This window comes from Novosphingobium sp. (genome assembly GCF_025351285.1).
Classification (GTDB): Bacteria; Pseudomonadota; Alphaproteobacteria; order Sphingomonadales; family Sphingomonadaceae; genus Novosphingobium.
Window position 1 is genome coordinate 1 of record NZ_JANXWG010000057.1, and the last position, 45,935, is coordinate 45,935.

44 protein-coding genes and 1 pseudogene are annotated in these 45,935 nt (G+C 64.0%); 25 read left to right on the forward strand and 20 right to left on the reverse strand.

Features of this window, described 5'->3' with window-relative positions:
* Window positions 1-78: 78 nt before the first annotated feature.
* The 6 genes from Q0R16_RS06990 to Q0R16_RS07015 all read right to left on the reverse strand — a co-directional run bounded on the left by Q0R16_RS06990 (window position 79) and on the right by Q0R16_RS07015 (window position 7,022).
* On the reverse strand, window positions 79-483 hold the full coding sequence (locus tag Q0R16_RS06990) for a group II truncated hemoglobin (protein ID WP_295634100.1): 405 nt from the start codon (window positions 481-483) through the stop codon (window positions 79-81).
* A gap of 248 nt (window positions 484-731) precedes the next feature.
* Window positions 732-1,100, reverse strand: coding sequence for a hypothetical protein (locus tag Q0R16_RS06995; protein WP_295634103.1), 369 nt, complete (start codon window positions 1,098-1,100; stop codon window positions 732-734).
* 376 nt (window positions 1,101-1,476) lie between these two features.
* Window positions 1,477-3,099 (reverse strand): cisplatin damage response ATP-dependent DNA ligase, encoded by a 1,623-nt coding sequence (locus Q0R16_RS07000; protein ID WP_295634106.1) that lies wholly within the window; start codon window positions 3,097-3,099, stop codon window positions 1,477-1,479.
* Window positions 3,099-4,103 (reverse strand): ligase-associated DNA damage response exonuclease, encoded by a 1,005-nt coding sequence (locus Q0R16_RS07005; RefSeq protein ID WP_295634109.1) that lies wholly within the window; start codon window positions 4,101-4,103, stop codon window positions 3,099-3,101. Before Q0R16_RS07005 ends, Q0R16_RS07000 begins: the two co-directional genes overlap by 1 nt.
* 84 nt (window positions 4,104-4,187) lie before the next feature.
* Window positions 4,188-6,578 (reverse strand): ATP-dependent Clp protease ATP-binding subunit ClpA, encoded by a 2,391-nt coding sequence (gene clpA / locus Q0R16_RS07010; protein ID WP_295634112.1) that lies wholly within the window; start codon window positions 6,576-6,578, stop codon window positions 4,188-4,190.
* 225 nt (window positions 6,579-6,803) lie between these two features.
* Complete coding sequence (locus Q0R16_RS07015; protein WP_295634115.1) at window positions 6,804-7,022, reverse strand: DUF1192 domain-containing protein; 219 nt, start codon at window positions 7,020-7,022, stop codon at window positions 6,804-6,806.
* 95 nt (window positions 7,023-7,117) lie between these two features.
* Here Q0R16_RS07015 and Q0R16_RS07020 point away from each other — a divergent pair, with 95 nt between their 5' ends.
* Both Q0R16_RS07020 and Q0R16_RS07025 read left to right on the forward strand, forming a co-directional pair.
* Window positions 7,118-8,119, forward strand: a complete 1,002-nt coding sequence (locus tag Q0R16_RS07020) for an NAD(P)H-quinone oxidoreductase (RefSeq protein WP_295634118.1) — start codon at window positions 7,118-7,120, stop codon at window positions 8,117-8,119.
* A gap of 239 nt (window positions 8,120-8,358) precedes the next feature.
* Window positions 8,359-9,072 carry a DUF1013 domain-containing protein gene (locus tag Q0R16_RS07025; RefSeq protein WP_295634121.1) on the forward strand — a complete coding sequence of 238 codons (714 nt, stop codon included), beginning with the start codon at window positions 8,359-8,361 and terminating at the stop codon, window positions 9,070-9,072.
* An 85-nt stretch (window positions 9,073-9,157) separates the two neighbouring features.
* Here Q0R16_RS07025 and hemE read toward each other — a convergent pair whose 3' ends face one another.
* Complete coding sequence (hemE, locus tag Q0R16_RS07030) at window positions 9,158-10,186, reverse strand: uroporphyrinogen decarboxylase (protein ID WP_295634223.1); 1,029 nt, start codon at window positions 10,184-10,186, stop codon at window positions 9,158-9,160.
* Window positions 10,187-10,567: 381 nt separating this feature from the next.
* Here hemE and Q0R16_RS07035 point away from each other — a divergent pair, with 381 nt between their 5' ends.
* The 10 genes from Q0R16_RS07035 (at window position 10,568) to Q0R16_RS07080 (ending at window position 17,304) form a co-directional block, all read left to right on the forward strand.
* Entirely contained in the window at window positions 10,568-11,410 is an 843-nt protein-coding gene (locus Q0R16_RS07035) for a pyruvate, water dikinase regulatory protein (RefSeq protein WP_295634125.1), read from the forward strand.
* A 73-nt stretch (window positions 11,411-11,483) separates the two neighbouring features.
* The gene (locus Q0R16_RS07040; RefSeq protein WP_295634128.1) at window positions 11,484-12,068 is read left to right on the forward strand and encodes a nucleoside triphosphate pyrophosphatase; all 585 of its coding nucleotides are present in this window, start codon (window positions 11,484-11,486) and stop codon (window positions 12,066-12,068) included.
* A gap of 2 nt (window positions 12,069-12,070) precedes the next feature.
* A complete protein-coding gene (locus Q0R16_RS07045) occupies window positions 12,071-12,937 on the forward strand; it encodes a shikimate dehydrogenase (RefSeq protein ID WP_295634226.1) in 867 nt (288 codons plus the stop codon).
* 10 nt (window positions 12,938-12,947) lie between these two features.
* Window positions 12,948-13,562, forward strand: a complete 615-nt coding sequence (gene coaE, locus Q0R16_RS07050; RefSeq protein ID WP_295634132.1) for a dephospho-CoA kinase — start codon at window positions 12,948-12,950, stop codon at window positions 13,560-13,562.
* Between the two features lie 41 nt (window positions 13,563-13,603).
* A complete protein-coding gene (gene dnaQ, locus Q0R16_RS07055) occupies window positions 13,604-14,290 on the forward strand; it encodes a DNA polymerase III subunit epsilon (RefSeq protein ID WP_295634135.1) in 687 nt (228 codons plus the stop codon).
* A 64-nt stretch (window positions 14,291-14,354) separates the two neighbouring features.
* Window positions 14,355-14,936 (forward strand): ribosome-associated translation inhibitor RaiA, encoded by a 582-nt coding sequence (gene raiA, locus Q0R16_RS07060; protein WP_295634138.1) that lies wholly within the window; start codon window positions 14,355-14,357, stop codon window positions 14,934-14,936.
* Between the two features lie 174 nt (window positions 14,937-15,110).
* On the forward strand, window positions 15,111-15,572 hold the full coding sequence (locus Q0R16_RS07065) for a PTS sugar transporter subunit IIA (protein ID WP_295634229.1): 462 nt from the start codon (window positions 15,111-15,113) through the stop codon (window positions 15,570-15,572).
* Window positions 15,547-16,077: a PaaI family thioesterase gene (locus Q0R16_RS07070; RefSeq protein WP_295634141.1), complete on the forward strand. Its 531-nt coding sequence runs from the start codon at window positions 15,547-15,549 to the stop codon at window positions 16,075-16,077. The genes Q0R16_RS07065 and Q0R16_RS07070 overlap by 26 nt, the downstream gene beginning before the upstream one ends.
* Window positions 16,074-16,409, forward strand: coding sequence for a DUF1491 family protein (locus Q0R16_RS07075; protein WP_295634143.1), 336 nt, complete (start codon window positions 16,074-16,076; stop codon window positions 16,407-16,409). Before Q0R16_RS07070 ends, Q0R16_RS07075 begins: the two co-directional genes overlap by 4 nt.
* A 229-nt stretch (window positions 16,410-16,638) precedes the next feature.
* Entirely contained in the window at window positions 16,639-17,304 is a 666-nt protein-coding gene (locus tag Q0R16_RS07080) for a cell wall hydrolase (protein ID WP_366857280.1), read from the forward strand.
* 33 nt (window positions 17,305-17,337) lie between these two features.
* Here Q0R16_RS07080 and purH read toward each other — a convergent pair whose 3' ends face one another.
* From purH to rpe, 3 genes are read right to left on the reverse strand one after another with little or no spacing between them, the layout of a single operon-like run.
* Window positions 17,338-18,927, reverse strand: a complete 1,590-nt coding sequence (gene purH / locus Q0R16_RS07085; protein WP_295634149.1) for a bifunctional phosphoribosylaminoimidazolecarboxamide formyltransferase/IMP cyclohydrolase — start codon at window positions 18,925-18,927, stop codon at window positions 17,338-17,340.
* A 10-nt stretch (window positions 18,928-18,937) separates the two neighbouring features.
* Complete coding sequence (locus Q0R16_RS07090; protein ID WP_295634152.1) at window positions 18,938-20,824, reverse strand: heparinase II/III family protein; 1,887 nt, start codon at window positions 20,822-20,824, stop codon at window positions 18,938-18,940.
* Complete coding sequence (gene rpe / locus Q0R16_RS07095) at window positions 20,824-21,489, reverse strand: ribulose-phosphate 3-epimerase (RefSeq protein ID WP_295634155.1); 666 nt, start codon at window positions 21,487-21,489, stop codon at window positions 20,824-20,826. The genes Q0R16_RS07090 and rpe overlap by 1 nt, the downstream gene beginning before the upstream one ends.
* Before the next feature lie 354 nt (window positions 21,490-21,843).
* On the opposite strand from rpe, the gene Q0R16_RS07100 reads away from it, so the two are divergent.
* The 7 genes from Q0R16_RS07100 to Q0R16_RS07130 all read left to right on the forward strand — a co-directional run bounded on the left by Q0R16_RS07100 (window position 21,844) and on the right by Q0R16_RS07130 (window position 28,098).
* Window positions 21,844-22,626, forward strand: a complete 783-nt coding sequence (locus Q0R16_RS07100) for a hypothetical protein (RefSeq protein ID WP_295634158.1) — start codon at window positions 21,844-21,846, stop codon at window positions 22,624-22,626.
* Window positions 22,623-22,892, forward strand: coding sequence for a PqqD family protein (locus Q0R16_RS07105; RefSeq protein ID WP_295634161.1), 270 nt, complete (start codon window positions 22,623-22,625; stop codon window positions 22,890-22,892). Before Q0R16_RS07100 ends, Q0R16_RS07105 begins: the two co-directional genes overlap by 4 nt.
* Window positions 22,885-23,388, forward strand: a complete 504-nt coding sequence (locus Q0R16_RS07110) for a lasso peptide biosynthesis B2 protein (protein WP_295634165.1) — start codon at window positions 22,885-22,887, stop codon at window positions 23,386-23,388. Before Q0R16_RS07105 ends, Q0R16_RS07110 begins: the two co-directional genes overlap by 8 nt.
* 183 nt (window positions 23,389-23,571) lie before the next feature.
* Window positions 23,572-23,709, forward strand: coding sequence for a hypothetical protein (locus tag Q0R16_RS07115; RefSeq protein ID WP_295634168.1), 138 nt, complete (start codon window positions 23,572-23,574; stop codon window positions 23,707-23,709).
* Between the two features lie 125 nt (window positions 23,710-23,834).
* A complete protein-coding gene (locus Q0R16_RS07120) occupies window positions 23,835-25,682 on the forward strand; it encodes an asparagine synthase-related protein (RefSeq protein WP_295634171.1) in 1,848 nt (615 codons plus the stop codon).
* 75 nt (window positions 25,683-25,757) lie between these two features.
* Entirely contained in the window at window positions 25,758-27,482 is a 1,725-nt protein-coding gene (locus Q0R16_RS07125) for an ABC transporter ATP-binding protein (protein ID WP_295634174.1), read from the forward strand.
* A 145-nt stretch (window positions 27,483-27,627) separates the two neighbouring features.
* Entirely contained in the window at window positions 27,628-28,098 is a 471-nt protein-coding gene (locus Q0R16_RS07130) for a DUF2141 domain-containing protein (protein ID WP_295634177.1), read from the forward strand.
* Here the strand turns inward: Q0R16_RS07130 and Q0R16_RS07135 are convergent, their stop codons facing one another.
* The 3 genes from Q0R16_RS07135 to Q0R16_RS07145 all read right to left on the reverse strand — a co-directional run bounded on the left by Q0R16_RS07135 (window position 28,099) and on the right by Q0R16_RS07145 (window position 31,233).
* Window positions 28,099-28,857 (reverse strand): NTP transferase domain-containing protein, encoded by a 759-nt coding sequence (locus Q0R16_RS07135; protein ID WP_295634180.1) that lies wholly within the window; start codon window positions 28,855-28,857, stop codon window positions 28,099-28,101.
* A 95-nt stretch (window positions 28,858-28,952) separates the two neighbouring features.
* Window positions 28,953-30,053, reverse strand: a complete 1,101-nt coding sequence (locus Q0R16_RS07140; protein ID WP_295634183.1) for an inositol-3-phosphate synthase — start codon at window positions 30,051-30,053, stop codon at window positions 28,953-28,955.
* A gap of 124 nt (window positions 30,054-30,177) precedes the next feature.
* Entirely contained in the window at window positions 30,178-31,233 is a 1,056-nt protein-coding gene (locus Q0R16_RS07145; protein ID WP_295634186.1) for a CDP-alcohol phosphatidyltransferase family protein, read from the reverse strand.
* Between the two features lie 211 nt (window positions 31,234-31,444).
* On the opposite strand from Q0R16_RS07145, the gene Q0R16_RS07150 reads away from it, so the two are divergent.
* Window positions 31,445-32,416, forward strand: coding sequence for a CDP-alcohol phosphatidyltransferase family protein (locus tag Q0R16_RS07150; protein ID WP_295634189.1), 972 nt, complete (start codon window positions 31,445-31,447; stop codon window positions 32,414-32,416).
* Between the two features lie 12 nt (window positions 32,417-32,428).
* Here the strand turns inward: Q0R16_RS07150 and Q0R16_RS07155 are convergent, their stop codons facing one another.
* Together Q0R16_RS07155 and Q0R16_RS07160 are read right to left on the reverse strand one after the other, a co-directional pair.
* Window positions 32,429-33,901, reverse strand: coding sequence for a hypothetical protein (locus Q0R16_RS07155; RefSeq protein ID WP_295634192.1), 1,473 nt, complete (start codon window positions 33,899-33,901; stop codon window positions 32,429-32,431).
* 8 nt (window positions 33,902-33,909) lie between these two features.
* The gene (locus Q0R16_RS07160; RefSeq protein ID WP_295634194.1) at window positions 33,910-35,265 is read right to left on the reverse strand and encodes an MFS transporter; all 1,356 of its coding nucleotides are present in this window, start codon (window positions 35,263-35,265) and stop codon (window positions 33,910-33,912) included.
* A gap of 234 nt (window positions 35,266-35,499) precedes the next feature.
* Between Q0R16_RS07160 and Q0R16_RS07165 the strand changes: the two genes are divergently transcribed.
* Window positions 35,500-36,126: a methyltransferase domain-containing protein gene (locus tag Q0R16_RS07165; RefSeq protein ID WP_295634197.1), complete on the forward strand. Its 627-nt coding sequence runs from the start codon at window positions 35,500-35,502 to the stop codon at window positions 36,124-36,126.
* A 55-nt stretch (window positions 36,127-36,181) separates the two neighbouring features.
* On the opposite strand, the gene Q0R16_RS07170 is transcribed toward Q0R16_RS07165, so the two are convergent.
* Window positions 36,182-37,000, reverse strand: a complete 819-nt coding sequence (locus tag Q0R16_RS07170) for a hypothetical protein (protein WP_295634200.1) — start codon at window positions 36,998-37,000, stop codon at window positions 36,182-36,184.
* A gap of 116 nt (window positions 37,001-37,116) precedes the next feature.
* Between Q0R16_RS07170 and lipB the strand changes: the two genes are divergently transcribed.
* A complete protein-coding gene (lipB, locus tag Q0R16_RS07175) occupies window positions 37,117-37,848 on the forward strand; it encodes a lipoyl(octanoyl) transferase LipB (protein ID WP_295634203.1) in 732 nt (243 codons plus the stop codon).
* Window positions 37,845-38,306 carry a hypothetical protein gene (locus Q0R16_RS07180; RefSeq protein WP_295634207.1) on the forward strand — a complete coding sequence of 154 codons (462 nt, stop codon included), beginning with the start codon at window positions 37,845-37,847 and terminating at the stop codon, window positions 38,304-38,306. The genes lipB and Q0R16_RS07180 overlap by 4 nt, the downstream gene beginning before the upstream one ends.
* Before the next feature lie 33 nt (window positions 38,307-38,339).
* Here the strand turns inward: Q0R16_RS07180 and Q0R16_RS07185 are convergent, their stop codons facing one another.
* Complete coding sequence (locus tag Q0R16_RS07185) at window positions 38,340-39,437, reverse strand: alkene reductase (RefSeq protein ID WP_295634210.1); 1,098 nt, start codon at window positions 39,435-39,437, stop codon at window positions 38,340-38,342.
* Between the two features lie 90 nt (window positions 39,438-39,527).
* Between Q0R16_RS07185 and Q0R16_RS07190 the strand changes: the two genes are divergently transcribed.
* Together Q0R16_RS07190 and Q0R16_RS07195 are read left to right on the forward strand one after the other, a co-directional pair.
* A complete protein-coding gene (locus tag Q0R16_RS07190) occupies window positions 39,528-40,463 on the forward strand; it encodes a DMT family transporter (RefSeq protein WP_295634213.1) in 936 nt (311 codons plus the stop codon).
* A gap of 40 nt (window positions 40,464-40,503) precedes the next feature.
* Complete coding sequence (locus Q0R16_RS07195; RefSeq protein WP_295634216.1) at window positions 40,504-42,291, forward strand: DUF885 domain-containing protein; 1,788 nt, start codon at window positions 40,504-40,506, stop codon at window positions 42,289-42,291.
* A gap of 15 nt (window positions 42,292-42,306) precedes the next feature.
* Here Q0R16_RS07195 and Q0R16_RS07200 read toward each other — a convergent pair whose 3' ends face one another.
* The 3 genes and pseudogenes from Q0R16_RS07200 to Q0R16_RS07210 all read right to left on the reverse strand — a co-directional run.
* The gene (locus Q0R16_RS07200) at window positions 42,307-44,409 is read right to left on the reverse strand and encodes a prolyl oligopeptidase family serine peptidase (protein ID WP_295634219.1); all 2,103 of its coding nucleotides are present in this window, start codon (window positions 44,407-44,409) and stop codon (window positions 42,307-42,309) included.
* 57 nt (window positions 44,410-44,466) lie between these two features.
* Entirely contained in the window at window positions 44,467-45,453 is a 987-nt protein-coding gene (gene nadA, locus Q0R16_RS07205; protein WP_295634221.1) for a quinolinate synthase NadA, read from the reverse strand.
* Between the two features lie 6 nt (window positions 45,454-45,459).
* Window positions 45,460-45,935 (reverse strand): annotated as a pseudogene (locus tag Q0R16_RS07210) (hypothetical protein); the annotation flags it as partial.

Below are 45,935 nucleotides of genomic sequence, written 5' to 3' on the forward strand. Positions count from 1 at the left end.
TGTCGAGCGAAGTCGCGACACGTCAGCGCCAGGCCAGCGTGTCTCGACTTCGCTCGACACGAACGGTGGGTAGGTCAGTCAGGCGCGCACCATCCCCAGCGCCATGCGCTCCAACGCCTCACCCATCCGCTCGGCAATCTCGGCATCCGCCGGCGTCGCATCGGCAATCGCGCGGTTCATCGCCTCGACCCACTGCTCCGCCGTCTCGCGATCAATGCCCAACCCGCCATGCGCGCTCATCATGCACTTGCCCGGATTCGCCTCCCACCAATCGCGCGGCCCCCCCGCCCAACCCGCCAGAAACGAAGGCAAAGACTCGCGCATCGGCCCCAGATCCACCGCATGCATCGCCCGTAGTTTCGCATAGGCGGGCTCCTCGTCCATCAGATCATAAAACCGATCGGTAATCCGACGGATGACGTCATGACCGCCCATGCGCTCGAACGGGGATTGCGGCGGCGATTCAAGCGCTTGCGTGGCCAAGGCGTGCTCCGGTCAGGATTGCGGGAGCTTGGGCAGTAGCAGCGCGGTGGGGGAGCGGGTTTGATCTGGCGCAAATTGCTGCGCAAGTTTGGGAAGGGGTAGAAGGGCCTCCGGCGGGCAAGGGCCAGCGGCCCTTGCATCCCTTTAGCCGGTTTTTCTGCGAAATGGGGCTTCGAGGTGCTCGAACAACTGCTCTTAAGGAATCCCAGTCTTGTCCCGAACGGCAGAAATGGTGTGGTGAACGGACGCTAGCCTAAAGCCGCAAGCGCCCTTTGAGTCTCAACAACGGTTGGCGGTCGACTGTCATCTGCGACAAACTCAATCGCTTCCACAACCGCCTCGTCTTCAGGTTGGAAATCTTCGCTCATCATCAGGCAATCGCCGGTGTAGTTGGCCGATTGCCAAGGAACGCTTCTATCTAGCATGCAACGAAGCAGCCGTCTCATGTGCTCGCGGGTTACTGTCGTCTGCGGCCCATCCGTTACGATGATGTAACCGACTTTGGCTGGCGAGCGGATGCCTTCGACGCAAGCATCCACCTCCTCATTTATCAGGCTGCTAAAATCCTCTGGGGTGGTTTTCCCATCAAGGAATGAGACGAGCAATGCATGGTCCATTTGCTCTGATTAGCGAAGCGCCAGACGTCCGCAAAGTGGTCGTGGCCGGACAGGCCGCTTGCGATTTTGATTGCCGCGAAGCGGCTATTTGGTAATTTTCTGCCAATCGGTGCAGTCTTTCGGCCAACAGACCGCCCAAGCTAGGTAACGGGATGCAAGGGTCCCTGACCCTTGCCCGCCGGAGGCCCCTTCACCCCCTGCAAAGACCCCAATTCAAACCGCAACCAATCTCGAACAAACCCCATTTTCCTACACGGAAACAAGCCGCTAGCCTCGGATCGGTTTTTTGAAACTGGAATCCACGCCCGGCTCAAGCGAACAACGCTCTCACGTATAACCTTTATCAACCAAACCCCCGCGACTCGGCGGAAATGCGTCAGGTGATCAACGCCTTCAACGTCTCAAGGCGGTCGGCTTCGTGGGCGGGTTTGTCGGCGCGGATGCGGTTGATGCGGGGGAAGCGCATGGCGACGCCGGACTTGTGGCGTTTGCTGGTGTGGACCGAGTCGAAGGCGACTTCGAGGACGAGTGATTTGTCGGTTTCGCGGACGGGTCCAAAGCGGGCGGTGGTGTGGCGGCGGACGTGGCTGTCGAGCCATTTGAGTTCCTCGTCGGTGAAGCCGAAGTAGGCTTTGCCGACGGGGGTGAGTTCGGCTCCAGTGTCTGGGTTGCCGTCCCAGCAGCCGAAGGTGAAGTCGGAGTAGAAGCTCGATCGTTTGCCCGAGCCGCGTTGGGCGTACATCAGGACGCAGTCGATCAGGAGCGGATCGCGTTTCCACTTGAACCACAGGCCGGCGCGGCGGCCGGCGACGTAAGTTGAGGAGCGGTGTTTGAGCATGACGCCTTCGATGGCGTCGTCCCGGGCGCGGGATCGGAGGTCTTCGAGGGCGGAGAGGTTTTCGGCTTCGATGAGTTGGCTGATGTCGAAGCGGGTAGGGTCGAGGCGGGGGAGCAGGGTTTCTAATGCGGCGCGGCGTTCGGTCCACGGGAGCGGGCGCAAGTCTTCGCCTTCGACTATGAGGGCGTCGTATAGGCGGACGAAAGCGGGGTATTGGATCAGCATGGCCTTCGAAACGGTCTTGCGGCCGAGGCGTTGCTGAAGCGCGTTGAAGCTGGCGGCGCCGCCTTGTTTGGCCTCATTACCGGCGCCGCCCTGGTGCTCGCCGCGGACGAGGAGTTCGCCGTCGAGCACGGCGGGGAATGGCAGCGCGCCGGCGACGTCGGGAAAGGCGGCGGAGATATCCTCGCCGCCGCGCGAGTAAACCCGGGCTTCGTCGCCGACGCGGACGAGCTGGACGCGGATACCGTCCCATTTCCACTCGGCGGCGTAGTCGGCGAAGTTGGTGGTGACGGTGGCGAGCGCGGGGCCTTCGAGCGGGTGCGCGAGCATGAACGGGCGGAACAGCGGGAGCGCGCTAGAATCGGGGGCGTCAGCGCCTTCGGCGGCCCATTGGAACAGCGGGAGATAGGGGGCGGTCTGGCCGTGCCAGTGTTCCTCGACTTCCTCGACGTCGACCTGGAAGGCTTGCGCGAAGGCGGTCTTGGCGAGGCGGGCGGAAATGCCGATGCGCATGGCGCCGGTGGCGAGCTTGAGCAGGGCGTAGCGGCCGCTGGTATCGAGCCGGTCGAGCAGGCCGGCAAGGACGCCGGGAGCGGTGGCGCGGTTGGTGGCGGTAAGGATGGTGACGGTTTCGGCCACGGTGGGCGGGGGGAGTTGGTCGGCGGGCGGTTCGGGCCAGAGCAGGCTGGCGGTTTCGGCGGTGTCGCCGACGTAATCGCGCGAAAGGGTCCACAGGACCGGGTCGACCCGCTCGGTCATCAGGTTGCGGATGGTGGAGGCCTTGACCGCGGGGAAGTCGAGACCGTCGGTCAGGGCGGCGAGGGCCCAGCCGCGATCGGGATTGGGGGTGCGGCGCAGGTAATCGGCGATCAGCGCCAGCTTGCCATTGCGGCTGCGGGTGGTGACGAGCGCATCGAGGAGCGCGGCGAACTGCTCCATCAGTCGTCCTCATCCTCGAAGCCGACCAGGGCGAGCGCGCGGGCCTTGCGCTGGTGGAGTTCGCACCAGCGCAGGAGCGCTTCCTCGCGGCCGTGAGTGATCCAGGTTTCGGTAGGGTTCACGTCAGCGATGGTGCAGGTGAGTTCGTCCCAGTCGGCGTGGTCGGAGATGATCAGCGGCAGTTCGACATTGCGCTGCACCGCGCGCTGGCGAACGCGCATCCAGCCCGAGGCCATCGCGGTGATCGGGTCGGGCAGGCGGCGACTCCAGCGGTCGCTAAGCGCGGAGGGGGGACACATGACGATGCCGCCGATTAGCGCGCCTTTGGGTGCATCGGCCACCGGGCGCAGATCGCCCAGGTCGATGTCGAAGTCTTCGTAAAGCCCGCACGTCCGCTCCATCGCACCGTGGAGCCAGATCGGATCGGTGTACCCAGCGCGGCGCAGTTCGGCGATTACGCGCTGCGCCTTGCCCAAGGCATAAGCACCGACCAGCACACAGCGATCGGGATTGCGCGCGCGAGTGTCGAGCAGCTTGGCGATTTCCTGCTCGATCGGCGGATGGCGGAACACTGGCAGCGCGAAAGTCGCCTCGGTGATGAGCAAGTCGCAGGGGGTGACGGCGAAGGGCGTCGCGGTCGGGTCGGGGCTGCGTTTGAAATCGCCGGTGATGACCACCCGTTCGCCCGCGTGTTCGAGCAGGATTTGCGCTGAACCGAGCACGTGGCCCGCAGGGACGAATGTGGCGCGGACATTGCCCGGAAGCGAATGAGTCTCGCCATAAGCGACCGGCACGACGCCATGCTCGACGCCATAACGCAATGCCATGATTGCCAGTGTGGCGGGCGTGGCGATCGTCTCGCCATGGCCCCCGCGCGCGTGATCGGCATGACCATGCGTCACCAGCGCGCGATCGACCGCGCGCGACGGATCGATCCATGCATCCGCCGGTGCGATGTAGAGCCCCATCGGTTCGGGCTTCAGCCAGGAAAACGGGGCGCTCATGTTCGAAGGCAAGCGCGCGGGCAACGGGATGGTTCCGTTGCCCGCGCGTCTGGTTTCATCGACATCACGCTATTGCGCTGAACCTCACTCGGTTTCGTCCGTGCTCGGCTCGGGCGTGGCGGGTTTGGCGTTCTTGCCCTTGGCTGCAGCTTTCTTCCCGCCCTTTTTCGGCGAGAGCTTGGGCGGCGCCGGGGTCAGTTCGAACGACAGCGCCTCGCTTGTCTCGCCATCCTTAAGGCTGACGTGGACTTCGCCGCCATTGACCAGCTTGCCGAACAACAGTTCCTCAGCGAGCGGTTGTTTGACCTTTTCCTGGATCAGCCGCGCCATCGGACGAGCACCATAGAGCCGGTCATACCCACGCCTGGCCAACCAGGCGCGTGCGTCCGAATCGAACTGGATGTGGACGTTTTGTTCGGCCAGTTGCAGTTCGAGCTGGAGGATGAACTTGTCCACCACCCGGCTGACGACCTCGGTGCCGAGGTAGGCGAACGGCACGATCGCATCGAGGCGGTTGCGGAATTCGGGCGAGAACATCTTCTTCACCGCCTCGTCGCCCGCGTCTTCCTTGCTTACGTCGCCGAAGCCGATGCCGTTGCGCGCCATGTCGCTGGCGCCGGCATTGGTCGTCATGATCAGCACGACATTGCGGAAATCGACCGTCTTGCCGTGGTGATCGGTAAGCCGCCCGTTGTCCATCACCTGCAACAGGATGTTGAACAGATCGGGGTGCGCCTTTTCGATTTCGTCGAGCAACAGCACGCAATGCGGCTGCTGGTCGATCGCGTCGGTCAGCAAGCCGCCCTGGTCGAACCCGACATAACCCGGGGGCGCACCGATCAGCCGGCTGATCGAGTGGCGTTCCATGTATTCGGACATGTCGAAGCGCTGGAGCGGGATGCCCATGATCTGCGACAGACTGCGCGCGACTTCGGTCTTGCCGACGCCGGTGGGGCCCGAGAACAGGAACGAACCGATCGGCTTGTCGGGATCGCGCAGGCCCGCACGGCTCAGCTTCATCGCAGTCGACAGGCGGTGGATCGCATCGTCCTGGCCGAACACCAGACGCTTGAGATCGCGCTCGAGATGTTCGAGCACCTTCTTGTCGTCGCTCGAAACCGACTTGGGCGGAATGCGCGCCATCGTCGCGATGACCTGTTCGATCTCGCGCGCTGTGATGGTCTTCTTGCGCTTGTTCGGCGGCACCAGCATCTGCATCGCCCCCACTTCGTCGATCACATCGATCGCCTTGTCGGGCAGCTTGCGGTCGTTGATGTAGCGCGCCGAAAGTTCGACCGCGGTCTTGATCGCATCGGGCGTGTACTTGACCTTGTGATGGTCCTCGAAAGCGGTGCGCAAGCCCTTGAGGATCTTGATGGTGTCCTCGATCGAAGGTTCGTTGACGTCGATTTTCTGGAAGCGCCGCAGCAGCGCGCGGTCCTTCTCGAAGTGGTTGCGGAATTCCTTGTACGTGGTCGAACCGATGCAGCGGATCGCACCCGAAGACAACGCCGGCTTGAGCAGGTTCGACGCATCCATCGCGCCGCCGCTGGTCGCGCCGGCGCCGATTACGGTGTGGATTTCATCGATGAACAGAACCGCATGCGGCATCTTTTCGAGCTCGTTGACGACCTGCTTGAGCCGTTCCTCGAAATCGCCGCGATAGCGCGTTCCCGCCAGCAGGCTGCCCATGTCGAGCGAGTAGATCACTGCTTCGGCGAGCACTTCGGGCACGTCGCCTTCGACGATCTTGCGCGCCAGGCCTTCGGCGATCGCGGTCTTGCCCACCCCCGGATCGCCCACGTAGAGCGGGTTGTTCTTCGAGCGGCGGCACAGGATCTGGATCGTGCGATCAACTTCGGGTCCGCGCCCGATCAGCGGATCGATCTTGCCCGTCAGCGCCTTTTCATTGAGGTTGACGCAGAACTGGTCAAGCGCCGAATCCTTCTTGTTGGCTCCGCTCTTGGCTTCCTGTTTTTCCTCGGGCTTGTCGCCTTCGCCTTCGGACTTGGAGCCGCTCTTTTCGATCTGGCGGCCGCCCTTGCCGATGCCGTGGCTGATGAAGCTGACCGCGTCGAGCCGGCTCATGTCCTGCTGCTGAAGGAAGTAGACCGCGTAGGAATCACGCTCGGAAAACAGCGCGACCAGCACGTTGGCGCCGGTGACGGTGTCCTTGCCCGATGACTGCACGTGCAGGATGGCGCGCTGGATCACGCGTTGGAACCCGGCGGTGGGCTGCGGATCGGCCTTGTCCTGCGTTTTGAGCGACTGGTATTCCTGGTCGAGATACTGGCGCACCACATCGCCGAGATCGCCAAGATCGACGCCGCAAGCCTGCATGACTTGTGCCGCGTCGCTATCATCGATCAGCGCGAGCAGCAGATGCTCGAGCGTTGCGTATTCGTGGCTGCGTTCGGAGGCATTGCCGAGCGCGGCGTGGAGGGTCTTCTCGAGGCTCTGGGCAAAACTGGGCATGCGAGGTCTTTCCGGCTTTCGCCTTCATGCTGCCTGGGAAATCCAAGGAAACACGAACATGGTTAACTGAACGCTAAATAGGCACTGTTCCGAACCGCATGCGTCCGCTGCGGCAGGAGAGACGGGAAACGCGTCGCCGGATCAGGCCGGCCTTGTGGGTGGTGCGTGGTGTACACCACAGTAATTGGGGAGTGGAACGGTCGCCCGCAAGGAGGGCGGTCTGCGTCACTGCGCGCCTGCACCAGAGGACGGGCTGCCGAATAGCGAAGCCGCAGCCCGCATGTGCGCGGCCTTCTTGTCCCGATGCGCGGCCACACGATCGATTTCCGCTTCGAGCATGGCAATGCGGCGCGCCAGTTCGTCCTGCGAATAGGTATCGAGCAGCTCTCCGGCAAGTTGGCTGGCTGCATCGCCTTTGGGGCGGGGACGATCGTCGGGTTCCATGATGACGGAAATGTCAGCCTACGCGGCCTTGCTGTCAACCGGTCCGTTAGCTAGTGCAGCAACCTTGTGACGCTTAAGACACAACGGGGTTTTCAATGAAGCCGTTTCCCGATGAAATGGCCGCGGTGGGGTTCGATGCCCCGGGTGGTCCCGGTGTCCTGCGAATCGAGCGAATGGCAGTGCCGCGCCCCGGCCCAGGTGAAGTGCTGGTCAAAGTCGCCTTCGCCGGCGTGAACCGCCCCGATGTCATCCAGCGCCTGGGATTTTATCCACCACCGCCGGGAGCATCGCTGATCCCAGGACTCGAGATTTCCGGCACCGTGGCGGCGCTTGGCGAAGGCGTGGTTACGCCGATACCCGGCCAGAACGTATGCGCGCTGGTATCGGGCGGAGGCTATGCCGAATATTGCATCGCCAAGGCGGCGCATTGCCTGCCGGTGCCCGAAGGACTGTCGCTGGAAATGGCGGCAGCGCTCCCGGAAACGCTGTTCACGGTATGGCACAACGTGTTCGAACGCGGTTTTGCGCGTGAGGGTGAAACGATCCTCGTTCATGGCGGCACCAGCGGCATCGGCGTGATGGCCATCCTGCTGGGCAAGCTGTTCGGGCTGACAGTGATCGTGACTTGCGGTTCCGACGCGAAGTGCGACGCGGCGCGCAATATCGGAGCTGATCACGCGATCGACTACAAGACAGCCGATTTTGTCGCCGAAGTCATGCAGATCACCGAAGGACGCGGGGTTGATCTGGTGCTCGACATGGTCGCCGGTGATTATGTTGCGCGCAATCTCAAATGCCTGGCCGAGGATGGCCGCCACGTGACGATCGCAGTGCAAGGCGGTGTGCGCGCCGAAATCAACATGGCCGAAGTGATGCGGCGGCGCCTCATGCTGACCGGTTCGACGCTTCGCCCCCGGTCAAACGGGTTCAAGGCGCTGCTGGCGGATGAAATCGCGCGCAACGCCTGGCCGCTGGTCGCCGATGGCAATTTGCGGCCGGTGATGGACCAGATTTTTCCATTAGCCGAAGCAGCAGCGGCGCACGCCCGGATGGAAGCCGGCGACCATATCGGGAAGATCGTTCTCAAAGTTCGCTGAACCGCGGCTCGTCCGGCGAACTCGGCTAATGGGTCGGCATGGTCCGCTCCCGGCCTGGACTTGCCACCGACCAGAAAACTGCCTGAAATCGAACGTCCGTCTTGCTGTTTGAGGCATCCTGCCCTAGATGGCAGGCTCTACGGCCGCTCCGCAAAGGGGCGGCCCTTGTTGTAACTGGCGTCCGAAAACGGCGCAAGCGATGGACGCACGGCCTCTCACGGCCCCCGCGCCTTTGGAGAATGTTCGTGAGCACCCAGATCGCCTATCCGCTGATGCCGCATGCCACCGCTTCGTGGCTGGTGGACAGCACCGCGCTCTCGTTCGAGCAGATCGCAGCGTTTTGCGGGCTCCACATCCTCGAAGTCCAGGCCATGGCCGATGACCTTGCCGGCTCCAAGTATACCGGGCGCGATCCGGTCCACGCCGGCGAATTGACCCAGGCCGAAATCGACCGCGGCCAAGCCAACGCCAACTACCGCCTGCGGATGCAAAAGGCGCCGATTTCAGTCAGCCGCACCAAGGGCCCGCGCTACACGCCGGTGTCCAAGCGGCAGGACAAGCCAGACGGCATCGCCTGGATCCTGCGCAATCACTCCGACATCTCGGACGCGCAGATCGGCAAGCTGATCGGCACCACCCGCACCACAATCGCCGCGATCCGTGATCGTTCGCACTGGAACATCTCGAACATCAACGCGAAGGATCCGGTTACGCTCGGCCTGTGCTCACAGCGCGAACTCGACGCGCTGGTTGCCAAGGCCGCCAAGAAGGCCGGCACCGCCGAAGACGAGGCCGCTTCGAACTTGCGCCTCGGCAACGACCGCGACGCCCTGATCGAAGAACTGCGCGCCGAACGCGAAGTGAACACCCGCGCTGCAGCCGAAGCGGCGCAGGAATCCGAAGCGGCCGCGTGGTTGCTGGCACGCAAGGCTGAGGGTTTGTCGGACAGCTAAGGTTGCGACAGGTTTGTGGAAAGTTCGCCTCCGGCGGGCAAGGGTGATGGCCCTTGCCCGCCGGAAGCTCTTCAAACCCTTCATCTCACGTCCTGGACCATCCCCGCACAACTTTCAGCAGCGCTTCGACATGCTCGATCGGTGTGAACTGCCCGATCCCATGCCCCAGGTTGAACACATGCGGTCGGTCGGCAAAACAATCGAGCACGTGCAGCGCGCCGCGTTCGAGTTCGGGACCCCCCGCCAACAGCAGCAGCGGATCGAGGTTGCCTTGCACCGGCATTCCGGCGGGTAATTCGCGCGCGGCCCAGACTGGGTCGATGGTTTCGTCCACGCCGACAGCGTCGACCCCGGTTTCATGGGCGTAGGCGACAAGTTTTTCGCCCGCGCCCTTGGGAAAACCGATGATCGGCACGTCGGGGTAGCATGCCTTCACCCTGCGGACGATCTCGCGGTTGGGCTGAATCACCCAGCGCTCGAATTCGGCCGGGGCCAGGGTGCCGGCCCAACTGTCGAACAGTTGCACGGCTTGCGCACCAGCTTCGATCTGCCCGATCAGGTAATCGACGGTGACATTGACGATGGCATCGATGATCGCGGCAAAGCGCGCGCGGTCGCGATAGGCCAGTGCGCGGGTCTCGTGCTGGTCGCGGCTGCCTTCGCCCGCGACCATGTAGGTGGCCACGGTCCAGGCGGACCCTGCGAAGCCCAGCATGGTGACCTCTGGGGCCAATGCAGCGCGTACCCGCCGTACTGTCTCGTAAATCGGCAACAGGCGCTCTGGCGAGGCGCTGAGGCCTTCCAGCGTGGCATCGAGCAGCCGTGGCGAGAGGTGGGGACCTTCACCCGCCAGGAACTTGAGATCCTGGCCCATGGCGTAAGGCACGATCAGGATGTCCGAAAACAGTATGGCGCCATCGAAACCGAAGCGGCGCAGCGGTTGGATCGTGATCTCGGCGGCGGCGGCTGGATCGTAGACCAGTTCGAGAAAGCCGCCCTTGTCCGCCCGCAACGCGCGATATTCGGGGAGATAACGACCAGCCTGCCGCATCAGCCACATCGGCCGGCTGGCCAGATTTTCGCCTTTGAGTGTACGCAAAAGCGGAGGATCAATTCCATCGGACATCGTTTCAGGCCGTCCCTCTTATCTAAAATAGAATCTTTATAGAGTCTGGTAGTGGATAACAGTTGCACTGTGGATAGTGGGGATAGCAAGGCTGTGCCCGATTTGTGCGGATGCGCAAACCCGATTCCTGCCATCGAATCGCCGCTTGCGCGTGGCAAGACGAAGTTCTCAACGCTATCCCCAGCCTGTTGAAAACCATATCCACCTGTGGGCTCGAATGGTTTGAACAGGCCGATACCGGGCATGGAATCGGCCGCCGAACTTGTGATCGGCCCTCTCCCGTGGTTTATCCGATGCTTGTCCACAGCGCTCTCCCGGGTGGCTTTTACCCGCGATGTGCGCCCCTTTCGCTCTGGTTATGGCGGGATCATGCAACGGTTGCATCTGCACCTTCTGTCGGATTCGACGGGCGAGACGCTAGAGATGATCGCCAAAGCGGCATTGGCGCAGTTCGAGGATGCCGATGTCGTGCGGCACTTCTGGCCGATGGTACGCTCGCAGCAGCACCTCGACCGGATCATGGGCGAAATCGCCGACAAACCGGGACTGGTGCTGTTCACGCTGGTCAATGATCAGACCCGACTGCGGCTGGAAGAACGCTGCATGGCGTTGGGCCTGCCGATCGTCGACGCGCTCGATGCGGTGACCAATGCGCTCGAGCAGCAGCTTGGCCGGCAGGCGCAAGGTCGGCCGGGGCGCCAGCACGCGATGGACGAGGCCTATTTCGCGCGCGTGGCCGCGATCCAGTTCACGATTGCGCACGACGACGGGGTGCTGGCCGAGGACTGGGAAGAAGCCGATATCGTCCTGGCGGGGGTTTCGCGCTCCTCCAAGACGCCGACTTCGATCTACCTGGCCAATCGCGGGTTCAAGGTGGCCAATATCCCGATCGTGCCGGTCAGCCCGCCGCCGCAATCGCTGTTCGCTTTGCGCCGGCCGCTGGTGGTGGGGCTGACGACTGCGCCCGAACGGCTGATCCAGGTCCGCCGCAACCGGTTGTTGTCACTCAACCAGGCGCCTGAAACGCCCTATGTCGACGCCGATACCGTGGCCAAGGAGGTCCAGTTCGCGCGCCGGATGTTTGCCGACAATAACTGGCCGGTGATCGACGTCTCGCGCCGTTCGATCGAGGAAACCGCCGCTGCGGTGATTGCGCTGTACAACGAGCGCGTGGCGACAGGGCCGGGCGAGCTGGGTTCGCGACCGATCTGAAGGTGCGAGTTTTGCAAACCGGATCGCCGCGATCTAAGACGGCCGCTCAGTTCTTGTCGGAGAGCCCAAACCCATGTTGATCCTCGCCTCGCAAAGCGCCTCGCGCAAGGCGATGCTCGAGGCCGCGGGCGTGCCGTTCGAGGCGCGCAGTTCGGATGTGGACGAAGGCGCGATCAAGCGCGAACTGGTGGCGGTCCCGGCTGCCGAAATCGCGATGATCCTGGCCGAAGCCAAGGCGATGGCGGTATCGGTCGGCGCGCCGGGCAGGCTGGTCCTGGGTGGCGATTCAGTCGTGGAAGTGTGCGGTCGGTTGTTCGATAAGCCGCGCGATCGCGACGAAGCCGTTGAGCACTTACAGTACTTCTCGGGCCAGGAAATGCACTTGCTTGCCGCCGCCGTGTTGATGCGCGACGGGCGCGCCGTGTGGCGGCATTGCGATTGCGCGCGGTTGCGCGTTCGCACGCTCGATCCGGCCTTCATCGACAGCTACCTCGCGCGCGAGTGGCCGGCTGTGGCAGGCTGTGTCGGGGTGTTCCGGATCGAAGCCTTGGGGGTGCACTTGTTCGAACAGGTGGATGGCAGCCACTTCACCGTTCTCGGCATGCCGTTGCTGCCGTTGCTGGGCGCGCTGCGCGAACAAGGGGAAATCGCGGCTTGAGCGTGACCGTTGACGACCGGCCCACCGATGAACGGCCATTGCCGTTGCTGGCTGGGCTGATGGGCTGGCCGGTGGCGCAGTCCAAGTCGCAGATCATCCATGAATTCTGGCTCAAGCGGCTTGGGCTCGATGGTCACTACATCCGCTTGCCTGTGCCACCGGGCGAGGCCGAAAAGGCGATGCGCGGCATGGTTGCGCTCGGCTTTGCCGGCCTCCAGGCAACGATGCCGCACAAGCGCGCGTGCTTCGAACTGGTCGATCATCGAACACCTGCCGCCAGCGCGTTGGGTGCGGTCAACACCGTGATCGTCGAAGCCGATGGCAGCCTGACGGGGGAGAACACCGACTTGCCCGGCTTCGTCGAGCCCATCGCTGGACTCGATCTCTCGGGCGAGATGGTGACGGTGCTGGGCGCCGGCGGCGCGGCCGCAGCGGTCAGCGCGGGTCTGGCGTCGCTGGGCGCAAGCCGGATCGTCTTCGTCAACCGATCGGCTGCGGGAATTGCCAAGTTGCTCGGTGACATAGCGGGCTCACTGGCGTCGTGCGAAGTCGTGACCGCCGACTGGGACAAGGCGCAGGCATTCGCCAATGAGAGTCGGCTGATTGCCAACGCGACCTCGCTCGGCATGGCGGGGATGCCGTCGCTTCCGCTTTCGACCGAAGATCTGCGCGGCGACGCCATCGTCTATGACATCGTCACGCATCCGCACAAAACGCCGCTGCTGCTTGCAGCCAAAGCGCGTGGATTGCGCACGCACGATGGGCTCGAAATGCTGATCGGCCAGGCGCGCGAAGCCTTCCGCCGGTTCTATCGCGCTGAACCGCCGGCCGACGCCGATCACGATTTGCGCAAACTGTTGATCGGGTGAGTCGCAAGCGATGAGCAAAGCCTTCGTGCGTCCTTTCATTCTGGGCCTGACCGGCTCGATCGGAATGGGAAAATCCGCAGTCGCGGCGATGTTTGCGGACCTTGGCGTTCCGGTGTTCGACGCCGATGCCGCGGTCCATCGGCTGCAAGGCCCCGGCGGTGCGCTGTTACCCGAAATCGAGGCGGCGTTCCCCGGGAGCACCGACGCACAAGGCGTGAAACGTGCAGAACTCGGCGCCCGCGTGTTCGGCACGCCCGAAGAACTCAGGAAGCTCGAGGCCATCGTCCACCCCGCCGTCTACTCCATGCGCCAGGCCTTCCTCGCTGACCACGCTGTCGAATCACTAATTTTGTTCGATATACCGCTGCTATACGAAAAGGGCGGGGCAGACCGGCTCGATGCCGTAGCCGTGGTTTCGGCGCCGGCCGAGGTGCAGCGTGAGCGGGTCCTGGCTCGACCCGGCATGACGCCTGAGAAGTTCGCGCACATCCTTGGCTTGCAAGTGCCCGATGCCGAAAAACGCGCCCGCGCGGACTTCGTGATCGATACCGGCGTGCCAATCGACCGGACCCGCGCACAAGTCAGCGCGCTTATTGCCCGACTACGTGAAAAAAAGCGGTCCTGAAGCTTGCCAGCGGGGCAGGCTGGTTCGATAACGACACAACAATGCGTGAAATCGTTTTCGATACCGAAACCACGGGGCTCGACCCACGCAAGGGTGACCGGCTGGTCGAGATCGGCTGCATCGAAATGATCCACCGCGTGGCCACGGGCCGCACCTTCCACGGCTACTTCAATCCCCAGCGCGACATGCCCGCCGAAGCGCAAGCGGTGCACGGGCTTTCGGCAACTTTCCTGGCAGACAAGCCGCTGTTCGGGACAAGGGCTGCCGAATTGCTTGAATTCCTGGGCGATGCACCGCTGGTGGCGCACAATGCCAGCTTCGACTTCGGGTTTCTCAACACCGAGCTGGCGATCTGCGGACTGGCGCCAGTCGATCGCGCGCGGATGGTCGACACCGTGGCGATTGCCAAACGCAAGCATCCCGGCGCCAAGCTTTCGCTCGACGCGCTGTGCAGCCGCTACGGCATCGATCGCAGCCATCGCGTGCTGCACGGCGCGCTGCTCGATGCCGAATTGCTGGCGCAATTGTACGTCGAACTCACCGGCGGCCGCCAGATCGGGCTGGAACTGGCAACAGGTTCGACGATTGAACCGACTGTGACGGCCGATGCACCTCTTGTGATCGAACGTCGCGTCCGACCACCCCGCACTCACTCCGCCAGTCCCGAGGAACTGGCCCTGCACACCGTATTCATTGCCCAGTTGAACGAGGCGATCTGGCTCAATTGAGCTGGTCGCAAGCTACCCCACGCGGGTCATGTTTCTAGGCCCGGACAGCAAGAAGGAGACCGCCATGGATATTCGCGTTTCGGGACACCAGGTCGAAACGGGCGCAGCGCTCCAAACCCACGCGGAAGAGCGATTGGGCGGCATCGTCGGAAAATATTTTGCACGGGCAATCTCGTCGCAAGTCACTTTGGGCAAGGCGCCCCACGGCGGATTTCGCTGCGATATCGTGACCCACGTCATGCATGGCCTGATCCTCAAGGGCAGTGGCGTTGCGCAGGACGCGCACGTCTCGCTCGACCAAGCATCGGAGAAGATCGACAAGCAGTTGCGCCGCTACAAGCGCCGCCTGAAAGATCGGCACGACGGCGCGGACTTCGCGCGAAAAGAGGAAGACGCAGCTTACGAGAATGCGGCGTACGTTGTTTTCCAGCACGATGAACTCAGCGACGAAGGCCCGGCCGATGCGCCGCTGGTTATCGCCGAAACACGCGTCGATGTTCCCGAAGCAACCGTTTCCGATGCTGTGATGATGCTCGATCTGCGCAATACCAACGCGCTCCTGTTCAAGAATGCGGGCACGGGCGTGCACAATCTTGTCTACCGGCGTGATGACGGCTCGATCGGCTGGGTCGAGCCCAAGACCTGACTCACGAGCTGACATAGCCAGACGAAACCGAAACAGCGGACCGGCAAGTTATGTGCCGGTCCGCTCTGCGCCGCGAACAGATTGCGAATCGCGCCGGAAAATCAGACTTGCGCGCTGTCACGTGAAAGCGCATTGGGCCCGCTTCCGTGCCACCGCACAGCGGCTTACCTCCCTATGACGGCGCTTTTTACCATCGATTCCCTTGCCGTGCAGATCGTGCACGTCGAGACCAAGCAGCAGATCGTTGCGCTCCTGGCTGAGCGCTTCGCTGCCGTGTATTCGCTCGACGCCAGCGAAGTGCTCGAGCGGATAGAGGATCGTGAGAAGCTTGGCAGCACCGGCTTCGGCCGCGGCGTGGCCATCCCGCATGCACGGATCGCCTCGTTGGCCAAACCGGTTGCGGTATTTCTGCGGCTTGAAAAGCCGGTCGATTTCGATTCTGCAGACGGCATGCCGATCGACTGCGCGTTCGGGCTGCTTTCTCCTGAACAGGCTGGCGCCACGCATCTGCAGGCGCTGGCGGCGATATCGCGCCTGATGCGCGACGAACGCATGCACGACGCGCTGCTGGCCGCGCCCGATGCCGAAGCGATTTACGGCTTGCTCGTCAATGTCATCGATCGCGACGCCGCCTGATCCTGATCCTGGTTCGAGCGACCATGTGCCGCTCGATAGCGCGCGGCTGCACTGGCGCGCTCTCGAAGGGCTCTACGCCAGTGCTCCGATCAACCGGAAGTTCGAATCCCGCATCGAGATCGGGCAAGAAGCCCATGCGCGCATCATCTTTGATATTTCGCCCGACGTTTTCCACGCTGCGGGGGCCGCGCACGGTACGATCTATTTCAAAATGCTCGACGATGCCGCGTTTTACGCCGCGAACACGCTGGTGACCGACCGGTTTCTGCTGACGACCTCGTTCAACTTGCAGTTTCTGCGCCCGATCCGTGCAGGCCGCGTGATCGCCGAAGGGCGCTGGATCAGCGGACGAAAACGCGTGTTCGTCGCCGAGGCACGCCTCATCGACAGCGGTGGTGAGGAAGTCGGTCGGGGAACCGGCACGTTCATGCGCTCGCACATTCCGCTCGCAAGCCTGGCCGGTTATGCCCAGAGCCTTCGCCAATCGCTCAGCCCCGGGGCATGAGCGACCGGCTGCCATCGCATATCGAAGCCAAGGCCTTGCTTCGGCAGGCACAATCACGTGGTGGCTTCAGCATGTTGCTCCACCGTGGCGATCGTGATCAGGGTGCTATCCTGCTGGTGCTGCGGACATTTACGGGGGAATCGAGCGTGTGCGAACGGTTGCCGCAAGTTGCCGGAGCAGCCCGATGGTCGCTGGTTAATCCTAAAGATATTCAAACGGATCAAGGTCTTAACGAATACTTAATGCGTCGGGTAACGCAGGACCCGGATCTATGGACCATTGAACTGACCGTCCCGGAAGTTGAACGGTTTGTCTCGGATCTGTCATCCTGAACTTGACGCTGCCGCGTTGCAGCATAAAGGCATGGCTCCGATTTTGCGCAGGCGGCGGGGGCCACATTCAGGTGGGTCGCGCAAGCACGCAGACGGGGGGTGACCAGCAAGGCCTCCGCATGAGGGTCCACGCAGTGTTTGCGTGACCAACTCTTACGCTCCTTGCGACGGCTCGCTCACCGCCCAATGACGATGAACCATGAGTTTCAAGCTTCGTTACGCCAGCGCATTGAGCATTGCTGCGATGGTTTTTACAACCCTGTTCAGCACCGGTGGTTCCGGTGCAGCCGCACAAAGTTATGAGCCAAAGGGCTCTGACACTGCGGCCCGCGCCGAAAAGCAGGCGCCATCTATCCCTCCCGTTTTGATCGAAGATGCCGCCGGCACGCAAGTCGTGGTCCGGGCTGGTCCGATCGCGGTTTCACCCGATGGCGGTGATGGTACGGCCACACCATTGGTCGATGTGGTGCCAGAGCCGCGCACGGCCGCATCGCTCACCGCACTGGTTGAGCGAACCGCGCTTCCCGATGACTTGTCGAGCGAGCTTAACTGTCTGGCTGGCGCCGTATATTTTGAAGCAAAGGGCGAATCACTTGCCGGACAGCTCGCGGTCGGTCGCGTGATCGTGGCGCGCACCCGTTCGGGTCGATTCCCCACCAGCTATTGCGGTGTGGTTTATCAACCGTCGCAGTTTTCATTCGTTCATGGCGGTACGATGCCCGTTATCAGCCGCAACAGTCGGGCCTGGGGCAATGCAGTGCGCATCGCCCGGATCGCGCACGAAGGCAGTTGGAAGAGCCCGGTCGAAGGCGCGCTGTTCTTCCATGCTGCTCGCGTCGCACCAATGAACCGCACCCGGATCGCTCAGATCGACCACCAGGTCTTCTACCGCTGAAATGGCGGGCCTGCCGAAGCAGGCCCTGCGCGTTCAGTGCCGGAAATGCCGCATCCCGGTGAACACCATCGCTAATCCTGCGGCATCGGCAGCGGCGATCACTTCGTCGTCGCGGATCGATCCACCGGGTTGGATGATAGCCGTTGCGCCGGCCTCGGCTGCTGCGATCAAGCCGTCCGCAAACGGGAAAAACGCATCCGAGGCGACCGCGCTGCCGATCGTGCGCGGCCCTGCAAAGCCGTGCGTTTCGGCGGCTTCCTGCGCCTTGGCCGCAGCGATCCGCGATGAATCGCGGCGGTTCATCTGGCCGGCACCAATGCCGGCGGTGACTCCGTCCTTGGCATAGACGATCGCGTTCGATTTCACGTGCTTGGCCACCGTCCAGGCGAACAGGCAATCCTTGAGCTCCTGCTCGGTGGGCTCGCGCTTGGTCACCACCTTGAGATCGGCCGGATCGACATGGCCGTTGTCGCGATCCTGCACCAGCACCCCGCCGGCGATGATCGTGGTGGTCTGGCCGGCGCGGCGCGGATCGGGCAGGCCGTCGACGATCAGCAGCCGCAAGTTTTTCTTCCGCGCAAAAGCGGCTCTGGCTGCGTCATCCGCACCGGGAGCGATCACCACTTCGGTGAAAATGGCGCAGATCGCCTCTGCGGTCGGCCCGTCGAGCGGAACGTTGGTGGCAACGATCCCACCGAATGCGGAGACCGAATCGCAGGCCAGCGCTTCGTTCCACGCGTCGACCAGGGTCGGCCGCGTCGCAACGCCGCAAGGGTTGGCGTGCTTGACGATCACGACAGTTGGGTCCTGCCCGGCAAACTCGCCCGCCAGTTCGAGCGCGGCATTGGCGTCGTTGTAGTTATTGTAGGAAAGCTCCTTGCCCTGAAGCTGCCTGGCCTGCGCGATTCCGTTGGCAAACGGACTGTCCGACACATAGAGCGCAGCGTCCTGGTGCGGGTTTTCGCCGTAGCGCAGCGTGGTGACAAGGCGGCTGGCCATCGTCCGGGTCGCCGGGAATTTTTCCGGCACGTCAACGCTCGCAAACCAGCCGGAGATGGCCGAATCATACGCAGCCGTTTGCGCATAGGCTTTGGCTGCCATCGCCCGTCGGAAATCGAAGCCGGTCCCGCCGTCAGTCCGCTCGATTTCGCTGATCAGCGCCGGGTAATCAGCAGGGTCGGTAAGGATCGCAACGAATGCGTGGTTCTTGGCCGCAGACCGCACCATCGAAGGCCCGCCGATATCAATGTTCTCGATCACCTCATCGCGCCCGGCGCCTTTGGCGACGGTTTCGCGGAACGGGTAAAGGTTGACCACCACGAGGTCGATCGCGCCGATCTCGTGCTCGGACATCGCGGCGGCGTGTTCGGGATTGTTGCGCACCGCAAGCAGGCCGCCGTGGACTTTGGGGTGCAGCGTCTTCACCCGGCCGTCCATCATTTCGGGAAATCCGGTCAAGTCTGATATGTCGCTGACAGCCAAACCCGCATCACGCAGTGCTTTGGCGGTCCCGCCGGTCGAAATAAGATCGACACCGCGTGCGGCCAGCGCCTGGCCCAATTCGACAAGCCCGGTCTTGTCGGACACCGAGAGCAGCGCCCGAACAATCTTCACGTCAGTCACGGTTTGAATCCTATCGCATCTTCTTGAGCAACCACGAGAAACTCTCGCCGCTGCGGGGAACCTTGGTCTGGATTACCAGTTGGCGTGCGGGGTGCGGGCGCCCCTGGCCGTCAGCCCACAAGCTGTCCTCGATCGTGATCGCGTCGCGCGCCGAACGGAATTGCCAGATCGATCCGTCGGGCAGCGCCAGCGTCACGCCCTGTCCGTCCTGCCCGGCCGCAAGTTCCACCGCTGGATCGAGGTGGAACCGCAGCGCCACGCCGATCGTGCCGCGCCGGCCTTTGCGTCCGCTCGGCACCAGCAGATCTTCTCCGCGCAGTTCGGTCCCATCATCGCGCAGCAGCATGATGCGGCGATGAATCAGCCCATAGCGGGATAGATAGCCGTCATGGCTGGCTTCGAGCCGGGTCGCCCCCGGATTGGGTCCGCCCGTCTGCACATCGCCAGGCATTGCGCGCCGATCGACATCGACCGTATTGGCGCCGGCGCCCAGCTTGCCGTTGATCAGCACCGCGGTAGAGTTGAAATCGTCGATCGTCAGCGTGGAATGCGCCGCCGTCGCGCGCAGGCCTTGCGCCAGTCGCTGCGGTATCAGCCCGCCGGCCAGCGCTGCTCCGCCGCAGTTGACGACGATCCGCTGCACGCCGTGCGAGAATTCGAACGCCAGCGTGGATGCGCATCCGTCGCGCGCGTGGCGCGCATGCGGCGGTGGCGCAGCGTCGACGATCAGCAGCCCGCGCCGCGCCGCGATCCGCTGGTATCCCCATTGCCGGGTGTCGCGCAGCGGGCGAGTGCGCACGCCGCTGGCACCCACCAGTGCTTCGATTGCCGCCGCGTCGATCGCGCCCGATCCTTGCCAGTTGCCCAACGCGCCATCGCCGTGAAGCATGCTCAACAGCGGGGGCACGAGCAGTTCGAGAATCGCATCGAGCTGGCGCGGAGGGTCCTGCCGCGCCGCTGCGTAGCAGGCGCGCAACCTGACCAGCAGTGCGATCGCCTCGATCTGGCAGATCGGGCTGCGTGAGAGCACGCCGCCATCGGCGCCGATCGCATCGCCGAGCGCGCGGATCAGCCCGGCTTCACCGAACAGGGTCCGCGCTCGCCCGTCGTTCAGCAGCAAGCCGGCGGCGGTGATGCCGCACCAGCCGGCCACTTCGGCAAGCTTGTCTTCGGCGCGCCCGACGTGGCGATCGAGCCAGCGCGCGGTCTGGTCGATCTCGGTCAGGATACGGGCGCGAAACGCCCGGTCGGGTCCAGAAAGCAGCAAGGGCGCGTGAATCAGCCAGTTAAGCAAGCGGTGGCCGGTATGGCCGACATCCCAGGCGGGCGTGCCGTCGGGCCGGGGATTGGCGGCAAGCCAGGCCGAGATTACCCGTTCGGCCACGGGCACGCATTGCGCGCGCGGGGCGCAGGCTTCGAGGTCGCGCAGCCACAGGAATCCGTGGACCATGCGTTCGAACGGTGGCGACAGGCGCGGGCCCGAAAATGCCACGTCGGCAATTGGCGCCTTGACGCCGTGGAGCAGGAAATGCCCGGCGCGCAAGGCCGTGCCGGCGCCGCGATCGCCACGCAACGGGTTGGTGACCGTGGCCAGGAGCCGAGGTCTTGCGCGTTTGCGGAATGGGTTCAGCGCTCCCGCAGGCACACCCCAGCTATAGGCCAGACGGATCAGTCGTTCGCCGGGGCTGAGTGAATTCGTACCGAAATCGGCCAGCGCCAGCGCGCGCCCGGTATCTACGTCGTCGACGCCAGGATGATCTGCGGGTGCAGAGCTTTCGCGGCGAAGCGGTTCGCCGCCCGGACCCAGTGTCAGCGCAGGGCGGTCGGGAACCCCGGCATAGCCGCTGTCATCAAGGGCGGCGGAACCACGGCCGATCGTGCGGGGGGTGTCTTCCATCAAAGACTTGCCCCCTTCAGCGCGGCGATGTTGGTGGCATAGCAGTCCGCTCCACCCCGGAAAGCCGCAGTGCCCGCCACGAGCACGTCCGCCCCGGCATCGACGCACTGAACCGCGATTTTCGCATCGACGCCGCCATCGACTTCGAGGTGGATCGGCCGGCCGGTCTTGTCGATCATCTTGCGCACCGCCTCGATCTTGCGAAGCTGGCTGGGGATGAACGACTGGCCGCCGAAGCCGGGGTTGACGCTCATGACCAGTACGAGGTCGATCTCGTCGATCAGGTAATCGAGCACTTTGGCGGGAGTGGCGGGGTTGAGCGATATGCCCGCCTTCTTGCCCAGCGCCTTGATTGCCTGCACCGTGCGATGCACGTGCGGGCCGGCTTCGGCATGGACGGTGATAATATCGGCGCCTGCTGCGGCGAAAGCTTCGAGATAAAGATCGACCGGCGCAATCATCAGGTGGACATCGAACGGCTTGGCGGAATGCGGCCGCAACGCCTTGACCACCGCCGGGCCGATCGTGATGTTCGGCACGAAATGCCCATCCATCACGTCGACGTGGATCCAGTCGGCCCCCGCCGCGTCGATTGCGCGAACCTCCTCTCCCAGCCGGGCAAAATCGGCGGACAGGATCGAAGGCGAAATCAACGGCACATTCATGCGCACCACTCTTGTGGACTGGGCCTGACCTGGGTGTAGCACCCCCCGGACTGAATCGAATGCCCGGCCGATGCCGCGTGTCCGTCCGTGTGGCAATACGGGGGACGTTCGGCGCATAACTTGCACGAATCACCGCCACAAGCGCCAAGCCTCGCGTTTTCCACACAGGTGACTCGGATTTGGCGCGGAACGGGTGGGTTTTCCCCTGATTGCGTCATGGGCGGTGCTCGGATAAGCGGAACGACAATGGTTGCAGGCAGTCCGATAACGCTCTTGCAGCGTGAAACCGCGGTTCGATACGGCACCGTTCCCGATGCGCTTGGCGCCATTTCGGTCGGTCCCGAGCAATATGCGTTGGTGGGCGACGAATTTCTGATGCGCACGAAGGACGGCCTCGCCTTCCATTACCGCAAGGGCCAGGGCGTCACTGTCGAACTTGGAGCGCAGGCCGACCCGGCCGACGAAGGGCTGTACCTCAACGGCAGCGTCTATGCCGCCGCGGCCAGCATCAACGGATTCTACCCGCTCCACGCTTCCGCGATTGCCATCGGCGGGCAGGTTGTCGCGTTTACCGGTCCGGCCGGGGCGGGTAAATCAACCTTGATCGCGGAGCTTGGCCGCAGGGGCTATCCGATGGTTTGCGACGATACCCTGATCCTGTCGACGCCGGCAGCGGGCCCGATTCGGGCGCTTCCCGGTCACAAGCGGCTCAAGCTGACCGCGTCGGCATTCGAACTGACGGGGGCCGCGCAGCAGGAACGGGTCGCGCAGACGATCGAGAAGCACTACGCCATCCCGGCGGCCGGCACGATTACTCATATCCTGCCGCTGACCGCGCTGTTCCTGCTGGCAGAAGGACGGCAAGCCGCGGTGGAGCCGGTGCGGGGCGGGGCCTGCCTGCGCGCGCTGCAGGACGATCATTACACCCAGGGCTTGTTCCTGGCGGCCAATCGCCCCGATCGTGCGGAACGGTTTGCGCAGCTTGCTCGTCTTGCGGGGGCGATCCGGATTTACCGGTTTGTTCGTCCGCACGATGCCAGGACCTTTTCGGCAAACATTGACCTGCTGGAAGAGCATCTTCATGAATTTGAGGGCGCGGACGCCGCACCTGCCAAAACGAGGGAAACCAGCTTGTGAGTTCAGCTCTCGTGAAACGCGCCGATCGCTTCGTCGAAACCGAAATCGATGGCGAAACGGTCGTCATGGAACTGGAAAGCGGCGATTTCTTCTCGCTGTCGGGCAGCGCCTTGTCGATCTGGCAAATGATCGACGGCACGCGTGACAAGCCATCGCTTGTAGCTGCGGTTGCAGCCGAATACCGGGTTGCCGAGGCAGAGCTCGCCCCCGAGATCGACGCCTTCGTTGCAGATCTGAAGGCCGCAAAGCTGGTCGAAGGTGGCTGAGCAAAAGGCGGAAAATCCCGTACTTGGCGACCAATCGGTCGCCGATCTGGGCTGGTGGCGCATCCATGCCCAATTGGTCGAGGCCGCAGTGCTGCTGGTTGTTGCGCGACTGCTCATAAGATTTGTGCGGTTCGGGCGATGGCGCAACGTGCTTGGCCGGGTCGCACCTCAAGCAGGCGTGGTTTTGCCCGCCGCAGAATCGAACGGGATCGATGCAACATACCAGGAGGCCGGCACGCTTGATCGCTATCTTTCGCGGGTAGTAGATCGCGCTGCATTGAGGATGCCATTCGAATATCGTTGCCTGCCCCGTGCCGCGGCGCTGCATTGGATGCTCACCAGGCGTGGCCGACCGACAATGTTGGTCATCGGCGTGCTGCCCGGTCCACGGCGCGGGCAGCTCGATGACCTGCACGCTTGGGTCGAACTTGGTGGCGAGGTGTTGATCGGTTCAAGCCCGGAACCTTTTGCAGTGTTACTGCGTTTGCAGAAATGATTAACGGGACGACGCTTGCCGTCTTGGCCGCAAATCGGAAAAACGATTGAATTTCAACGGACCGACATTTCCAGGCTGCGTGTATTGGAAAAATGATGCGCTGCAAAAAGAGTCTGGCAAAAACCGATAATTCACTGTAATCGTCCATTCTGAACTTAAAGCACAGATTTACGGAGCCAACCCATGACCGATCGCAAGACGCAGCAAATCCGCACCTGGACGCGTCCCCAGCTGGTTCGCTTGGGCCGAATCGAAGACGTTGCCGGCAGCAATGCCGGCAATGCCGAAGCCAACGCTTCGGGATCTCTCGTTCGTTCGTAAAACGCACCGAAAGCGGCTCGATTTCGCCATAAGAGCGACAAAGCCCTGATGTGTTGATTGCCTTTGTCCGTCGCTGGGAAGAGACCGGTTGGGTCGATTTCCAGCGTGTTTCTGCGTCTGTTGGATTGTTCAACGCAGGCCGCTGCAACAATTACCGGCAGGACGCGGACGCCTATTTCCATCTTTCTGCACAGCGCGCTGCGCCTGCGCCCAATTGGCGCGTGGCGCTTTCACCGTCTGGCTGGCCGGTTCTGTTTTCGGGCTGGATCGACAATCGCGAATCGCTGGCAACCGATTTTTCGGCACACCAAGCACCCGCGGGTATTGCAGATAATGCGGCGTTTTACGGCGCCGCGCTCGAAGCCTGGGGCGAAACCACCGATTCGCGAATCATCGGCAATTACGCGACTGTTGTCGCGTTGCCCGATGGGCGCATTCGACTATCGCGCAGCCCCTGGAACGGAATGCCGCTATTTTATGCGGCTGATTCGGCTGGCGTTGCCATTGCATCCGTTCCTCGGCCGATCTTCGCCGCTGGCTGGCCCGAACGTTTGCGTGAAGACGCCATCGCCAGGCTGCTGGCATTTCGCACCGATCACGATCAGGCGACACCTTATGAAGGTGTTCACCAACTTCCTTCGGGCTGCGTAGCGCACATCTCGCGACACGAAGTGAAGTTGGAACGCTGGTACGATCCGCTGGCGCTCAAGCCCACCACGCTCGATTCGGACGAAGCGTATGTCGATCGAGCAAATGCCTTGCTGCGCGAAGCGGTCCAGTCGGCGCTGAAAGGCACGCGCAAGCCGGGCCTGCAACTGTCTGGCGGGCTCGATTCGGGTATCGTGGCGGACGAAATGCTGCGTGCCTTGCCCGAACCTGCTCGGCTGCGAACGTATACGTTCCACCCGGTCGATGAAGCCGACGCCGTGGTGCCGCCAACGCTCTATGCAGACGAGCGGCCCTATGTGGCCGAATTCCTGGCCACACATCCGCGAATCGAGCCCAGTTTTGTCGACAACCGCGAAGTCGCGTTCGACAACCGCGCGCGTGCCTTGTTCCTGGCCGGGGGTAACGCCTTTCCAGGCCTGGTGCTGGCCAGCGCACATTATGGATGTTTCGAAGCCGCCGCGCAGGATGGCTGCGACTGGCTGTTCCATGCCGGGATGGGAAACATCACCATCAGCAACGATTCGCCGTGGGCATGGCCCGAATTCTTCGCCCGCGGACAATGGCGCGAATTGTGGCGCCTGCTGCGCAACCGACCGGGAGACAAACGATCGGTTTTGCGGCGTTTCATAGCGCATGGCCTGTTGCCGAACCTGCCGGCAAAGCTGCAGGAAACCTTGCGCAACGCGGTGCACGGCAAGTCGGTGGGCAATGGTTTCGGCAATACCCTGCTGCAAGACGGTGGACCCGCCGCCGCGCAGGCCGATCACGATCCGTCCGAAGGCATTGCCACCGCCGGCGAAATGGTCAGAACGCGCGCCGAGTGGCTGGAGCAGACGTACCGTCATTGTGGCACCACCGGTGAAATGCCCCTCGCTTATGCGCAAGTTTTCGGGATTCGGCTGCGCGATGTCACGCAATACCGCCCGCTGATCGAATTCTGCATCACCATCCCGACCACACAGTTCGCGCGCGATGGCCAGCGCCGTTTTCTGGCCCGCCGCATGGCGCGCGGACGGATGCCCGAGGCGCAGCGGCTCAATCCCAGGGTGGGCATGCACAACGCCGATTGGCATCACAAGATGGCGGGCGATCTCGATGGCTTGCGGCGGCGGGTAGAGGCATTTGCCGATCACCCGGTAATCGGACCGTCGATCAACCTCGAAAAAGCGCGGGCGCTGATTGATTCGTTTCCCGTGCAAGCGCCGGCCGATCCGACTGCGGGCGCCGAGTGGCGCTTTCATTTGCCTGCGGCCATGTTGATTGCCGATTACGTGGATTTCGTGACCGGCCGCAATTCGCGCTGATGAACAGGTTGCCCGATATCTCGGATGGTTTTGCGGACTTGAGATGGTGACGGCTTTCATGCAACCGCTCAAGCCGTGAGAATTTCCACCGAACCATTCGGCGAAGCGGCCTGGCTGTTGCGCGATCCTCGATTGCGCGCTCGCATCGCCGGGGTGCTGGTGCTCGTGCTGCTGACTTCGTTGACCGAGGGCATCGGTCTGGTGTTGCTCGTGCCGTTGCTGGCTTCGATCAGCGGTGGCGGCATCCCGCCGTTGCTGGGCAGCGCTCTGGCAGGGTTGCATCTGCCGATCCAACTTGGTCCGCTGTTGCTGGTGTTCGTGGGCGTGGTGCTGTTGCGTGCGATCATCCAGTACTCGCGCGTCATCAACGGCGACAAGCTGAGCTACGCGGTGGCAGACGGGCTGCGCATCGAGACGCTGCAACTGCTGCTCGGCGCCGATTGGCGCATGCTTTCGGCAATGCGCCAGTCCGACAACGTCAACTTGCTGCTGACCAATCCCGATCGTATCCGCTTTGCCTTCGACCAGATCATCACCGGCGTCGCGATCATGGCCACGCTGGCGGCGACGGGTCTTGCCGCATTTGCGCTGTCCCCGCGTGTCGCGCTGGTCGTCATGGCCGCGGGGGTGCTGGTGCTGATCGCTTATGCCGGACAGCGGCGCCGCGCGGTGGCGCTGGGGGAGGCGCTTGGCGCGGCGTATGAACAGCTTTTCGCACTGGTCGGCGAAAATCTGGGGGCCTTGCGGTTGATCAAGAGCCTTCACGGCGAAGCGCGCGTCGAAGACGAGTTGCGGCGCACGATCCGGCAGCAGCGATCCGCCGAGCTTTCCTTCACCCGCAGCGCGCAAATCGGCCAGGCAACCTTGCAAGTCCTGTCATCGGTGGCGCTTGCCTTGGCGGTGTGGATTGCGGTCGTGCAGTTCGGCTTGGCGGCAACGGTGCTGCTTCCGCTGGTGGCATTGTTCGCACGCGCGATGCCGTTGCTGAGCGCGCTGCAGCAATGCTGGCAGAATTGGCTCCACGGCGTGCCGGCCTTGCGCGAAACCTTGGCGCTCAAGGAGCGGCTGCTGGCCGCACAGGAACATGCTTCGCTCGCGTCCACGCCCGCTCCGCGGCTCGATCACGCGATCGAGCTCGAAGGCGTGCGGTTTTCGCATGAAGGGTCCGACCGCCCCGCGCTGAGCGACGTTTCGCTGACCTTGCCGGCGCGCAGCTTCACGGCTCTGGTCGGACCATCGGGCGCGGGCAAGAGCACGCTGGCCGACATCGTGGGTGGATTGATCTCGCCCGACGCGGGAACGGTCACGGTCGATGGCGCGTCGATTGTGGGTCCGATGCGGCGTTCGTGGCGCGAAAGCGTAGCCTATGTCCAGCAGGAGCCGTTGTTGTTCCATGCCACGATCGCCGAAAACTTGCGTTGGGCCAAGTCCGATGCCGACGCGGCAACGATGCAGGCCGCGCTGGAAAGCGCCTCGGCTCAGTTCGTGATGGGCTTCGAACATGGCCTGGAAACCGTCGTCGGCGATCGTGGAGGCCGGCTTTCGGGCGGCGAACGCCAGCGCATCGCCCTGGCGCGCGCGTTGTTGCGAAACCCGGCGCTGCTGATCCTCGATGAGCCGACGAGTTCGCTCGATTCGGCCAGCGAAGCCGCGATCTGCACTGCCATCGAGCAATTGAAGGGCCGGATCACGATCCTGCTGATCGCGCACCGCGGATCGCTTACGGCCCTGGCCGATCAGATCGTTACGCTCGATTGTGGTTGTATCGTCGATGGCCTTGATACGACCAGCGACAATTGATTCTTTGACCGGTTTGCGGTGGCCGCTAAACGAACAGCCAAACATGGCCGTGCGCCGTCGGCGATCCCGGACCAAATTCCCGGATGCCCTCAGGTTGCGCCAGCCTGCATCAGAGATTGGTTTCATGCTCACAACCAGAATGGCCATGATCGGCCTGTCCCGGATCGGCCTGTTATCGATCGCGGCGCTTGCCGTGCCCGTTGCTGCAAACGCCCAGACCGAATGTCAGGGCCCCAAAAGCGATACGTCGATCGAGGTCACCGTGTCGGGCTTGCGCGAAGCCAAGGGTCAAGTGGCCGTCACGCTCTATGCCGATGATTCGAGCCGCTTCCTGGTCAAGCGCGGATCGATGTATACGGGCCGGGTAACCGCGGCCGCTCCAGTCACGAAGATGTGCCTCTACGTGCCCAAGCCGGGGGTTTACGCGCTTGCGGTCTATCACGACGCCAACGGCAACCAGAAGTTCGACCGTGGCGGACTGATCGGCCTGCCGCTCGAAGCCTATGGCTTTTCGAACAACCCACCCACGTTCGTCAGCTTGCCCACGTTCCGCTCGGTGCGGCTGAACATTGCCCGCAGCGGCATGACCACGAGCATCAACCTCAAGTACCCCTGATCATCCGGCCGCGGCGCCAACGTCAGCGGCAAAGGCCCCCGGTATCCGCTTCGGCGCTTCGGCTTCGGCAAGCGCGTGAGTGTGGGGATCATCGACATCCATCCACCACGCACCATCAACGTCCATCGTCGCCGCGCGGCCGCGATCGGCCAGGACCTGCATCCCGTCGCTCAGGCTGCCCGACTTTCCGGCGGCGATGGCGGTGCGGATGGCTTCGGCAAGGGCTTGAGTCGCCAGGAACGCCCCGCAGTCGACCGCGTCGAACTGTTCGATGGTTTTGCCGATCGCGGTGATCCGGCCCGCGGAATCTGTTTGCACCCAGGTTGCATCGTCGGGATCGACCAGCGGATTGTCAATCTGGCGGTCGATGGCCAGTGTCACGTCGCGGTCGGGGTCGCCCTCGCCCACCAGTCTCGCGAGAATCGCTGCATCGAACATGTGATCGGCCATCAACAGCAGGAACTGGCCGGCGCACGCCGCTGCTCCCGCAATGACCGACCAGCCATTCGGCCGGCTCCAGTCGCCGATCCGCACGGGTTCGATCGGCAAACCCACGCGGATCGCGCAATCGACAAGGAACTGCTCAACCGCGTCGGCCTCGTGCCCCGTGACCACCACGATCCGGGTGACGCCGGCGGCCTTGCACTGGCGCGCGCCGATCTCGATCAGCGGAACGCCCGCCACAGGCGTGAGCGGCTTCGAGGGTGACAAGCTGGCCAACCGGCTGCCGTAACCCGCAGCAATGATCACCGCATCCATGACGGACACTCCGCTATCAGGTGAATGAACGGCAAAAACGACAACGCCGGCCGGATAGGTCCGACCGGCGCTGGAAATTGAGAAACTTCAGCCGCTTATTCGGCGGCCATCGCCTGGTCCGCGATATATTCGTCGACCATCTGCGAGGCCACGTCGTCGCTGAACTGCTGCGGCGGGTGCTTGCAGAAATAGGCCGAAGGCCCGATCAGCGCGCCACCATCGCCGCGATCCAGCGCGATCTTGCAGCAACGGATCGCATCCATCACGCAGGCAGCCGAATTGGGGCTGTCTTCGACAGATAGGCGAAGTTCCAGGTTCATCGGGACATTGCCCCACTGGTTGCCTTCAAGGCGCAGGAAGCAGAGCTTGTTGTCCTTCTGCCATGGCACATAATCCGAAGGCCCGACGTGGATATTCTCGTCGGCAAGCCGCTGCGCCAGCATGGCCTGCACGGCTTCGGTCTTCGATTCCTTCTTGCTGCCCAGCCGCTGACGGTCGAGCATGTTCATGAAATCGGTATTGCCACCGGTGTTGAGCTGGTACGTCCGTTCGACATTCACGCCGCGCGCGCCGAACAGGCTCGACAGCACGCGGTGCACGATGGTTGCACCGATCTGCGCCTTGATGTCGTCACCCACGATCGGGATGCGCTTGGCGCGGAACCGGGCTTCCCATTCCGGACGGCTGGCGATGAATACCGGCATGCAGTTGACCACCGCAACACCCGCTTCGAGCGCGCATTCCATATAGAATTCGGTGGCCGTTTCCGAACCCACGGGCAGGAAGTTGAGCAGCACTTCGGCGCGCGAATCGCGCAGCGCGGCCACGATGCCTTCATGCGTCGCTTCGGGCGCATCGGACACAATGAAGCCGCGTTCGCCCATCCCGGTCATGTGATCGGCAACCCCGTCAAGGATCTTGCCCATCACGACCTTGACGCCGCCAGCCGGCACATCACTTTGAAAAACAGCGGTATTGTTCGGCGCGGCGAAGATCGCCTCCGACAAATCCATGCCTACCTTGCGAGCGTCGACATCGACACCCATGACAAACTCGACATCTCCTGCGCCATAGCCGCCGATGCGGTCATGGATCAGGCCTTGCGACGAGTTGTTGATACGATAGTAGGCAACCCCCTGAACCAGCGAACTGGCGCAGTTACCCACACCGATCACCGCCACCCTGATTGGCTTCATTTACGATTGTCCCTTCGCGCGCTCACGCTTTGGCACGCGTGCGCTGTAACAGTTACGCCTCATTTCCAAATTGTAGCCCAAAAGCAAGCAAATTCCCCAAAGCGCCCTGCGGTGATACACCTTGTTACCGTTGCTGCGCTGTGATGACGCGCACCACGGCGATCAACCAGAGAAACGCGGCGAGCGCAAAAAGTTCCAGGATCTGGCTGGCAAACCCGGCGACGATCATCACCACGAACACCAGCGCGAAGAAGTCGCGGCTGGTGATGAAAGTGGCCGCACGCATCAATTGCGAAGGCGGCTTGGTCGAGCCTGACCGATAATGGTCCTTGATCACGTCGAAAGTGAACGGCCCACCGCGCCGGGCCGAAATCCGCCCGATCAGAGCCAGTCCCAGGGCGAGCGCGCACAGTCCTGCAAAGCCGACGCTGGCGCTGCGAAATTCGCCCTGCATCGCCAGGTTGAGCGCCAGCCCCAGCACGAACGCCAGGTTCGTTAGCGCGTCTATCACGCTGTCTATCAATGCACCGCTGCGCGAAGTCTGGAACGTGGCCCGCGCGATTTCACCGTCGACTCCATCAACGATCGACGCCGACTGAAACAGCAGCGCGCCCCAGACCTGGCCCGATCGCGTTCCCGACGTCAGCGCGACAACCATGGCGAGTGCCAGCGCCGCCGTGCAGAATGTGGCATGAATCGGACGGACGCCGGCAAACCGCAGCACGACTGAGGAGATCGCGCGCGAAATCGGCCGGTTGATCCAGCGCGAAACGATCCCGTCTCCGGGCTTGGCCGTGGCGCGCAAGATTGATCGACCGGCGGTTGCGAGCCGTGGTACAGCTTTGCTCTGGCTTTGTATCACCCTTGCGCAGGCCAGTGGCGCGTCTTCGGGGCTCACAACCTGACCGATCCTTCGCTCGCCCCCACCGTCGATCAACGCGAAGATCTGGGTGCGGTTCGGCATCGTCGTGCCATCGAGAACCAGAACCGTTCCGCTCGATTCTGCTTCGCGCCGATCCGCTGGTCCGAAATCGACCGCCAGCGCTCCCGCCAATCGCGCGATTTCGGCCCGCAGATGTTCGCTGGGTACCCATGGGCTGTCTGCGGCGAAGCGACAGGACGTCATGCCCGCCAGTTCGACTTCCCTCGCCACGCGCGCTGCGGCAGGTACGCCTGCCACCAGGCGTTCGCCATGGTTCGGGCTGGCAAAGGCGACGATCGCCCCGGCCGGCAACCGGGGCGGCAGACCAAAGACATCATCTTGCCGTGGTGGCGGAACGATGGTCGTTTTCCTTATGCCGTATTCGTGCATGGTTGGTCAGACGAACCGGACGTACTATAGGTAAGCGCGGGGGCGTGGCCAAGCGGGCGACGCGGGGTGATACAAACTGATGCAAACAGCCAATCTGAGCGCGGGCGACGCGATGCCAAGTGGACCCTCGGCTGGCCTTCCCGATCCGGCGCCGGCCAAACCCAATACCCGGCCGACCGAACTGCAGGACCCGCTCAACCTCTATATCTACCATCCGCTGGCACGGCGCCTTGCGCGGGCACTGTCACACACACCGGTTACGCCCAACATGGTTTCGGTGTTCGGCGGGCTGATGGTGGTTGCCGCCGGCGTGATCTACTGGGGCATGGATTTGTGGGGTTGGGCCTGGCCGGTCGGCGCGCTGACGGGGATGGCGCTGCATCTGGGCTGGCACGTGGTCGATGGCGCCGATGGCGATCTTGCGCGCATGACAGGCCGCGCCAGCCCGATCGGCGAAATCGTCGACGGCATCTGCGATTATGCCAGCCATATCGTGATGTATTTCCTGCTGGCTTTTTTCCTGCAACGGTCGATCGGCGGATTCGCCTGGCCGATCATGGTCACGGCAGGGGTGAGCCACGTGGTGCAATCCAACCATGTCGAGGTCGAGCGGCGATTCTATCTCGCGTGGGTCTATGGCGTGCCATGGTTGCATCACACGCAGACCAGGACCAACGGCTTGACCGGGGCGATGCAATTCTTTCGTCCGTTCGTGGCACTGTATTTGCGCCTGGCCGCAGGCCTGACCCCGCGTGCCGAGCGGATCGATGCCGCGGTCAGCACAGCGGCCGGCGATGCCACCAAGCTTGCCCGAATCAGGACGATCATCGGCGAGGAACGGCGGCCATTGCTCCCGCTGCTCAAGATCATGGGCCCCAACCCGCGCGCAATCGTGCTGGGACTGGGGATGATAGCGGGCAGTCCCTTGTGGTTTTTCGGCTACCAGGCGCTCGTGCTGAACGCGCTGATGGCGCTGTCGCTCGTGCTGCACGATCGTGCCGCAAAGCGGATAGGTGTGCGGTTGGCGTCGGAAGAATTGTTCGAAAACTGAAACCCCCGCGCTTCAACTCACGCGAAATCGCGCCAGTGAAAGCGCATCGGGCCGGCGCCTGACCCAGATGCCGATGATCAGCGCATAGCTGGCAAGCGCAGCCAGCGGCGGCAGCAAGGCAACCGCCGTCGGTGGGAAGCCCGACAATGCAACCCGCAAGCCCCAGCCCGTGATCGCCCCCACACCGGCCGCTACGATCGGCGGAGCTGCATGAAGCGAATGGTGCCGGATGCCGAAATCCGCCAGCCACGACCGTCGCAGCCATACCGCAACCATGGCCGCGATCAGCACGGCCAGCGCAGCCGCATCGATGCCCAGCCGTGATGCCAGTGGCGGAATCACGATCACCGTCACTGCGATCATCGCCGAATTGATCGCCAACGCCCGCGCGGGCCGCAGATAGTAGATGATCATCTCACCCACCCCGAACGCACCATTCAGCGTCTCGGCCAACGACAGCGCAATCAGCGCCGCATAGCCCCCGGTATAACGTGGCCCAAACAGCGCGAGCAGTGGCTCGCCCGCTGCCACCATCAGCAGCACCACCGCCAGTTGCGCGGTCAGGATCATGCGCGTTGCGGCGGCGGTTGCGGCGCCGGTCTCGATCTCGCCCGCATGCGACAGGGTTCGGGCGATGATCGGGGTCAGGATGCCGTCGAACGCCTGCCGCACTTGCAGGATCGGCGTGCGCAACTGGCGGATCACCCCATAGACGCCCGCCGCCGCGTCGCCCAGCGTCAGCCCCACCAGATAGAGATCGGCCCGCTGTGCCAGCGCGGTCAGTGCGTCGCTTCCGCTCGCGGTCAACAACCCGGTCGACCGCGCCATCAATTGGCCCGGGTGCGGGCGCCAGCCTGCCAGCGCAAAGCCGCCGAACGTGCGCCGCGCGCTCCACAGCGCATAGATGGCCAGCACGAACGACCCGGCGGCATAGCCGACCAGCAATCCGCTCGCGTACCATCCCATGCCCCAGGCCATCGCCGCCACAGCCGTGCCGACATAAGGCTCGATCGCGCCCCGGCCCGCAACTTCGTAGCGCATCACGTGCTTCCAGCGGGTCGCGGCCAGCGCAATGTCGGCGATCACTTGCCCGGCCAGCGCCGGCGCCAGCGCGGCGAGCGCGAACCGGGTTCCGCCCGAAACCACCCCGGCGGGCAGGGCGAGCGACGCCGCCAGAATGACAAGCGCCACGATCAAGGTGCCCAAGATGCCGATCACCAGCGCATCGAGCAGCACGTGCGCCGGGTTTCTGGAACCGGCCTCCTGCTCAAGCCACGGGAAGATCATGCGCTTAAGGCCGAGGCTGGCGATCGGCACCGCCAGTTCGACCACCGCCACCGCCAGGCTGAACGCGCCATAAGTCGCTGCGCCGTAAAGATGCGCGCCGATCCACAGGAAACCGGCGCGCGCGGCAAAGCGCAGCACGAAGCTGAGCGCATTGGTGCCCGCGCCGCGAACGATGACTTTCTGAGGCCCCGCCGCCATTGTTACTGTCAGGCCTCGGCGGGAGTTCGCTTGAGCCCCAGCAGCACCACCGCCAGGCACAGCGCCTCGATCAGCACCCACACCAGCCCCGGCTTGTGGTTATAGAGCCATACGCCGACAGCGGGCGAAACGATATAGGCCGAGCCGTTGACGGCTGCGACGATCCCGGCCGCCTGGCCCTGTTCGGCCGGGCTGACTGCCAGGCTGGCTCCCGAGGTAAATCCGGGCCGAAACAGGCCGAAGCCCATCGAAGTCACCGCAAAGCCGGTAGCGATCATGTGCAGATCGTTGCCGGCCGCGATCATCAACGTACCCACCGCGCCCAGCACCATGCCCCACAGCGTCGATGTTCGCGCACCCAGACCCAGCGTCGGAATCAGGCCCCATTGCGCCAGCAGCGTCGCGAAGGCGCCCACCATCAGCACCAGACCGACCGGGCCCGCGCCGGCCTCGGGATGCTGGCGCAGCCCCAACCGGTCGAGCAGCAAAAAGCCGATCACACCCAGCACGATCGCCTGGGCCTGTCCGCCCAGAAAACCCGCAACCAGCCACGTCCGCAACCGTGGATCGCGCCAGCTCAACCGGCTGGCGCCCTGTTCGAGCGGTTCGGCCGAAGGCAGTTCGTCGGGTGAGCCGTCGGGATGTTCGTGATCCATGCGCGGATTGTCGCTGGCGCCGAACGGCTCGGAGACAATCTCGCCACGCGCGGCATAGCGGGGGGTATCGTCGGGCAAGCGCAGCCGCAGCGCCACCAGCACGATGACAGCGAGCAACGTGAACCCCATGAACGGCCCGGTCAGGCCCAGTCCGGTGGCGGCCATGCCGGGCAGGATCAGGAACGGTGCCAGTGCCGGGCCGATCACCGTGCCCAGCCCAAAGCTCGATGCGACCATCGACAGCGCCTTGGTCCGTTCGGCCCGGCTGGTGCGGCTGGCGACATAAGCCTGCACCGCCGGCGGGGCGGCCGAACCGAACGTCCCGTAAAGCGACCGCGCAAGCGCGAACAGCAGCATGGTGGCAACGCCGCTCACGACATGCTTGAGGCCCAGCGCGAGCACGCCGCCGCACAGCGCGAACGACAGCGAAAACCCGGTCAGGCCCAACGCCATCATCGCCTTGCGCCCGCGCTTGTCCGATCGGCGCGCCCAGAACGGCGCCAGGATCATCCACAGCAATGCCGACCAGGTGTAAGCCAGGCTGACCCATACATCGGCCACGCCCAGCCGGGTGCCGATCGACGGCATCACCGATTGCATCGCGGTATTGCCCGCGGCGGTGACCAGCATGACCATGAACAGCAACGCCATCCGGTCACGCGGCAGCCGGGTTTCGATCGTGGTTTCGGGCATCGTGGATTCGGGCATCGTGCTCTCGTGCAGGGCAGTTCGCTCTATTTGCGTCGGCAGGTCCGCAACGGTGCAGGAACCGCCCTGCAACTGACCCGTTCATGGCTCTAACGCAATCACTTCCGCATGCTATCGGCTTGCCAATCCCGGGCGAATTTGCGACGTCCCCGATTGCCATAGTCCTGTCATCACCCTTTTTCAGGGCCGGTGCGACGGCTGCAACTAGGAACTCTCCTCGATGAGCCCTGCTCGATGACCCAGACCCAGGCCGCGGCCGAACCCTTCGCCGCTCGCGCAAAACGCAGGGCGGAGCGCATGTTTGGCCAGTGGGGCGTGTTCTTCAGAGGCTTTCTCAAGCACCCGACGATGGTCGGCTCGATCATCCCGTCATCGCGATTCACGATCGACAAGATGCTCGCCCCGGTCGATTGGGACGCGTGCAAGCTGTTCGTCGAATATGGCCCCGGCGTGGGCACGTTCTGCCGGCCGGTGCTCGATCGCTTGCGCCGCGACGGAAGCCTGATCGTGATCGACACCAACGAACTGTACATCGCCTACCTCCAGCGCGAAACCCGTGACAGCCGGTTCAGCGCGGTGCTGGGTTCAGCCGCTGACGTTGAAGCAATCGTCCGCGCGCATGGGCACGAACACGCCGATTATGTGCTGTCCGGCCTGCCTTTTTCGACACTTCCCGATGGCGTCGGCCCGGCGATTGCCGAAGCCACGTGGCGCGTGCTGCGCCCGGGCGGGGCGTTCCTGGTCTACCAGTTCACTGCGCGCGCCCGTGATTTCATGGCGAAGCATTTCCACAGGATCGATGCGGGCTACGAATTCTGGAACGTGCTGCCGTGCAAGCTGTTCTGGGGCTGGAAGGACTGAAGCGAGACGGCGCAGGCTTCAAAGGTCGCTCTTCCGCGGGTTTTGCAACAAGCTCCTAGTCGAACGTAGAGGCCATCTCGATGTCGGTCGGGCCCGCCAACTGGCGGTGGACCGCGGCCAGGATAGCCCCTGCGTAGACCATCGCGCCGGCCACCATCGTGCTTGAAACCATGGCGGCGCCCAGCCGTTGCCCTTCGCCCGGCATGGTCAGCGCCAGCACCACGCCGACGAACAGCAGGGTCAACCTGGCAACCAGCAAGAACAGCAACAGCGCGAGCAGCAGGAACGAAGCAAGGCGCAACCCACTGCCTTGTGTGAGTTTCCAACTGCGCCGCAAGGCCACGACTGGATTGCGTTCATGTTCGCATGCCAGCACGGGTGCCACCAGTGCCATCCGCAAGCCCACCGTAGCCGCAAGCGCGAACACCATCATCACCAGCGCCGATGCCACCGCAGTGCTGCCGATGACACCGGCCAGCACGGCGATCACCACGAACATGGCCAGCAGCAACAACATGATAAGGATCTGCGCCCCGAAATAGGGCAGCGTTGCCAGCGCGCCCTTGCGGATCGCTGTCGCGACGGTCGGGCGTGAGCGATCGGTCATCACGATGATGACGATCATCAGCCCCGCCGTCTGGACCAGTGACATCGGCAGTTGCAGTGGCATGGCGCGCCAAAAGGCTGCTGCCAGTATCTCCATCTGTTCCCGCTGGGGCGCATCCAGCGGAAGCTGGGTTTCAGGAATAAAGAATGCGACTGCAAGTTGGGGAAGCAGGATGAAAACCCCGGCAATCGCAACCAGCATGTCGCGATTGGTGGCGACGAGGCGCACCGCGCTCTTCCAGGCTTCGGAAATATCGAGCTGGTTCAAGCGCCGCTTCCTCGTTTGCAGGTTGCATCCGGCCTGCAACGGGTGGGCCGGCTGGCAGGTCTTCGCTGCGCTTGCCACTTGCCTTGGCGCGCGGCAAGCGCCATCGCCCAACGGGAATGACGACCCACCCCGCACCCATTGCCGACACGATCCCTGATCGAAGCGCCATCGAAGTGCGCTGCGATCACGCGCCGGTGCCCTATCGCCAGGCGCTGGCGGAGATGACCGACCGCAATGCCGCAATCTCGCAGCACCGGCTGAGCGAACTGGTGTGGCTGCTCGATCATCCACCGGTCTACACCGCCGGCACCAGCGCCGATCCGGCCGAGCTGCTCGATCCCCGGTTCGAGGTGGTCAAGGCCGGGCGCGGCGGGCGCTATACCTATCATGGGCCGGGTCAGCGGATCGGATATGTCCTGCTCGACCTGACGCGCCGCGCGCGTGATGTGCGCGGCTATGTCCACGCGCTGGAAGGCTGGGTGATCGATACGCTGGGTGGTTTCGGGCTGGAGGCATGGCGCGCCGATGGCCGGATCGGAATATGGACGCTCGGGCCCGACGGGCGCGAGGCCAAGATCGGCGCGATCGGCGTGCGCATTCGCAAGTGGGTGACGATGCACGGATTTTCGGTCAACCTGTCGCCCGACTTGTCGCACTTCGGCGGAATCGTGCCGTGCGGGATCGAAGAATTCGGGGTGACCAGCCTGGCGGCGCTGGACTACGATGTTTCGGCCGAAGCGTGGGATCGGGCCTTGCTCGCGCGGATGGACGCGTTTCTGGACCGGCTCGATCAGCGGTGTCCGGCCGGGAACGAGGCCGTCAGCAAACCGTCGGAGAAGAACGCATGAGCATGGCGCGAATGGTACTGGTGCTCGCTTGCCTGGCCGTCTCGGCCTGCGGGGCTGCGAAAAAGCCCGAAGACGCCGGCAATGCCACTGGCAAGGTGCTCGCCGGATCGATCAGCGATGCGATGATCAATCTTGACCAGTCGCACGCCGAAGCCCCCCTGGCCGGCCTCGGCTCGGGCGTGCCGGTTGGCGAGAACGAAGCGGCACGCAATCTGCTGGCGCCAGCGGGCGCGGACGTCGCAGCGGATGCCGGCGCTGCCGGTAGCGACGCACCGGCCGTACCTCAGGACCGTCCAACCAAGGCCGCGCCTGCCGCCATCGCGCCGAAACCAGCGGAAAAGGTGGCCGAGCCAGCAGCAAATCCCGCAAAGCCCCTGGCCAAGCCCACCGCCAGCACGCCCGCCAAAGCCAGGCCCAAACCCGCGTTCAGCAAGCCCAGCGACGACGGCGGCGCCTGACCTCGCAAGGGCAGAGCGCCACCGTCGGGACGATCAGGCGTCGACGGACGCCATCGTCGGGTAATCGATGTAGCCTTCGGGGCCGGGCATGTACCAGCTCTTGGGCACGTTCACATTGGGCGCGAACGCTGACCCCACGCGAATGCGCTCGACCAGGTCGGGGTTCGAGATGAACGGCCGGCCGAAGGCTATCGCGTCGGCGCGCCCTTCGCTGACATCGGCATCGGCCAGTGCTGCATCGTAATCGCTGTTGAGCACGAGCGGGCCCTTGTAGATCGAGCGGATCAGCGGATTTTGCTTGGGCACGTCGGTGCGCCCGAAGGTTCCGTTCGGACCGGGCTCGCGCAGTTCGAGGAATGCTATCCCGAGGTCCTGGACGACCCGCGCGGCCTCGCCGAACACCGCTGACGGATTGCTGTCATCGGCACCCTGCGATTCGCCGTTGGGCGAAAGCCGCAAGCCCACCCGATCGGCGCCCCACACCGAAATCAGCCGTTCGAGCACTTCGCGCAGCAGCCGCACGCGGTTGGCCGGGCTGTCGCCGTAAGCATCCTCGCGCAAGTTGGTGCCGTCGCGCAGGAACTGGTCGATCAGGTAGCCGTTCGCGCCGTGCAATTGCACCCCGTCGAACCCGGCCTTCTTGGCGTTGGCGGCAGCGTGGCCGTAATCATCGACCACGCGGGCGATTTCATCGATGCCGAGCGCGCGCGCCGGTTCGAACAGCTTGGTGCCTTCGGGTGTATGGGCATTGCCCGGCGCGCACGTGGCCGAAGCCGAAACCGGCGGATTGCCGCCGAGGAAATCGGGGTGGACCAGCCGCCCCATGTGCCACATCTGCAGCACGATCCGCCCGCCGGCCTGGTGCACGGCCTCGATCACGGGCTTCCAGCCTTCGACTTGCGCGTCGGTCCAGATGCCCGGCGCAGCGGGCCAGCCGAGCCCTTCGACGCTGATCCCGGTGGCTTCGGAGATGATCAGCCCGGCGCTGGCGCGCTGGCGATAATATTCGACCATCATGGCGTTGGGCACCGAACCGGGTGAGGCGCGGCCGCGCGTGAGCGGCGCCATCAGGATGCGGTTGGGTGCCTCGATGGCGCCCAGAGTGATCGGTTGGAAAAGCACGTCGTGCATGTTGGGAAATTCTCCATCTTGGCGGCCAGTCCCGTCGTTGGGGCTGCAAAACCGCTGCACCTTGAAGCCCAACCCGGCTACGGCGTCAGAATGGCGAACGCAAGAACAGTTGCAGATCAGGACGCAACTTCGACTCCTCTGGTCAAAAGCGGACCTTTCGCGGCGCTGATGCTCGGCAACCTGGCGCTTGCGCTCGGGCCATGGTCGGTGCGGCTGGCCGATTGCGGGCCGGTGTCGTCGGCGTTCTGGCGCCTTGCACTGGCCTTGCCGCTGCTCGCGCTGTTTGCCCGCCGTGCTGGCCAGCCGCTGGGTGGATTGACCCGCAAGGGCTGGCTGGCGGTGGCAGCGGCGGGCGTACTGTTCGCGCTCGATCTCGCAAGCTGGCACTTGGGGATCGAGCGCACCCGTCTGGGCAACGCCACGCTGTTCGGCAATTCGGGCAGCGTGATCCTGATGGTCTGGGGCTTGATCGCGCTCCACCGGCGGCCCCGCAAGGGCGAATGGGCGGCGCTGGCTTTTGCGCTGGGCGGCGCGGCGATTCTCCTCGGCCGTTCGGTCGAGATCGGCACGCGCACGCTGACCGGCGATCTGTTCTGCATTCTCGCGGGGTTTCTCTACACCTTCTACATCCTGCTGTTGCAAAGCGCGCGGGTGCGGACCGGCCACTGGACACTGCTGTTCCACGCCACGCTGGCCGGAACGCTGGTGCTGCTGGCAATCGGCATCCTGCGTGGCGAGCCGGTCATTCCTCAAGGTCATTGGCCGCACGCGTGGTGGCCGCTGGTGGTGCTGGCGCTGGGCAGCCAGGTCATCGGGCAGGGGCTGGTGGTCTATGCCTTGCGCCACTTCTCGACGTTGTTCATCGGCCTTGCGCTGCTGAGCCAGCCCGCAGTCGCGGTGCTGGTCGGCTGGTTCGTGTTCCACGAATCGCTGGTGCCGATCGACTTGCTCGGCATGGTGCTGGTGGGCGCCGGGTTGGTTCTGGCACGCGGCAGTTCGGGGAGCGAGACGGTTGCGGCAGACTGACAGCCGTTGGAAATCGGCAAAACCGCATGGGAGAGATGCTATGTTGAAAGCTGCATTCAAGCTGACCGCCGCGATTGCGCTGGCGGTATCGCTTGCGCCATTCGCGGCCTCAGCACGCACCATGCCGCCATCGGCCGAAAGTGTGCGTTTCGACGCGCTCGCGAAGCGCTACATAGAGGAACTGACGCAACGCAGCCCCGTCACCGCAACCCAGCTTGGAGACCATCGCAATGACGATCGGCTGTCCGACGTCACGGCGAAAGGCCGCGCCAGCCGGCAGGCGCAATGGGAAGCGATGCTTGCCGAGCTTGGCATGGTCGACCGCGCCAGGCTGAGCCCCGAAGGCCAAGTGGACGCACTCCTGCTCGCGAATGATCTGCGGTCCAGCTTGTGGACCGATCGCGAGTTGCAGGAATGGGCCTGGAACGCCCAGATCTACAACGATGAAGCCGCGGGTTCGCTCTATGTGCTCGCCGCGCGCGACTTCGCGCCGTGGCCGCAGCGGCTCAAGTCGGCGACCGCGCGGATGGAGGCGATTCCTGCCTACCTGGCCGAATCACGCCGGCAACTGGTGCCCGCGCGGGTTCCGCTGGTTTATGCACAACAGGTCGCTAGGCAGAACGCGGGCATCGTCGAGATTGCACAGGGCATGATCGCGCCTCATGCCAGCGAGCTTTCGGGCGCAGACCGCGCGCGGTTCGATGCGGCGCTGGCCGGGCTCAGGGCGGCTGTGGCTGAGCAACAGACCTGGCTCGATACCGTGCTGGTGCCGCAAGCCAAGGGCGATTTCCGGCTGGGCCCGGCGCATTACGACACCAAGATGGCGTTCGGACTGCAATCGAGCCTGACCCGGCCCGAGCTCAAGGCGCGCGCAGTCAAGGCGATGACCGCGATCCGCGCCGAGATGTACGCGATCTCGCGCAAAGTGCTGGCGGGCAAGGCCGGTGCGCCGCCTCTGCCCGACGCGCCCAGCGCAGCGCAGCAACAAGCCGCGATTGAAGCCGCGTTGGCGCTCAGTTATGCCCAGCACCCGCCGCGCGCCGCGCTGGAACAGGCGGCACGCGACGCGCTTGTCCAGGCCACGGCATTCGTGCGCGCCAAAGGCTTCGTCGGCATGCCCGACGGGCCGGTCAAGGTCATCACCATGCCCAAGTTCCAGCAGGGCAATGCGGTCGCCTACGATGACCCGCCGGGTGCGCTCGAACGCAACCAGGCCAACTTTTTCGCGGTTTCACCGATTCCGGCCGAGTGGACCGACGCGCAGGCGACGTCGTTCCTGTCCGAATACAACGCCTTCATGATCCAGGATCTGGCCATTCATGAGGCCATGCCGGGGCATTACCTGCAACTCGATCACGCCAACCGCGATCCATCGTCGCTTCGCGCTGTGCTCTCTTCGGGCCCATTCGTCGAAGGCTGGGCGGTCTATGCCGAAGCGATGATGAAGGACGAGGGGTACATGAAAAGCGACCCGTTGTTCCAGCTCACCGTGCTCAAGATGCGGCTGCGCTCGGTGAGCAACACGCTGCTCGATATCGGCATCCACACCGAAGGCATGACTCGCGAACAGGCGATGGAACTGATGACCAAAGGCGCCTTCCAGCAGGAGCGCGAGGCCGCGGGCAAGTGGATTCGCGCCAGTCTGTCCTCGGTCCAGTTGCTGTCCTATTTCACTGGATACGAGGAACACAGGGCGCTTCGCGAAGAGGTTCGCGCAAAATTGGGCAAGGCTTTCAGCTTGCGCAGCTACAACGATGCGGTGCTGGCCTACGGCTCTCCGCCGGTGAAGTACGTCCGCGAATTGCTGCTGGACCTGCCGATCAAATAGGCGGTCGCGCGGCGGTTAGTCCCTCAACCCCATCAGCTCCCGCCGAAGGAACCCGTGCAGCATCGCTGCGCGCAGGGCGTCCTCGGCGTGATTGCCGCCCACCGAGTGCCCGCCTTCGCGGGCTTCGTGGAACTCCACCGGGTTGCCCAGCTCCATCAGCCGTGCCGCCATCTTGCGCGCGTGGCCAGGGTGGACGCGGTCGTCCTCGGTCGAGGAATAGAAGAACACCGGCGGGTAGCGCACACCGCTCCGGACGTTCTGGTAGGGCGAGTATTTGCGGATGAACGCCCAATCCGCCGTCTTGTCGGGATCGCCGTATTCGGCTATCCACGACGCGCCCGCGAGCAGGTGCGAATAGCGCTGCATGTCTTCCAGCGGCGATCCGGCGATCACCGTGCCATAGAGATCGGGCCGCTGCGTCATGGCCACGCCGACCAGCAAACCGCCGTTCGAGCGGCCTGAGATCGCGATCTTCTTCTTGAGCGTCACCTTGGTGCGGACGAGGTCTTCGGCCACGGCGTAGAAGTCATCGAAGGCCTTCTGGCGATTCTCGCGCAGTACCGCGTCGTGCCACGCTGGGCCGTATTCGCCGCCGCCGCGGATGTTGGCGAGGACATAGGCATTGCCGTCCTCGAGCCACGACAGCGCCAGCGGCCCCGAACGGTAGGGTTCGGTGGTCAGGTACGTCGGCGTCTGCGGTACGCGGAAGCCGCCATAGGCGTGGATCAGTGCTGGCACCGGGTGCGTCACGCCCTTGGGCCGCGCGAGGAAATAGGGCACGCGGGTGCCGTCCTTCGATTTCGCGAAGCGCTGTTCGACCGTGAAGCGACTGGCATCGAACTTCGCGGGCAGCGACTGTACCGGTTTCACGGTTCCGTCGGCGCTGGCGGCAAAGAGCGTCGGCGGGGTGAGAAAGCTTTCGACTTGCGCAAAGGCCAGGTCACGCCCGTCGGCGGCGCCCGCAAGCGCCACGGCGGCATTGGCGGGCAAGGCGATCGCCTGCGCGGACCAGCGCCCGTCGATATTGGGGGTGAGCGCCAGCAGCTTGCCCGAAACGTTGTCGAGCAGCTTGATCCACAGCACGTGATCGGTGGAATTGACTTCCTCGATCGCTTGCGTGCGCGTGGGTGTGAATACCACTTCGGGCGTGCCCGGCTTGCCCGCCAGCACATCGGCGGTTTTCCAGGCGACCAGCGTACCCGCCGAAATCTTGCCCAACGGCTTGTTGAGATAGGCGATCATCCGGCCGCCGACGGTGGCGCGCAAGTCGGCTGTGTCGGGCAGCGGGGTGGGCTTGAAGCTGCCATCTTCGGTCCGGATCAGCGTGTCGGCGGTGTAGAAGGTCTTGCCGCGGACGATGAACACGTGGCGGACTTCGCCTTCGGACAGCACCGTCGGCTGGATGCCCACGTCGGTCGGCTGCCCTTCGAGCACGAGGCCGGCGCTGGACAGCGGAGTGCCGCGCTGCCAGCGGCGGACCTGCTTGCCGTAGCCCGAAGTGGTCAGCGTGCCCGGCCCGAAGTCGCTGCGCAACAAGAGCGTGTCGGCGTCTTCCCAGGCGGCCGACGTCTTGGCGAGCGGGACCGAAAAGCCGCCTGCCACAAAGCTGCGCGTCTTCATGTCCCATTCGCGCACCACGGCCGCATCGCCGCCGCCCGGGCTGAGCGCAACAAGGCAGCGCTTGTAAGCGGGCGCAAGGCAATCGGCGCCATGCCAGACGTAGCTCTTGCCCTCGGTCTTGCCGAGCGCATCGACGTCGATTAGCACCTGCCACTGCGGCTTGCCGGCAAGATAGGCGTCGAGCGTTGCGCTGCGCCACTGCCCGTGCGGATGAGCGGCATCGCGCCAGAAGTTGACGACCTGATCACCCAGCACGGCATCTGGTTGCGCGATCTGGCGTTCGTCATCGAGAATGTCATGCGCGCGGGCGCGGTCGGACTCAAAGCGCGCGCCGTGGGCATATTTTGCCTCGGTCGTCGCGTTCCATTTCGTGACCGACTCGAGCGCTTTGGCGCCATGGATGTCCTCGAGCCATACGTATGGCTCGGGCGAGTCGGCAGCCAGAAGTGGGGCGGCAACGAGTGCGAGCAACGCGGCGAGTGTGTGGATCGACTTCATGGTTGCATCCGTAACCGGAGCAGCCATGCGTTGTCGCGCAGTTTCTCGGCAGGCTGATTATCTCGCGCCCAGATCACCTTGGCCCACCGTACCCGCCGCCATCTCGAGCATCCGGTCGAGGCTCTTGCGCGCATCGAGCCGCAGGCTTTCCTCGATCTCTACCCGTGGCTTCAGGTCGCGCAGCGAGAGGTATAGCTTCTCGAGCGTGTTGAGCGCCATGTAGGGGCAGATATTGCAGTTGCAGTTGCCGTCTGCCCCCGGTGCACCGATGAAGCGCTTGTTCGGCAGCGCGCGTTCCATCTGGTGGATGATGTGCGGTTCGGTCGCCACGATCAGCGTGTCGCCGGGGAACGATTTGGCGAACGCCAGGATGCCGCTGGTCGATCCCACATAGTCGGCGTGGTCGACGATCGTGGGCGGGCATTCGGGATGCGCCGCCACCGGCGCGCCGGGATGCTGCGCCTTGAGCTTGAGCAGTTCGGTTTCCGAGAACGCCTCGTGCACAACGCACACGCCCGGCCACAGCAGCATCTCGCGATCGAATTTGCGGTTGAGATAGCCGCCCAGGTGCCGGTCGGGGCCGAAGATGATCTTCTGGTCCTCGGGGATCTGGTCGAGAATCGTTTCGGCCGATGATGACGTGACGATGATGTCCGAGAGCGCTTTCACCTCGGTCGAGCAGTTGATGTAAGTCAGCGCGATGTGATCGGGGTGTGCTTCGCGGAACTTGCGGAACATTTCGGGCGGGCACGAATCTTCCAGGCTGCACCCGGCGTCCATGTCGGGCAGCACCACGATCTTGTTCGGGCTGAGGATCTTGGCGGTATCGGCCATGAACTTGACCCCGCAGAACGCGATCACTTCGGCGTCGGTGTCCGCGGCCTTGCGGCTGAGTTCGAGCGAATCGCCGACGAAATCGGCGAGGTCCTGGATCTCGGGGCGCTGGTAGTAATGCGCCAGGATCACCGCGTTGCGCTCTTTGCGAAGACGCTCGATCTCGGCGCGGATGTCGACGCCGGCAAGGCTTTCGGTCTGGACAGTCATGCGCGGTTATATGGGCGATTTTCGTCCCGTGACCAAGGGCCCAATCGGCGGTGCGGGAAATTCGAGCCCAGGCACGCGCGCGCCCGGAGCACCCGCGGTGACGCGCGCGTAAATCGCCTCGCCCAGCGGCGAATAGGCGATCGCTTCGTACGCGGCGGTCTGCGCCGCGAAGACTCCGACCGCGACGAGCCACGCCGGGTGAACGCTGCCCCGCACGCGGCGATCGCGGATCATGCCGGCGATGGGAAACACCAGCGACGCGAACCCCGCGGCTTCGAACGCGTAGGGCGTCAGTAGCGGCAACGGCAGCAGCCGCCCGAACGCCGGCCCGGTCAGCAGGGCCATCGCGCCAAGATGGAGCCGGGCGTGCCAGTCGGTCCGGTTGCGCAGCCGCAGTTCCGCTTCGCCGGAACTCCAGCGCCACCGGAGGTCGTCGTGGTTTTCCGGTCCATACCAGCCGCTGCCCGGCTCCACCTGCACCA

What these genes read in the sequence shown, in the direction of transcription:
- Q0R16_RS07135 (WP_295634180.1), bottom strand. Translation starts at nt 28,857, where the DNA reads ATGGATGCGGTGATCATTGCTGCGGGTTACGGCAGCCGGTTGGCCAGC.
- Q0R16_RS07065 (WP_295634229.1), top strand. Translation starts at nt 15,111, where the DNA reads ATGACGGCGCTTTTTACCATCGATTCCCTTGCCGTGCAGATCGTGCAC.
- Q0R16_RS07090 (WP_295634152.1), bottom strand. Translation starts at nt 20,824, where the DNA reads ATGGAAGACACCCCCCGCACGATCGGCCGTGGTTCCGCCGCCCTTGAT.
- rpe (WP_295634155.1), bottom strand. Translation starts at nt 21,489, where the DNA reads ATGAATGTGCCGTTGATTTCGCCTTCGATCCTGTCCGCCGATTTTGCC.
- lipB (WP_295634203.1), top strand. Translation starts at nt 37,117, where the DNA reads ATGACGACCCACCCCGCACCCATTGCCGACACGATCCCTGATCGAAGC.
- Q0R16_RS07000 (WP_295634106.1), bottom strand. Translation starts at nt 3,099, where the DNA reads ATGGAGCAGTTCGCCGCGCTCCTCGATGCGCTCGTCACCACCCGCAGC.
- Q0R16_RS07020 (WP_295634118.1), top strand. Translation starts at nt 7,118, where the DNA reads ATGAAGCCGTTTCCCGATGAAATGGCCGCGGTGGGGTTCGATGCCCCG.
- Q0R16_RS07025 (WP_295634121.1), top strand. Translation starts at nt 8,359, where the DNA reads ATGTTCGTGAGCACCCAGATCGCCTATCCGCTGATGCCGCATGCCACC.
- Q0R16_RS07115 (WP_295634168.1), top strand. Translation starts at nt 23,572, where the DNA reads ATGACCGATCGCAAGACGCAGCAAATCCGCACCTGGACGCGTCCCCAG.
- Q0R16_RS07140 (WP_295634183.1), bottom strand. Translation starts at nt 30,053, where the DNA reads ATGAAGCCAATCAGGGTGGCGGTGATCGGTGTGGGTAACTGCGCCAGT.
- coaE (WP_295634132.1), top strand. Translation starts at nt 12,948, where the DNA reads ATGAGCAAAGCCTTCGTGCGTCCTTTCATTCTGGGCCTGACCGGCTCG.
- nadA (WP_295634221.1), bottom strand. Translation starts at nt 45,453, where the DNA reads ATGACTGTCCAGACCGAAAGCCTTGCCGGCGTCGACATCCGCGCCGAG.
- Q0R16_RS07150 (WP_295634189.1), top strand. Translation starts at nt 31,445, where the DNA reads ATGCAAACAGCCAATCTGAGCGCGGGCGACGCGATGCCAAGTGGACCC.
- Q0R16_RS07075 (WP_295634143.1), top strand. Translation starts at nt 16,074, where the DNA reads ATGAGCGACCGGCTGCCATCGCATATCGAAGCCAAGGCCTTGCTTCGG.
- Q0R16_RS07130 (WP_295634177.1), top strand. Translation starts at nt 27,628, where the DNA reads ATGATCGGCCTGTCCCGGATCGGCCTGTTATCGATCGCGGCGCTTGCC.
- Q0R16_RS07160 (WP_295634194.1), bottom strand. Translation starts at nt 35,265, where the DNA reads ATGCCCGAATCCACGATGCCCGAAACCACGATCGAAACCCGGCTGCCG.
- Q0R16_RS07185 (WP_295634210.1), bottom strand. Translation starts at nt 39,437, where the DNA reads ATGCACGACGTGCTTTTCCAACCGATCACTCTGGGCGCCATCGAGGCA.
- Q0R16_RS07180 (WP_295634207.1), top strand. Translation starts at nt 37,845, where the DNA reads ATGAGCATGGCGCGAATGGTACTGGTGCTCGCTTGCCTGGCCGTCTCG.
- Q0R16_RS07035 (WP_295634125.1), top strand. Translation starts at nt 10,568, where the DNA reads ATGCAACGGTTGCATCTGCACCTTCTGTCGGATTCGACGGGCGAGACG.
- Q0R16_RS07070 (WP_295634141.1), top strand. Translation starts at nt 15,547, where the DNA reads ATGTCATCGATCGCGACGCCGCCTGATCCTGATCCTGGTTCGAGCGAC.
- raiA (WP_295634138.1), top strand. Translation starts at nt 14,355, where the DNA reads ATGGATATTCGCGTTTCGGGACACCAGGTCGAAACGGGCGCAGCGCTC.
- Q0R16_RS07155 (WP_295634192.1), bottom strand. Translation starts at nt 33,901, where the DNA reads ATGGCGGCGGGGCCTCAGAAAGTCATCGTTCGCGGCGCGGGCACCAAT.
- Q0R16_RS07165 (WP_295634197.1), top strand. Translation starts at nt 35,500, where the DNA reads ATGACCCAGACCCAGGCCGCGGCCGAACCCTTCGCCGCTCGCGCAAAA.
- Q0R16_RS07005 (WP_295634109.1), bottom strand. Translation starts at nt 4,103, where the DNA reads ATGAGCGCCCCGTTTTCCTGGCTGAAGCCCGAACCGATGGGGCTCTAC.
- Q0R16_RS07190 (WP_295634213.1), top strand. Translation starts at nt 39,528, where the DNA reads ATGGCGAACGCAAGAACAGTTGCAGATCAGGACGCAACTTCGACTCCT.
- dnaQ (WP_295634135.1), top strand. Translation starts at nt 13,604, where the DNA reads ATGCGTGAAATCGTTTTCGATACCGAAACCACGGGGCTCGACCCACGC.
- Q0R16_RS07200 (WP_295634219.1), bottom strand. Translation starts at nt 44,409, where the DNA reads ATGAAGTCGATCCACACACTCGCCGCGTTGCTCGCACTCGTTGCCGCC.
- clpA (WP_295634112.1), bottom strand. Translation starts at nt 6,578, where the DNA reads ATGCCCAGTTTTGCCCAGAGCCTCGAGAAGACCCTCCACGCCGCGCTC.
- Q0R16_RS07195 (WP_295634216.1), top strand. Translation starts at nt 40,504, where the DNA reads ATGTTGAAAGCTGCATTCAAGCTGACCGCCGCGATTGCGCTGGCGGTA.
- Q0R16_RS06995 (WP_295634103.1), bottom strand. Translation starts at nt 1,100, where the DNA reads ATGGACCATGCATTGCTCGTCTCATTCCTTGATGGGAAAACCACCCCA.
- Q0R16_RS07015 (WP_295634115.1), bottom strand. Translation starts at nt 7,022, where the DNA reads ATGGAACCCGACGATCGTCCCCGCCCCAAAGGCGATGCAGCCAGCCAA.
- Q0R16_RS07040 (WP_295634128.1), top strand. Translation starts at nt 11,484, where the DNA reads ATGTTGATCCTCGCCTCGCAAAGCGCCTCGCGCAAGGCGATGCTCGAG.